This is a genomic window from Trueperaceae bacterium (assembly GCA_023954415.1).
Taxonomy (GTDB): Bacteria; Deinococcota; Deinococci; order Deinococcales; family Trueperaceae; genus JAAYYF01.
Window position 1 is genome coordinate 57,228 of sequence record JAMLIB010000003.1, and the last position, 57,274, is coordinate 114,501.

Sequence of the window (57,274 nt, forward strand, 5' to 3'; positions counted from 1 at the left end):
CGTAGAGCGGGGTGCTGCCCGGCTCTCCGTCGAGCGTGATGGCGATCATCATCAGGCGCAGGCCGGGGACCGGGGCGATGACGATGCCGGAGCGCTCGAGCATCGGAGCCTGGTCGACCGACACCTGGGTCACGATGTCGGCCTCGCCCGTCTGGAGGGCGGCCATGCGCGTGGCGGTCTCGGGGATCGACACGAACGTCACCTGGTCGAGGCTCGGGGCCCCGCGCCAGTAGTCCGCGTTGGCGGCGAGGACGACCCGGTCGTCCTTGACCCAGCGGACGAGCTTGAACGGGCCGGTGCCGACCGGGTTCTGGCCGAAGGCGTCGTCGCCGACCTCCTCGATGTAGGCGGGCGGGACCATCGCGATGCGTGTGAGGTAGAGGGGGAGCGCGGGGGCGGGGCCGTCCGTGGCGATGCGCACAGTATGCTCGTCGACGACCGCGACGTCCACGATGGGACGCACGTAGATCGTGGCCGGCGACTTGAGCTCGGGCTTGCTGACCCGGAGGAGGCTGTACCGCACCGCCTCGGCGTCGAACGGCTCGCCGTTCGTGAACGTAACGCCTTCCTGCAACTCGACTTCCCATGTCGTATCGTCTACGGCGACCAACGACTTGCCGAGCAGCGGAGTGATGTCGCTCGTGGCGTAATCGAGCTGGAACAGCGGTTCGTTGATGTGGTACGAGACGTTCAGCGTCTGCTGGACCGTGCTCCTCTGGGCGTCGAGCGTGTCGGGCGCCGTACCTTGCGCGACCGTCAACGACCGTTGCGCCAACGCGCCCGTTGCGGCGGCGGCGAGGAGCGTGACGACCACCGAGAGTGCGAGCTTAGATCTCATGTTCTGTTCCTCCTGGCCTTCCTGTGTGCCGTTGCCCTCATGTCTTCGAGGGTCCTTCGCTGGCTCCGTACGGTGCCGCCTACCATCGGCCTAGCCTTCCACAATATGGAACGCGCACAAGGATAGAACGACGAACCGAGCGTTGTCAACGCGCCGCGATCGGCTGCTGCGTTGATCAACGGCCTTCTACAGCGGTCTTCTGCTGATAGCGCGAATCAAGGAGTGTGCATGGCGCCGCGGCATGGCTTATAATGGCGTCGTTCAACATAATGGAACGCATCCCGGAATCATCGACCATCACGAAAGTAAGCGACCTTCTGGAGGCCCTCGCGCGCATCGGGCGACCGGCCAGCCTCAACGACCTGGCGGAAGTGTTGGCGTTCCCGAAGCCCACCCTGCGGCGCCTGCTGCTACAGCTCAAGGGCGTGGGCATGGTCATGCAAGACGAGGAGACCCGGCTCTACCGGCTCGGCAGCCGGCTGATCACCCTCGCCGCCGCCGTCCTGGAAGAGATGGAGGTCAGGCGCGCGGCGTCCGACATCCTCTACGACCTCATGAAGGCGACGGGCGAGAGCTCCTACCTGGCCGTTCTCGACCAGATCAACAGCGTCTACGTCGACTTGGTGGAGTGCGACCGCTCTGTGAAGGTGCTCACCAAGGTTGGCGCAAGGCGCCTCGCCTGGACCACGGCGACAGGGAAGGTGATGCTGGCCTTCCTGCCGAACGAGGAGCGGAAGCGGCGCCTCGCGGCGGCGCTGCGCGCCTCCAGCGCCATGACGCTGCCCGACCCGGCGCTGCTCGCCGCGCAGCTGCGCGGCATCCGCGAGGCGGGCTTCGCCGTCTCCAGGGACGAGGCCGAGATCGGCGTGACCGGCGTGGCCGCGCCCGTGCTCGACGCATCCGGTGAGTGCGTGGCCGCGCTTGCCCTCGCCGCACCAACCTACAGGTTCACCCCGACGCTCGAGCAGCGGTCGGTCGAAGCCACCGTCGCCGCCGCCGGCAGGTTGTCGGAACGCATGAAGGGGCTATCCAGCCACGAGCTGGTCCCCACTTGAGGAGGAACAGATGAAGTACGTAAGCAGCAAGGTCGCTATCACCGCGGACGGTCAGGTCATCGACGACGCGGTGATCGCCGTCGGCGACGACGGCAAGATCACCGCCATCCTGAACGCGGTTCCCGAGGGTGGGGAGCATGTCGATTGGTCTGCTTACGCGGTGATCCCGGGGTTGATCGACACCCACGATCACCTGAGCATCGACCTCGGCGACGAGGAAGCGCAGTCCAGGGAGAGCGTGGCCACGCACATGATCCGCAGCGTGCGCAACGCGAAGAAGATCCTGCATGCCGGGATCACGACCGTCCGGGACGTCGGCGCACGCGACTACATCGACGTGGAGCTAAGGGACGCCTTCGCGCGCGGCGAGCTCGAAGGTCCTCGCCTCGTCGTCAGCGGCCAGTTCATCACGCGCACCGGCGGGCACGCCTGGTACTTCGCCGACGAGGCTGATGGGCAGGACGCCATCGTCCGGGCAGTGAGGAAGCAGGCCAAGCACAACGTCGATCTCATCAAGCTGATGATCACCGGCGGCATCGGGACCGCCAACTCGGACCCGTGCCAGGCCGGCTACTCCAAGGCCGAGATCGCGGCGGCGGTCACGGAGGCCCACACCCTCGGCTACAAGGTGGCCGGGCACATCCACGGGGGCCCGGCGGCGAGATGGTCGATCGAGAGCGGGCTCGACACCCTCGAGCACGGTCTCTACCTCACGGACGACGACCTGCGCGCCATGGTCGACCACGGCACGTACCTCGTCGTCACCTACGGTCTGATCGACCTCGCGCTGGCCCTCCCCGACGTGCCGGCTTACTACAAGGCGAAGGCGCGGGCCGCCAAGGCCTCGTACGACGGCGTGTTGCGCAAGGCCGTCGAGTACGGCGTGAAGATCGCCGTCGGTGGGGATACCTACCACGCGGACATGCCCGAGGAGCTGAGCGCCCTCGTCAAGGCCGGGATGACGCCGCTGGAGGCCCTGGCCGCCGCCACCCGGAACGGGGCGGAGGCCAGCGGCATCCTCGATCGCACCGGGACCATCACAGTCGGCAAGGACGCCGACCTCGTGGCGTTGGCGCGCGATCCGCGTGACGACGTCGCGGCCGTCGGCGAGGTCAGGGGCGTCATGAAACAGGGCACGCTCGTCCGGCTCTGACTTCGCTGCCGGTCTAGCGGCCTCGCGGGCGCGGCGCCGCGGAGGCCAGGGTCCGCGGTGGCCGCTCGGGCCGAAGCCGGCGCTTTACGTTGGCTCCGGCCCGAACGGACTATCCTATAGCCCTGACACCAGAAGGGGAGGAACGAACGCCATGTCCAAGCCCACTGTCCAGATCCAGTACTGCGTGCCATGCGGCCACTTGCCGCGCGCGCTCGACGTGCAGAAGTCGATCCTCGAGCGCTTCGGGCAGCGCATCGAGGGCGTCATGCTCAAGACCGGCTCCGGCGGCGTCTTCACGATCGACGTCGACGGGGAGCGCATCTACACGAAGCCGGACGAGTTCGAGCTGGACGCGATCATGCAGTCCATCGAAGCGCGCGCGGCGCAGCCCGCTTAGGCAAGAGGGGCGCGCCACGAAGGTCCTGTTCCCTACCAACGCCGCCTTCGACTTCTCCAAGGGGGCCGAGGGGGTCGAGTACGTCCCTTACGACCCCCTGCAGCGCGTTCCGGCCGAGCACCGCGACGCGGCCGTCCTCGTCGCCTGGCTGAACCCGCCCGCGCAGCTCGCCCAGGCGGCGGCCGACCTCGGGGGCGTGAAGCTCGTTCAGGGCCTCATGGCCGGCGTGAACACGCTCGTGACGGCCGGCTTCGGCGCGGGCGTGACCATCTGCAACGGTCGCGGGCTGCACGACCAGCCCGTGGCCGAGCACACGGTCGCGCTCCTCCTGGCGGCCGCCCGCCGCTTGCACCTCATGCGCGACGCCCAGCACGAGCGCCGCTGGCCGGGCGAGTTCGGCGGTGCCCAACCGGACCGGGACCCGAACGTCTTCATGACCTTGGACGCCTCGAACGTGACCGTCTGGGGGTTCGGGAGCATCGCGGCCAGGCTCGCGCCCATGCTCTCGGCGCTCGGCGCCAACGTGACGGGCGTCGCCACGGCGCCGGGCACTCGGCACGGTCATCCCGTCGTCGGCCCCGACGGGCTCGACGGGCTCTTGCCGAGCACCGACGCCCTGGTGATGATCCTCCCGGCCTCGGAAGCCACGTCCGGCGCCTTGGACGCCAGGCGGCTGAGGCTCCTCCCGCGCCACGCCTGGGTCGTCAACGTCGGCCGCGGCAACAGCGTGAACGAGGCCGACCTCGTGCGAGCGTTGGCGGCCGGCGAGCTGGGCGGCGCGGCGCTCGACGTCTTCGCCGAGGAGCCGCTCCCAGCCGCCTCCCCGCTCTGGGACCTGCCGAACGTGATCATCTCGCCCCACGCCGCCGGCGGGCGACCGCTCGGCGCGGACGCGTTCGTGCGCGAGAACGTGCGGCGGCTCGTGCGCGGCGAGCAGCTCCTCAACGTCGTGGACCGCGTCAAGGGGTACTGACCCCAGGGCGGCGCGCTACGATGCCTTGCGGGGCACGGTCGGCCGGACCGCCTTACCGCTCCAACTCCAACTCCAACCCGACCTCTTCCCACAGGTGGACGCCGCCGTCCAGGTTGGCGACCTCGCCGAAGCCGCTGCGGTCCAGGTACGCCGCTGCCGAGGCCGAGCGCGAACCGCTGGCGCACACGAGCACGAGCGGGGCCCGAAGCTCGTCCAGCCGAGCCACGAACTCGCTCAAGGGGATGTTCGTGGAACCGGGCACGTGGCCGGCGGCGAACTCCCACGGCTCGCGCACGTCGACCACCTGGGCGCCGCGTTCGCGCCACGCGGCTACGTCTTGGGGGAGGATGTCTTCGTACATCACGTGATTCTAGTATCGCGGCGATCTATTTATTAGGAAGGGTCAGCACGCCCCCGTCGATGAGGCTGCGCGAAGACCTCGGCCAGCATATCCGCGGACCGTCCGTCGGACCGCTGGTGGCGACGCCGCAAGAGCGTGCCGCCGGGGGCGGATGGTCACTCAGGTAGGGCGATGGGTGATGATCAGCCGGCCGCGCCCCGGCGCCTGATCACGACATCGACGAAGATCGACGCGAGCAACACGACGGCGGTCGCGATCAGCTGGATCGCCGCGCTGAGGCCGAGGAGCGCCATGCCGTTGACGATGGCCGCGATGACCACCCCGCCGAGCACGGCGTGCAGCGGGTGGCCGCGCCCACCGAAGAGGCTCGTGCCCCCGATCACGGCCGTCGCGACGACGTACAGGACGATGGTGCCGCCGTCGAAGCTCGTGGACATGGAGCGTAGGCGCGAGGCGTAGACGATGCCGCCCAGCCCGGCGGTCATGCCGGCGCACGTGAACGCCAGCGTGCGCACCCAGCCGAGCGCGATGCCGGCGCGCCGCGCGGCCTCCGCGTTGCCGCCGATGGCGTAGACGTAGCGCCCGAAGCGCGTACGGGTGAGGACCACCGACCACACGAGCAGGACCGCGAAGACGAGCGGGAGCACGTACGGCATCCCGCGCAGCGAGTACGGGCCGACGCCCCGGTCGGCGTTCGTGAGCAGCGCGATGGCCAGCGCTGCCACCGCTACCGAGAGCACCTTGAGGGCGGTGGTGGCGGGACTCGGCGCCGCGATGCCGGCGGCACGGCGTTGCGCGTCGCTGCCTAGCGTGACGGCGGCGTAGACGATGACGACGGCCGCGGCGAGGACCCAGCCGCCCAGCGGGGCGAGGGTGCCATTCGCGATGGCGTTGACGGTCGCGTTGGGGATGGGGATGGTGCCGCCCGTGCCGAGGAGGATGATCATCACCCCCTGCCAGCCGAGCAGGCCGGCGAGCGTCACCACGAACGACGGGAGCCGCAGCCGCGTGATGAGGCTGCCCTGCAGGAACCCGATGGCGCCGGTGGCGACGAGCGCTATCAGGATGGCCGACCACCACGGCCAGCCCGTGCGCACCTGGACGAGCTCCGTGACGATGACCCCGCCGATGCCGGCCACGTAGCCGAGCGAGAGGTCGATCTCGCCGAGCAGCAGGACGAAGACCTCGCCCATGCCGATGAGCATGAAGACGGACGCCTGCACGAAGAGGTTGACTAGGTTGCCGGTCGAGAGGAAGCGGTCGTTGAGCGACTGGAAGATGACGGCGATGACCGCGACGCCGATGAGGACGGGCAGCACGTTGGTGCCGCCCGCGCCGGCCACCCGCCGCGGGGTCTCGACCCTGGTCGCGGCGGTGTCCGGCGTCATGCCGCCCTAGCGTTCCCGGTCGTCATGAGCTCCACGACCGTCTGCACGTCCGTCCCGGAAGCCGGCCCCTCGCTTACGACCTGGCCGAGGCGCATGACGGCGATCCGGTCGGCCACCGCGAAGACGTCCGTCAGGTTGTGCGAGATGATGACGACCCCGAGCCCCCGCTCGGCCAGGCGCCTGACGAGCTCCAGGACCTGGCGCGTCTGGGCGACGCCGAGGGCCGCGGTCGGTTCGTCGAGGATCACGAGCTTCGAGTTCCACATGACGGCCTTGGCCACGGCGACCGACTGGCGCTGTCCGCCAGAGAGGGAGGCGACGGGCAGGCGCACGGACTGGATGGTCGTCACCTGCAGCTCGGCGAGCGTCCGCATGGCCGAGCGCTCCATGGCGTCCTCGTCGAGGAAGCCGCGCCTCACCGCCTCGCGGCCGAGGAACATGTTCTGGACCACGTCGAGGTTGTCGCATAGGGCCAGGTCCTGGTAGACGACCTCGATGCCGAGGGCGGCCGCCTCGCGCGGCGTCCGGGGGTGGACGGGGCGGCCTTCCCAGAACATCTGCCCCTCGTCGGGCAGGTGCGTGCCGGCGACGACCTTGACGGTGACGGACTTGCCCGCGCCGTTGTCGCCTACCAGGGCCGTCACCGCGGCGCTCGGGACGGTGAGGTCGACGCCGCGCAACGCGTGCACGGCGCCGAAGCTCTTGTGAACGCCCGCGAGTCGCATGAGCGGCTCGGCAGCCACCCCCTGAGGCTGCCGAGCCTGTGGCCGAGTCGGCTCGTAGTGCCGAGCACGTGCGTCATTCACGCCGCGGTCCCGCTTCCCGCCACGTCGTGGTCGTGCTCCGGGCCACGCCGCGGTCCTACTGCCCGATCCCGGCGGCGCCGCACTCGTCGGCGAAGCCGGCGCAGAGGTCGGCCGCCTTCTGGAAGCCGTCCTTCACGACCGTGGCGGCCATGTTCGCGGGCGTCACCCAGATGGGCGTGAGGAGGACGGACTGCACGTCGGAGCCGGCCTCCGAGTCCCGCGTGACGCCGTTCACGAGCGTTTCGGGCGGAGTGACCCCGGCGCGCAGGAAGACGGCGAGGGCCGCGGCGGCTTGGGCCTCGAGGTTGATGGGCTTGTAGACCGTGCCGCACTGGTAGCCGGCGAGGACGTTCTGGAGACCCTGCACCGTGGCATCCTGACCGGTCGTCGGGAAGGTCTTGGCCGGCACGCCGAGCGTCTTGAGGTACGCGATCACGGCGTTGGCGTTGTCGTCGTTGGGGGTCACGACCGCGTTGATGTCGGAGTGCGCCGTGTACTGGCCCTCGAACGTGGTGCGGGCCTGCGCCGGGTCCCACGTGCCGGCCGGCTCGCCGACGAGCGTGTAAGTGCCTGCGCTGACGAGCGGGTCGATGACGGAGTGGTAGCCCTGCGCGAAGAGCGTGGCGTTGTTGTCCGTCGGCGCGCCGTTCATGATCAGGACGTGCGGGTCGGAGACGTTCCAGGCCTGCACGCACGAGACGAACCCGTCGCCGATGAGCTTGCCGACCTGGACGTTGTCGAAGCTCACGTAGTAGGCGCGCGACCCGCCGAGCGTGAGGCGGTCGTAGTCGATGACCTTCACCCCGTGGTCGAGCGCGTACTGCTCGATCGAGGCGCCGACGCCCGAGGAGATGGGGTCGACGAGGAGCACGGTGGCGCCCTGGGTGATGGCGGCCTGCGCCTGCGTGAGCTGAGTCGACTCGCTGCCTTGGGCGTTCGTGACGATCACGTCCGCGTCAGGCACGCCCGCCGCGTGGAACGCCTGCTTGAGGAACGGCTCGTCGAACGCCGTGTACCTCGCCGAGGTCGTCGTCTCGGGCAGGAGCACGCCGATCTTCCCCTGGCCCTGCGCCGCCAACCCGGTGAGGGCTTGCATGGCGGAGAAGTCGCTGGTGAACGAATCTACCGCTAGCGACGAAGCGTCTTGTGCCCAGGCGAGGCTACCAAGGACCAGGCCGAGCAGCGCCAGGCGGGCGAGCCGCCACGATGACAGCATGCTTACTTGCATGATCGCCGGCTTTCTCCCTGACGGACCACGTCATCGGGGCCCCGGCCGGTGTCGGCTTCAGTGCTTCGGTGGGTGCGGCGGGCTGCTGGCTAGGCCAGGGTCCGCTGCCTTGGAGCGACGGCACTGGCAGCGCGCCTGTCGGGCGTGGCCGCCCGCCATCAGGGCGACGAGGCGGCACGACCCGAAGCGCCTGTCAGCGTAGCGCCGCCGGTCGGCGAGAGGGTGCCTCAACCGTCACTGCGGGGCGCGAGGTCGTACGTCAACCAGGGCGTGCGCGTGGCTACCCGGTCGTACACGGCGCGCGCACGGTAGTTGTCGTCCGCGGTGATCCAGCGCACGACGGTCCAACCGCGGTGGCGCGCCTCGTCGCGCAGGGCCCCGAAGAGCGCCTGCGCTGCGCCGCTGCCGCGGGCCGCGGGCGCGACGAACAGGTCGTCGAGGTAACCGCCCTTCGACGCGTCGAGGGGGCGGGCGAACTCGCGGAAGTGCGCGAGGCCGACGGGCTTCCCGCCGGCGTCCAGGGCGAGGAGGCACTCGACCTCGCTCGCCGGGTCGAGGATCCAGCCCCAGACCCGGTCGCGCATCTCCTGCGTCTGGGCTTTGCGGTAGAAGTCCGCGTAACCCGCGTACAGCGCGTCCCAGGCCGCGCGGTGCTCGGCGGAGGGGCGCACGACGCTCGCGCTCGAGCCGCTCGCCCGCTCCCGGACCCGCGCGGCGGGTCCGCCACCAGCCGGGCCCGGGGCGCTCATCGCGTCTTCCCCCGCGCCGCGACCGGCAGCACGGCGCACACCACGCCGCCGCGGTGCGCGTACACCTCGTCGTGCAGGTTGGACACCGGGCACACGTGGTTCGGCACCACCCTCAGGCGCTCGCCCACGACCGGCTTGTCGGCGCAGGCCGAGAAGTCGACGGCCCCGTGCTCCTCGGAGAGCTGCCACACGACGGCCCCTGGGTACTCGAGGACGTGGCCGTAGCCGCCGGCCGGGTCGCCGCGGAAGAGGTCGCTCGTGAGGGTCTTGGAGCCGGCGTCTATCACGCCGCGCTCGGCCGTCGGCTTGCTCACCAGCGTCACGTGGACGTGCAGGGCGCAATCTTCCAGCGTGGCCGAGCCGGCGGCGACGCTGTTGCGATCGTTGTAGACGTAAGTGCCCGCGCGGTGCTCCGTCGCCACGCCCGGCACGTGCGACCGCCACACGCCCGGCGTGCCGCCTACGGATACGACCCGCAGTTCGAGGCCCGCCTCCCCGAGCAGCTCGCGGGTCCGAGTCACGAAGCCAGGCACCACGTCGGAGTTGGGGTACGTGAGGAGGCCGAGGAACTCGACGTTCGGCCGGCCGGCGGCGGAGCGCGCCAGCGCGACGGCCTCCTCCGGCGTCACGACGCCCTGGCGCCTCTTGCCGCACTCGAACTCGACGAGCACGCCGATCGTGCGCCCCGCGAGCGCGGCAGCAGCGGCGACGGCGTCCAAGGCGACCTCGTTGTCCACCGCCACCCGCACGGTCGCCATGCTCGCCACTTGTGCCAGGCGCCGCACCTTGTCGGCGCCCATCACGTCGTAGGTGACGAGGATGTCGTCCAGCCCGGCCGCGGCCATGACCTCCGCCTCGCCGACGCTCTGCACGGTTATGCCGCGCGCGCCCGCCTCGACCTGCCAGCGCGCGAGGAGCGGGAGCTTGTGCGTCTTGATGTGGGGGCGGTTGGCTATCCCGTGCGCGTCGAGGTACTCCTGCAGGCGCCGGATGTTGCGCTCCACCACGTCGAGGTCGACGACCAGGCACGGGGTGTCGAGCGTCTCGATGCGCACGGCGGTCGGCATGGTTGATGCAGAGGGGCTCATGTTCCTCCTTGGCCACCCAAGCGTACGCCGCGCAGGTCCGCGCCTGCTTAACCCCGAGCCAGCCGCTCGCCTGCCGTGACGGCGAAGGGGAGCCTGTTCCCCGGCGTCGGCATAGGGCACGTGGCGTACGGCGTATGCGCGCAGGGCGGGTGGTTGGCCCGGTTGAAGTCGAGGGTCACGCGGCCGTCGGTGGGCGCGCCCGTCGTCAGGAACCGCCCGCCCGAGTACGTTGCGCGGCGCTCACGTTCGTCATGGTGGCCGCGCGGGTCTTCGGCCGCAACGCCCTCGCCGGCTGCGCGTCCGTCCGCCGCTTCCTCGGCCGCGCCCAGGTCCTCGTTGCTCGCGTCGCGGAAGTTGATGAAGAGGCGCCCCTCTCCGGCTTCCGTCGCCAGCAGCGTCCAGCTCGTGCCTGCATGTACGAAGCGGACCCGCCCCGCCACGCGGTGCATGCTCACCTGGCCGATGACGTTGCTGACCGGCACCTCCTCCTCCGCCTCGGGCGGGAGGAACTCCGCCTCGATCACCCATTCCGGCGCCGGGTCAAACCAGGCGAGGTCGCGCTCGACGCTCCTCCGTTCGGCCGCGACGGGATCGTGCACCCGGACGCCCCAGAGGTCGCCGCGCCTCACGACACTGACGCGCGCGGGTCGCCGACCGGCGGTCGACGTGGCGGCGCTCGCCGCGTGTGGGCTCGGCGGCGGTAGGTCGTCGGCGACGAAGGCCACGTCGCCGTCCGCCGTGAACTGCCCGGTGAACGGCTCCCCGCCGAGGAGCAGGGAGGCCCCCGCCGCCGGTACGAGCGTCGCGCGCTCGCCGGCGACGTTCACGCGAGCCACCTCGGTCGGGAAGCGCTCGGCCAGCCTGACCGCGCTCCCCTCCGCGCTGCCGATGGTGTTCTCGCCCTCCTCCAACCACTCCAGGCACGTGATCGACCACCAGCCGTGAGGCCCGACGAGGCTCGCAGCACGCTGCTCGCGCCAGGCCATGAGACCGTCCAGCCAGGCTGTCGTCGCGGGGTCGCCGTCGGGGAGAGACCGTCCAGGTTCGCTCATCACCCGTCGATTCTAGGCTCGCGCCGGGGTGGCGCGCGTCTCGCGCCTACGACCATGTAGGTGAAGGCCGCCTCCTGCTTCGAGGCGGCAGACGAGCGCGTCTCGCGCCTAGGGCCGTGGGGCGAGGGCCGGACTAGCGGCGTGGCTACCGGTCCGGCGCCCGCTCATTCCCATCGCCGTCCGTTCGGGGTTACCCTATGCCGGAAGTCCGGCGGTGGGGCCGCGCGTGACACTCGAGCAGTACCGGCACGCGACTTCATTACCGCACGATGCGACCATCTCGTTCGTTCCTCTACCAATGTCTCGCCTCGAGCTTCGTGACGGCGGCCTCCAGCATGGTGGCCGTCATGACGCCCCTCTACGCCGTCAGCCTGGGCGTCGAGGCGCAGTGGCTCGGGCTCCTCATGGCGTTGCCGGGGATCATCCCGGTCCTGCTGGCGCTGCAGGTCGGACGGTGGGTCGACTCCATCGGCGTGGCCAGGTCGTTCTTCCTCGGCATCGCGGGCCTGCTCCTCTCGCCCCTGACGGTGATCGTGTTCCCCGGGATCGCCGCGCTCGCGGCTGCCAGGGTCCTGCTCGGCCTCTTCGTGCTCGTCTTCACGCTCGCGTCGCAGTCGCTCGTGGCATCGCTCACCAACGGCAAGTCGCACGAGAGCAACTTCGGCGTCCAGTCCACCTGGCTGGCCGGCGGGCGGATGGTCGGCCCCATCCTGGTCGGCACCATCATCGACGGCGCCGGTTACCGCATCAGCTTCGCGGCCGTCTTCGCCATGGTGCTGGTAGCGGCGGTCCTCGCCTATGAGGTGGCTAGGGCAGCGCCGCGAGCGTCCGGTGGGCGCCTCCGCCCGAGCCCGCTGCGCAAGGGCGCGGTCAGCTCGACGCTGCGCAACGTCGGGTTGCAGATGGCCGTGCTCACGAGCGCCGGCGTCTTCCTCGCCCTGACGATGCGGGAGGCGTTCCTCCCCGTGATGCTCGAGGGGATGGGCATGTCCGCCACGGTCATCGGCTCGCTCGTCAGCCTCGGCTCGCTCACCTCGGTGTTGATCAGGCCGGCCATGCCCGCGGTCATCCGGCTGCTCGGCGGCGCCGGCAACGCGCTCGTCACCTCCATGGTCGCCGTGGCCGTTGGCGTCGGCCTACTCTCGTTGGCGCAGAGCGTGGCCGGCTTCGCGGCCCTGGCCGTCACGGTCGGCCTCGGCACGGGCATCGCCTTCCCTCTGAGCATCGTGTCGGTGGCGTCGCACGTGCCGCTGCGCGACCGCGGCGTCGCCCTCAGCCTGCGCCTCTCGTTCAACAGCACGGTGGAGATCTTCGGTCCGATGCTGAGCGGGGTCGTCGTGGCCGCGACGTCCTTCCGCTTCGGCTTCGCCGCGGCCGGTGTGACGCTGGGGTGCATAACGCTCGTGTCTCTGGCGATCGTGAAGCGCTTCAACGCCGGCGCCATCCTAGGCGAGGGCGCCGGCACCGAGCGGGCCGGGCCGCAGCCCGAGCCCGAGCGGGGTGGGGCGGTGGGAGCGGCCGAGGATTGACCGGCCGCGAGATCTTCGGTTTCTGGCGGGGCGTTAGCCGCCTGCGAAGTACTCGGCTTCCGACGGGGCGTCAGCTTCCCGCGGAGCATTCGGTTTCTGGCGGGGCGTTAGCCTCCCGCGGAGCATTCAGCTTCTGGCGGGGCGTTAGCCGCCCGCGAAGCTGACGTCCTCCACGCACAAGCTCGGCGCGTTGACGATGGTGCTGCCGTCGGTCGACCACGTCGGGTCGTCGCCGACCGCGCTCACGCGCTCCAAGAGCTCGAAGAGGTTGAACGCGATAGCGAAGTCGTCGACCGGGTGAGGCTCGCCGCCCACCGTCTCTATGCCCATTGCCTGAACGCTCACCTCGCCGCTGATGGGGTTGGCGCCCGCGTGCACGCCCATGAGGTCGGTGACCAGCACGCCGTCGGCCTGGCCGATGCCGGCGCCCGGCAGGAGCAACAGGTTCGTCGGGCTGACGCTCAGGGTGCTCGAGTAGGTGCGGCTGGCATGACCCGTGTTGGGTTGGCCGGTGCGCCGAGCGGTGACGGAGTTGTGCATGAACGAGCGCAACACGCCTTCTTCGACGAGCGTGAGGCGAGCGCTCGCCGTGCCTTCCGAGTCGAAGGGGCGGCTGCCGAGGGCCCCGGGCAGCGTGGCGTCGTCGACGAGGGTGACGAGCGGCGAGGCGATGCGCTCGCCGAGCTTGCCCGCCAGACGGCTCTTGCCTTCGACCACGGACTTGCCGGAGAGCGAGTAGACGAGTAGCTCCAGGAGGGTAGTCACCACTTCCGGCTCGAACACGGCGCGGCGCCTGCCGGTCTTCAACGGCTTGGCGCCGAGCTGCCTCCCGACGCGCCTGAGCATGGTCTGGGCGGTGCGGCCGGGGTCGAGCTGGTGGTAATCGCCGGCCGGGTCGAGATGGTAGCCCTGCTTCACGCTCTCGCCTTCGCGCATGACGATGCCGCCGAGCAGGAGCGCGATGCCGGCGCGGTAGCCGCCGTCGACCCCGGCGGTGGAGCCGATCTCGACCTGTTGTTCCGCCTCCATGTAGCGCCCGAACTGCATGGCTTGCACCCGGGGGTCCGCGGTGACGGCTTGCTCGAAGCTAACGGACGTGGCGATCTTATCGGTGAGGGGGGCCGAGAGGCCCTCCCCGAGCAGGTCCGTGCGTCCGAGGGCCCGGCCTCTCGGCAGGGCGCCGCCGGCCGCCGGCGTGATGGCGGCGTTCGCCACCGCCTCGTCCAGCGCCCACGCGAGGGCGTCCGTCGTCAGCTCCTCCGTCGAGGCGTAACCGGTGCGGCCGTCGTCGACCACCCTGAGACCGATGCCGGCCCGCGTGGACGACTTGACCTCGGACGGCTTGCCGCCGCGCGCCTCGAGCATGAGCTGCCGCTCACTGGTGGAGAGGACCTCGAGCTCGACGCCGCGCTTTGCGGCCGCGGCTAGCAGCCAGGTCTTGGCTTCTTGGACTGTCATGCGCCACCCTTCTTACGTCGTCGGGGCTCGGGTCCCGCTCGGTCCCGAGAGAGGAGTGTGCTCGGCCGCCTCCCGACAGCGGATCGCCATGACGGTACCAGCTTGGCGGGGCGGGCGGCGGGGACCGAGACCCGAAGATGCCCTGGCCGGCGGCAAACGACCGGAGGGGGAAGGCATGATCCTCACGTGTGGGCTCCCGGCGAGCCGGAACCCCACCTTCCGACCCGCCCACGAGCCACAGGACCAGAACGCGTACGTGGCCTTGACGGATGCTGCGTCGGCCCGTAAGCTTCTAACAGAAGTGACTGAGTGGATACTTAACGAAAGAAGGGGTTAGGTGCCGGAGACGAGAAGGACCACGAGGACCACCCGCCGCGAGCAGGCTGAGGCGCGGCGCCTGCAGATCATCGACGCCGCGCTCAACCTCTTCGCGCAGCATGGCTACGCTGGTACGTCGACGAAGCAGATCGCGCAAGAGGTCGGGATCACGGAAGGCCTCATCTTCCACTACTTCCCCACCAAGGCGGAGTTGCTCATCGCCGTGGCGCGGCAGCGCATGACGTTCCTCGCCGAGGCGCTCGAGCTCCTTGCGGGTCTCGAGGACCTGCCGGCGCGCGAGGTGCTCGGCAGCATCGTGCTCGGCTGGGTCGAGGTCATCCAGAGCCAGGCGGACATCGTCACCATGCTCCTCACCGAGTCGCAGACGAACGCGGAGCTGGGAGGGGCGTTCCGCGGGGTCGTCGACCAGCTCGCGGGGGCGCTGTCGGCCTACCTCACGTCGCGCGTCCGGGCGGGCGAGCTGCGCGCCGACCTTCCGGTGCGGGCGAGCGCGTTGATGTTCTTCTCGTCTCTCATGATGTTCTTCCTGACGAACCGCGGCCTGCCACCAGAGGAGTGGCGAGCGCGCGCTTCGCGCTTCACGGGCGAGATGCTGGATACCTGGTTCCGCGGGGCCCTCGCGACCACCGCCGGTCGAACCGCCGAGCCTGCCTGAGCGAGGGGGGCACCGCAGCGGCGAACGACCGTCTCCTGTTAATTGAGCAAGTACTTGGTCATCAGAATGGAGAAGCGCTGAACATGACTCCGGGACCTCACCACCAGCTCCGCACCGGCGCCCGCCCCGAGCGCGCGCGCCGCGCCCGTTCCGCCGAACGTGGCCCCACATGACCCACGTCGCCCGCTTCGCGCTACAGCACAGCCGGGTCGTCATCGGCGTCTTCTTGGCGGTCACGGTGGTCCTGGCCATCAGCGCCACCCGGATCGAGACGGCCGCCGCGACGGAGTCCCTCTATCCGGACGACTCGCGCGTCGACGCCATCGCCGAGGAACTCCAGGCCACGTTCCGGCACCATGACCGTCTGCTGCTCGTCACGAGTGGCGACATCTACTCCGGCCCCACCATGGCGCGCGTCGCTGCCCTCAACGCGGCCCTGCAACGCCTGGCGGGCGTCGAGGACGTCACCTCCGTGGCAACGGCCAAGCGCATGGTCGACGACGACGGCTTCCTGATCGTCGACGACCTCATACCCAGGCAGGCCCCTGGCGTGGAGCCCGACGCGGAGGAGCTGGCAGCCGCCCGTGCCTACCTCGCCGGGTCGCCCATGTATCAGAACGTCACCCTCGTCAGCAGCGATGGGCGCCATGCCAGCTTCATCATCGAGATGGCCGATGGCCTGGACGCCAACGCGTTCGCGAAGAGCGTCGTCGAGACGGTCCGGACCGAATGGGTGGGCGAGTACGCGCTCGCCGGCCAGGCGTTCACGAGCATGGAGCTGCAGTCGATCATCGGTCGCGACCTGCCCGTGCTGGGCGGCCTGGCACTCGTCGTCATCGTGCTGATGCTCTTCCTGAACTTCCGCACGCTGCAGGGCACACTACTGCCGCTCGCGTTGATCCTCCTGGGCGTGGTGTGGGGCATGGGCCTCTTCGGGCTCTTGGGCGGCAAGCTCATGGCACTGACGGTCATCGGACCCATCGCCGTCATGGCCGTGGCGAGCTCGTTCATCATCAACATGCTGGGCCGCTACTACTTCGAGCTGGCGCACGGGGCAGGGAAGAGGGTCGCCATCGACAGGATGCTCGGCGAGACAGGCCTCGGGGTGATCGTGTCCGGCGTCGCGATCTCGGCCGCCATGAGCACCTTCATGCTCTCCAGCCTCCAGATGGTGCGCGGCCTCGGTCTGGTGGCGCTGCTGGGCGTCCTGGCGTCGCTCCTGGCCAGCATGGTCCTTCTGCCGGCCCTCCTCAACGTGCTTCCGGTCCCGAAGCACGTTGGCGACCCGGAGAACCCGGGTGGCCTCGCCAGGGTGCTCGCCAGCCTCGGGCGGCTGACCACCCGCCGGCCCCGCGTCGTCGTCCTCACCGCGGTCGCAGTAGTCCTGGCAGGCCTGGTCGGCGTCCCACGCATAGTCACCGATACCTCCATCCTGGCGTTCTTCCCCGAAGGGGGCGCCACGCGCAGCAGCGTGGCCACCGTCGAGGAAGTGCTGGGGGGCTCCTCTACCATCACGGTGTGGTTGCAGGGCGACCTCGGTGACCCGGCGCTCCTGGCAGCCATGGAGGCCTACCAGCACGACGTGGCGAACCTCCCGGAACTGGGGGCCGGGCAGTCGATCGTGAACGTGATCCGCGCCCTCAACCTCACGCTCACCGGCGAGGACGCGTTGCCCCGCACGCGCGAGGCGGTGGCGCAGGAACTACTGCTCTACCAGTCCTCTGGTGACGTGAGTGACCTGACGCGCTTCATGACCCTCGATCAGCAGCAGGGCGTCATCAACTTCGTGGCCAAGTCGATGTCGACCGAGCGCGTCGCGGCAGTGACGAACGAGATGACTCGTCTGGCCGAAGCGCGCTTCGGCGATCTCGCGACCGTTAGATTCACCGGCAACCCTCTGCTCGAGCGCGAGATCGAGCAGGCCATGCGCCACGATTTCGTGATCAGCCTCACCCTCGCCATCGCGCTGGTGCTGATCATCGATAGCTTCGTGCGGTCGTTCCGTGCGGCTGCGGTGACGATCATCGTGCTCCTCTCCACCGTGGCGTTGCAGTACGGCCTCCTCGGCTGGCTCGGGCTGCCCCTCAACCTCGCCACCATGCTCATGGGCGCCCTCGCCATCGGTGTTGGCGACTACGCCATCCACCTCACCGTGCGCTACATGGAGGAGCGCCGGCACGGCCGCGACCCGGAGCAGGCCGTCATGCACACCCTCTACAGCACGGGCAGGCAGATCCTCTTCACGGCCCTCACGCTCGGCGCCGGCTTCGGCGCTCTAGCCTTCGCCAGCTTCGTCCCTGTCGCTACCCTCGGCCGGCTCATGCTGCTCACCGTAGGCCTCGTCGGAGTGGCCACCCTCACCCTCCTGCCTGCCGCCAGCCTCAGGTTCCTGCGCGACCCTCACGCTCGCGTCCACCTCTCCAAGGAGTTGACCCATGAAGAAGTCTGAACTCCCCAGCCTCGCGCGGACCACCCTCGCGCTGGTCTTGGTACTCGCCACCGTCGGCCTCGGCTCCGCCCAGAAGTACGCGGACGCCGCTGCCCTCACGGCCGCCATCGATGCCCGTCCCGAGCCCGCCACCAGCCAGGCCACCCTCACCATGACCATCACGACCGCCGACGGCCAGACGCTCACGCGTGAGATGCAGACGTGGAGTGAGGGCACCGCTAAGCGCATCATCAAGTTCACGGCGCCCGCAGACATCAAGGGCTCGGGCTTCCTGACCATCACGGCCGCCGACGGCAGCGAGGAGAAGCTCGTCTACCTACCCGCGCTCGATCGCGTGCGGCGCATCGCCGGCGGGCAGCAGGGCGACTCGTTCTTCGGTTCCGACTTCACCTACGAGGACATCACTGGCCTCGACCAGGCCGACTACACCCACGAGCTGCTCGGGGTGAGGGACGGTCCGACGTACGTGGTCGAGGCCGTCCCGACACCCGCGAGCGGTTCGAGCTACGAGCGCCTCGTCATCGAGGTGCCCGAGGCCACGCTGGTGCCGCAACGCGTCGAGTACTACCGGGCGGGCGAGCTCGTGAAGGTCCTCACCGTCGCTGGCCTCGCCGAGGTGGCCGGGTACACCGTGGCCACCGAGCGGCGCATGGAGAGCGTGCGAGACGGCAAGGCGACCACCGTCACCGTCATCACCCAGTCGAACCTCGTGCTCGACGAGGCGCTCCCGGCCGACCTCTTCACCGAGCGCTTCCTGAGGCGCTGACGTGCGCGCTGCCACCATCGCACGCAGGGTGCTGACGGCTGCGTTCATCCTGGCGCCGACCTGGGCCGTCGGCACCGTGCGCGCCGAGGCGCCGCAGCTGAGCGGGCGCGCGTCGGCCCTGTTCGGCGTCGCGGTCGACGGCGGTCTGAGCGTAGCCGCCGCCGACTTGGAACTGCGGCTCCAAGGAGAGGTGGGTTCCGGCTTCTTCCCCGACGCCGCCTACACGGCCGCCATCCAGGCGGGCTACGACGCGGCGACGGGCACCACTCGCTTCGAGCTCGACGAGGCGCATGTCACCCTCTACTTCACCGATGTCGACATCACGGTCGGCAAGCAGCGCAGGGCGTGGGGCTCGACGGACGGCGTGAACCCAGTCGACGTGCTCAACCCCCGCGACCTCACGTTCCCACCCGATAGCGAGAAGATCGCCGTGCCGATGCTGTACGGCTCCGTTCACGCGGGTGACGCGCGCGTGCAGCTCGCGGTTGTGCCGCTCTTCACCCCCTCCAGTGAGCCGGGCACGGCGTGGCGCACCGCCCCGACACCGACCCTACCGCCTGGCGCGACGGTCGTCGGGGTGCTACCGCCCGAGGTACACGTGCCCACGGCCGAGCTCGGCAACGTGCAGTTCGGCGCGCGCGCCACGTTAGCGGCTGGCGCGTTCGACGTGAGCGCCACGTACTTCACCGGTTTCCGCACCGAGCCGACGGCGAGCGCGCGTCTGGTGCCGACCGGCACCCCCGGCCAGTTCCACCTCCAGCCGGTGATCCGTTACGACCGCATGCAGCTGGTGGGGGTCGACTTCTCCGGCGCCATCGGTCCGGTGGTGGTGCGCGGCGAGGCGGCCTACGAGTTCACCGCCGATGCGGACGGCACCGACCCGGCGGTGGGCAACCATTCGCTGCAAGCAGTGCTGGGCGGGGAGTACCTCATCCCCGGCGGCCCGCGGGTAGTGCTGCAGGGCGTGCTCGACTACACCGCTCCCGACGCTGGTGGAGAGGCCGACCCGACCTTCAAGACAATGACCGTGCTCGCGTACCAGTCGGATGCACGCACGAGCTTCGACCTCGTTTGGTTACAGAGCTTGGACGGCAGTGGCCTGATTGTGCCGGGCGTGGCGTACACGTTCGCGGACGGGGTGACGGGCGAGGCGAAGGCCTACGTTTTCTACGGCGGCGCGGGCACCGAGTTCGGTGGCTGGCGGAACAACAGTCAGCTGCGGGTGGCGGTGGCTTACTCCTTCTGACCATCGACCGGGGTCGCCGGCTGTCGGTAGCTACCCGGACGGCCGGCGTTAACCCCCGCCTAACCGTGCCGTCGCAACCTATGCCGCAAGGAGGGTTCGACATGACACGACGCACTTTGATCATCGCCAGTCTCGCCGCCGCGGTGGCCTTCGCAGGAGGTAACACGCTCATGGGCGCCATGCGGCCCGGCACGGCGTCCGGCCCGGCGAGTGACCAGTCCACCGACCCGACCAAGGTCGTCGCTACCCCGGGGTCCGCCCTCGTACCCGTGAACGGTGGTGAGGATGGGTGGATGCTGGTTGGTCCGGATGGAACGGTGCTCGCCGGGCCAGACGGTAGGCCACCGGCGACCCCCAATGTCCTCGACGCGGGGGCGGTGGCCGGGATCGCCGCCGCGTTCGACCCTGCCGTCCGAACTGGACGCGACACGCGGGACGGGCGGGGAAGCGACTGCGATGAGCCGGACCGCAGGCACGATGACGACGATCACGACGACGATTACGACGATCACGACGACGATCATGACCGGGAAGGCTTGCGCTACCGGGTCACCGGCAGCCGGCCCGCGACGACCCTGGTGCGGAGCGAGCGATGAACCCCAAGCCTCGCCGCCCGAAGTTCGACAAGACGGCCTCGACGACCTGGCTGCTGGCGGTGTTGATCGGGTTGGGCGCGGGTGCGACGCTGCGCTTCGCGATGGACGACCGCGACGGGGCGGTAGCCGCGCGCTTGACGAGCGGGGAACGTCCCCCGCTCGCGGCTGCCGGGACGAGCGTGCGCGTCGTGGTCGTGGACCCGAGCGGCCGTGTGATCGGCACCTACGACGGCTCGGACCTCGCCCCTCACGCAACCGTCGCGCCGGCCGCTACAGGGGCAACGTTGCGCCGCGGTGAGTCGCGTTCCGCCGTAGCCGGCACGCGAGCGTCATGACAGCGCACTTCCCCTCGCTCGGCCCACGCCCAAGTCACACCGGCGGCCGCCAGCGCCCCGCCCCCCCGCCGTCTACCGTGCGCGTCGAGTTCAGCGGCATGGGCACGACGATCGCGGTGCAAGCACCCGAAGCGCGGCGCCTGGCGACCGAGCTGCGCCGCCTCGAGGCGCTACTCACGCGTTTCGACCCCGCCGGGGGTGTCGCGGGCCTGAACCGCACCGGGCGGCTGCGCGACCCGGCGCCTGAACTCCTGGCGGCCGTCCGCTGGGCCGTGGAGGCGTGCCACTTGACGGACGGCCTGGTCACGCCGCTGGTGGGGCGCTCCCTCGAGTGGCACGGCTACTCCGGGAGTTGGAGCGAGGGCGTCGACTGGCAGGCTCGGGAGGGCAAGCCACCACCCGTGCCGCCTATCGAGCAGCTCGTGGTGTCTGCCGACGAGATCGTCCTGCCGCCGGGCGCGGCCCTCGACTTGGGCGGCACCGCCAAGTCGTGGGCCGTGCAGCGCGTGGCCACAGGACTCGACCGGGTCGTGATCGACGCCGGCGGCGACGTACTCATCCGCTCCGCCGCGCCGAGCCGAGTGAACGTCATGGGCGCCGCCGAGCCTTGGCACCTCGAGCTGCCCCCCGGCGCCTGGGCGGTAGCCACCTCGAGTGTGGCGCGCCGCGCTTGGCGTGGTGGTCATCACCTCATCGACCCGCGCACCGGCAGGCCCGTGCGTGGACGGTGGACGCAGGCCACGGTGGTCGGCCGCTCGCTCGCCCTGGCCGAGCTGGCCACGAAACTGCTGCTCCTGGGCGTGCCCGTCCCGGAGACGCTCCAGGTCGAGCAGGCCTGGGTCGTCGACCGGGACGGCACCCTCCGGTGACGAGCGTGACTGGACCGTTCTCGTGACCACTACCACCAGCGCCTCCCGCCTGAACCGTTACCTGGTGTGGCTGCCGCTCGCGGCCCTGAGCCTCTACTGGCTTCTGGCCTACGCCGGACTGGCGCCCGGCGAGTGGACCTGGGGGTTCCTCCGCCTCACGGGCGTGATCGGCTACGCGCTCCTGGCCCTGAGCGTGGCGAGCGGCGCTCTCCTGGCCGCGCGTTTCGCGCCACCCGCCTGGCTGGCCAAGCCGCTGCAGTACGGGTGGCACGGTCTGACGGCCGGGAGCGGTCTGGCACTGGTCGGCATCCACGTGGCGCTGTCGCTCGTGAGCGCGCACTACCCGCAGTCGCTGGACGGTGTGCTCGTGCCGGGGCTCGCCACGTTCTCGCCCTTCGCCATGGGTCTCGGCACGATCGGCACTTACTTGCTCCTCGCGCCGTACCTGAGCTTCGCCGGGCGCAGGGTCTTGAGCGGTCGCTGGGTGAAGGTGTTCCACCTGTTCGCCTACCCCGGGTTCGCTGCTGGCACGTTGCATGGGATGCTGATAGGCAGCGACCGACTCGCGTGGCTCTACCTTGCAGGGCTGGCGTTGGTTGCGTTCACCGTCTCGGTGCGGCTCGCGGAGGGGCGGTGCCCGAGGCTGGAGGCCGGAGCGCATGAGGCTGCTGGTCATCGAGGATGACCCGCGTATAGGCGCCCCCCTCGTCGAGGCCTTGGAGGAGGGTGGTCACCGAGTCGCATGGGTCCAAGACGGCCCTGGTGGGCTCGCGGAGGCCCGCGCGGGGGAGTTCGACGCGTTGATCCTGGACGTGATGCTGCCGGGCCTGGACGGTTTCGACGTGGCGCGGACCTTGCGCAGTGAAGGCGTCGCCTCCCCGATCCTGTTCTTGAGCGCGCGGGGCGAGCTGACCGACCGGGTTACGGGCCTCGACCTCGGCGGTGACGCTTACCTGGTCAAGCCGTTCGCCCTGGCCGAGCTGAAGGCGACGCTACGGGCATTGGTGCGGCGCGGCAACGAGCTGGCTCCTGAGCGCATCGGGTTCGGTAGCGGGCGCGGCGAACTCCTCGCCGGTGAGCGCCGCGTTCTGTGGGACGGTCACGAGGTGGCGCTCACCGGGCGTGAGTACGACGTGCTCGAGGCTCTGCTGCGCGCGCCCGAGCGGTGGTTCACGCGCCAGGAGCTGCTCGACCGCGTCTGGGGCCCCGACTTCTTCGGGGAGCCCCGGGTGGTGGACGTGTACGTCAGGTACTTGCGGCAGAAGCTGGCGGACTCGGTGATCGAGAGTATGCGGGGCAGGGGGTACCGAGCCTCATGAGGGTGCGCCTCCTCGCACGGCTTCGGCGTCCGAACCTCCACCGCCGCCTGGCGGTCGCCCTGCTGGCGCAGACGGTCGTGGTGCTCCTCGTCACGGCCTTGGCCCTGTTCCTCGTGCTGCGCCAGTTCCTCGAGGTGGGTGAGGCACAGCGCCTCGAGCGCCTCGTTGGTCAGGTGAGTGTCCACGTGGCCAGCGATAAACATGACGTACTCGAGTTCGACCACGACTTTCCGGATGACGTACATGTGCGCCTGCTGCACCAGGGCGTGGTGCTCGCGGCGACGCCTGGCTTCCCGGCGATCCCCGTCGATTCGAGCCTCGGGCGCTCGAGGTCGGCGCAACACCAGGTGCTGACGCGCGAGTTGCGCGAGGACGGCGTGCGCTACACGCTGCAGCTGGCGGGCGACCCCACAGGTACCCAGCTGGCGCTCCGCGCTTACGTGATGGCGCTGGCCGTCATCGTGCCGGTCGCCGCCGTCCTCGTGGCGCTGCTCAGCAACCTACTTGCCGCCAACATGCTGACTCCCGTTGCCCGCCTCGAGCGCGCCGCAGCGGCCATCTCCAGCTCCCGTGAGCTGCGCACGCCAATCCAGGGTGTAGACGCTACCGACGAGCTGGGGCGACTCGCCAACACGTTGCAGGCGGCATTCGGGCGCTTGGCGGACGGGATGGACCGGGAGGTCGCCTTCTTGCGGGCCGCGGCGCACGACCTCCGGTCCCCCCTCACCGCGCTCAAGACGAGGGTAGAAGGCGTGTTGGCGAACAGGCGCGACGCGAGCGCCTATCGCGCAGCCCTGGTCGAGATCGGGCTCGATGTCGACGGGATGGTGCGACTCGTCAACCACTTGCTCATGCTGGCCAACGACGGGGCGCCGAACGACCTCCGGAGGCTGGACCTCGTGAGCGTGGCGGGAGAGGCAGTCGACTCGGCTCGCGCGGCCCGTCCTGGCGTGTTCCTAACGACCTCGTTCGCCCCGGATACCCCGGAGGTTGCAGGCGACGCGACGCTACTGGCCCAACTACTCGGCAACCTACTTGACAACGCGGCTCACCACGGCGGCGGCGCGCCGACCCACGTGAGTACCTGGCGGTCCCCTGAGGGTGGAGCTGTGCTGTGCGTAAGCGACGAGGGTCCTGGCATCGACGAGGCCAGTCTGCCCAGGGCGGCCGAACCCTTCTTCCGGACCGACTCGGCGCGCACGCGCGCCGGGAGAGGCGGCCCTACGGGAAGCGGCTTGGGGCTCGCGATAGTGAAGCGCATCGTGGAGTGGCACGACGCGCGGTGGGAGCTGAACAGCGCCCCAGGTTCGGGACTCGTCGTGACGGTGAGATTCCCGGCGCCGCTCGGTTGAGGAGCGCCCCCCTTGAACTCACTTGACAATCGCCCGTCGCCCCCCTAACCTTGACCCAAGCATAGTAAGTAACCTGGCCTTACTAACCGACCGGTCTCGTGAGGCCCCGCCTAGGGAGGTGACGAGGAACAGCGACTTGCGACAGTGGCCTGCTCGGAAGGCCGAGCGGCTCAAGGCGACGAACGGGCCTGCCAAGTAACGAGCAGGACCCAGGTACGCTGAACGAAGACCGTGGAGGCAAGCATGAAGAAGAAGTTCCTGATGCTGATCGCGTTGGCCGGGCTGCTACTCGGCACCGTCAACGCGCAGCGCTCGCTCGAGATCTACATCACCGGCCTGACGGACGACACGCTCAACTGGTTCCGCGACACGGCCTTCCCCGAGTTCCAGAAGACCCACCCGGACGTAACGCTCGACATCCTGACGGGCGGCTGGGGCGACTTCGACGCGGCCGTGGCCGGCTGGATCACGACGGGCGACGGCCCCGACATCGTCTACCTCGGCTCCGAGTACGCGGCCACGTTCGGCTCGCTGCTCGCCGACCTCGACCCGTACCTCGCGGACTGGAGCGAGCTCGGCGAGTTCCTGCCCGCCGCCCTCGACGTCGCCAAGTTCGACGGCCACATGGTCGGCCTCCCGCTCCTCATGAGCCCGCGCCCCATGTTCTTCCGCCCGGACCTCGCGGCTGACGCCGGCGCCATCCCGCCTCTCACGTTCGCCGACTCCGTCGCGTTCGTGGCGGCCAACTCCGGCGTCGAGAACAACGCCATGACGAAGATGGGCTTCATGGACATCGGCGGCGGCCTCTTCGACGCCCAGGAGTTCATCGCCTACATCTGGAGCGCGGGCGGCGAGCTCTACAACGCCGACGGCAGCAGCGCCTTCGACAGCGCGGCGACGGCCGAGGCCCTCAAGTTCATGTACGACAGGCGCCGTGCCGTGCTCCCCACCGAGCTGACGGCCGGCCTGCCGCCCATCAGCGGCTACCCCATCGCCTCCGGCCTCGTGGTCAGCGGCATCTTCCCGATGTGGAACATGCCCCCGACGTCCGACCCGCTCTGGGAGAACATCGCCATCGGCCCGTACCCGGCCGGCGAGAACGGCCAGCCGCTCATCCAGGTCTTCACCGACTGGCTCTCCGTCCCCGCCTACGCGAAGGACAAGGAGCTCGCCGTCGACTTCCTGAAGTTCATCGGCAGCCGCGACAACGCCATCGCCCTCAGCAACGTCGCGGGCTTCACGCCCGTGCGCACGGACGCGTGGGAAGCGCTGCGCGCCAACCCCGTCTGGAACAGCATGCTCGACGCCGCCGTCGACTACGGCCGCGCCTTCTCCGACATCCGCGCCAGTGCGGAGCTCCGCCCGCTCATCGTCGAGCAGGTGAGCATGTACCTGTCCGACCAACAGAGCCTCGAGGACACGCAGAACGCCCTCAAGGAGGAGTACGACTCCATCCTCGAGGACAACGGCTACCTCTAGGTCCTAGGCCTCACGGGGCCGCCGTGCACGCAGCTAGCCGGCGGCCCCGCCCTATCTTCCTGACGAGGACGAACCGCGCGTGGACCCCGCAGTCGTAGCCAGACTCCACAACTTCTACTGGTCGCTCGGCACGGTGGCGTTCATCGTCGTCGGGAGCTACCTGGTCGGCCGCCTCGCCCAAGGGGTCGCCGGCGCGCGCGGCGCCGGGGTCCTGCAGCGGCGCCGCGTCTTCTGGGGCTACGCGCTCGTCTCGCCGTGGCTGATCGGCTTCGTCATCTTCGTGGTCGGGCCGGCGCTCCTATCTCTCTACTACTCGTTCACCGATTACAAGCTCGGGCGCTCGATCGAGTGGATCGGCCTCGAGAACTACAAGACCCTGCTCGGCGGGCTCGGCGCGCAAGGGCGCCGCTTCATGCAGGCCATGTACAACTCCTTCTATTACGCGCTCGTCGGCGTGCCCCTGCAGATCGGCACCGCGCTCGCCATGGCGGTCATGGTCGCGCAGCCCCTAAGGGGCATGCCGTTCTTCCGGCTCGTGTTCTACATGCCGGTCATCCTGGCGGGCGGCCCCGCCATCCTGCTCGCGTGGCGCTACATGCTCGCGAGCAACGGCGGCTTCATCAACGTGTCGCTGCAGCGCTTCGCCGAGCTCATCCCGCCGTTCGGCTGGCTCTACCGCTCGTTCATCTTCGCCGTCGAGAGCTTCAACGCCTTCTTCATCGGCGTCACGCGCTCCGATCCCGTCGGTCCCCTCATGTACGTCCTGCCGGCGTTGCTCGGCGTCCTGGTATGCGCGGCGCTCGCGTTCGGCGGCGCCGAGGCCACCAGGCGTCAGGTCGCCCGCACGGTCGTGGAGGTCCTCGGCGCCATCCTGGTCGTGGTCCTCGGCGTGCGGGCCATAACGGGCGGGAGCTTCGTGCCGCACGTGCTCGAGCGGCTCGGCACCTTCGCCGACCTCGTGACGCTGCGCACGAGCGTGCGCGAGGCCGGCAGCCTCGACTACCTGCGCACCGGCTTCGCCGAGCACGCGGCCTCGCCCCTCTGGCTGCTCGGGCTGCTCGTCGCGGCCTGCGCGCTCGTGGGGTACGCGCGCCTCGGCGACAGGGGCCGCAAGTGGCTCTTCGGCGGCTTGGGCCTGCTGTTCGGCCTCCTCGCGCTCGGCTCCACCGTCGACGGGGTGAGGTACTTCCAGGCGTTCGACGCCGCGTCGGCCGCTGCCGGCACCGCCAACCACCACTTCTCGCTCTTCCGGCAGGTCGTCGCCCAGTTCCCGGACGCGAACCGCGTGCCGCTCTGGCTCTCCAGCGAGCTCTGGTCGAAGCCGTCGCTCGTGCTCATCACCATGTGGAGCTCCGGCGCCGGCATGCTCATCTTCCTCGCCGCGCTCAAGGGCGTGCCGAGGAGCATGTACGAGGCGGCCGGCGTGGACGGAGCCACCGGTTGGCAGAAGTTCTTCCGCATCACGCTGCCCATGATCTCGCCGGCCATGTTCTACAACGTCGTCATCGGGCTCATCGCCGCGCTGCAGACGTTCGAGTCCGTCTACATCATCCAGAACACGCAGACGGAGCAGAGCCTCGCCTCGGCCGCCTACTTCCTGTTCGTGCGCACGTTCAGGCAGCTCGAGATCGGTCAGGGCGCGGCGGCGAGCTGGATCCTCGCGGTGCTGATCGTGCTGCTCACGGTCGCGCAGTTCCGCTACAGCAGGTGGGTGCACTATGAATAACGTCTTCTGGCGCCGCGGGTGGAAGGCGACGGCCGTCACGCTCTTCTACGCCGTGCTCATCGCGGCGGGCATCTTCTTCCTCTTCCCGGTCGCCTGGATGGGCGGCACGTCGCTCAAGACCATCGACGAGGTGAGCCAGGCGCAGCTCTCGCTCTTCCCCGAGACGCCGCAGTGGAGCAACTACACGAAGCAGTTGGGCGAGAGGAACTTCTACCGCGCGTACGGCAACAGCATCTACACCGTGCTGGTGGTGCTCCTTGGCACCGTGTCCAGCCTCACGGTGGTCGCCTTCGCCTTCAGCCGCCTGCAGTGGCCGGGCCGCAACGTCGTGTTCGCGCTCATGCTCGGCACGCTCATGCTCCCGGCGCAGGCGACGCTGGTTCCCCAGTACGTCCTCTTCTACGAGCTGGGCTGGTTGCGGACGTTCAACCCCATCACGCTGCCGGGCTTCTTCGCGGGGGGCGCGTCGCTCGTGTTCCTCCTGCGCCAGTTCATGCTGACGCTCCCGCGCGAGCTGGACGAGTCCGCCGCCATCGACGGCGCCAACCCGCTCCAGATGCTGTGGCTCATCATCCTGCCGCTCTCGCGCCCCGCCATCGCGACGGTGACGGTCTTCCTCTTCGTCGGCCAGTGGAACAACCTCGTCCAGCCGCTCCTCTACCTGCAGAAGGCCGAGCTCTTCACCATGCCCATCTACGTGGCGCAGAAGAACAACCTGCAGGAGTCGCCCATCCCGTGGCAAGACATCATGACGGCCAGCGTCCTGTTCGTGATCCCCGTCCTAGTCATCTTCATCCTCACGCAGCGTTACTTCACCGAGGGCATCGCCCTGACGGGCTCGAAAGGTTAGGCGCCATGGCTAGCAGGAGTGCCGCCCCGTGCATGGTCAGCTTCCGCGGCCACACGGCGCCGGAGTGGGTGCTGGATGCGCTGAGGCGCGGCTCCGTTGGTGCCGTCTGCCTCTTTCGGTACAACTTCGCCTCGCTCGAGCAGTTGCGGGCGCTGAACGTCTCGCTCATGGCCGCGGCTGCCGAGGGCGGGTTCCCGCCTCCCATCATCGGCATCGACCAGGAGGGCGGCCAGCTCATGGCCGTGACGGACGGCGCCACGGAGCTGCCAGGCAACATGGCGTTGGGTGCGGTGGCGGCGGGCTGCTCGATACCGACGGGGGAGGAAGCCGCTCGCGCCACCGGCGTGGTGCTCGGGATGGAGCTCCTCGCGCTGGGCTGCAACATGAACTTCGCGCCGGTGCTGGACCTCGCCACCCGCCCGGAGAGCGACGTCATGGGGGTGCGGGTGTTCGGCTCCGACCCCGACCTGGCGGGCCGGCTCGGGGCTCAGCTCATCGTGGGCATGCAGTCGACCGGCGTGCTGGCCACCGCCAAGCACTTCCCGGGCCACGGCGATACCCGCCAGGACAGCCACCACGGCGCCCCCGTCATCGACGTGCCGCTCGCCACCCTGGCGCGGCGCGAGCTGGTGCCGTTCCGCGCCGCCATCGCCGCCGGGGTGGCCGCCGTCATGACCTGCCACGCGTACTACCCGGCCATCGACCCCGACGCGGTCGGCACCCACTCGCGCGCGGTGCTCGGCGACCTTCTCCGCGGCGAGCTCGACTTCGACGGGCTCGTCATCACCGACGCCCTCGACATGCACGCGTTCGGCGCCATGTCCGGGGTGGAGCGTGCCCGTCGTGCCGTTGCCGCGGGTGCGGACCTGGCCCTGCTTGGGCACTTGGAGGATCAGGCGGAGATCGTCGCGAGCCTCCTCGGCAGTGCCGACGCCGCGAGCTCGGCTCGCGTCATGGCCGTCCGCGAGCGCCTGCCGCGCGAGCTGCCGCCGCTCGCGGTCATCGGCTCCGAGCTCCACCGCGAGGTGGCCCGTGCCACGTCGGAGGCGGCCGTCACGGCCGTGCGCGGCGAGCCGCGCCTCGCGTCCCTCGATGCCGTCCTGGTCGTGAGCGTCGATGCGGGCGATCTCACCCCCGCCGAGACCACCTCGGGGCAAGAGCTGGGGTTGGCGGACGCGCTGCGCGCGTACGTCGCAGAGATCACGGAAGTGCGCTTCCCGCGCGGGGCGAACACGGGCGAGGTCGACGCGGTCGTGGCCCGCGTGGCCCGTTGGCGTGGCGCTCGCGCCGCCGCCGGCGATGCGGGCGAGGTCGTCGTCGCCACGGTCAACGCCTCCGGCGACGAGGCGCAGCTCGCGCTCCTGCGGCGCCTGGCCGCGCTCGGGGCCGACCCTGTGCTCGTCGCCATGCGCAGCCCCCTTGACGTCGTGGTCGCCGATCACGTGGGTCGCGCCATCTGCGCCTACGGCCGGCGCACCCCGCAGGCCGAGGCCGCGGCGCGCGTGCTGTGCGGCCAGATCCAGGCCACGGGTGCCCTGCCGGTCTCGTTGCCGGAGGGCGTGGGAGCGCGGGCGTGAGCCTCACCGCCCTGGCCCGCACGCGTATGAAGGCGGCGGGTCTGGTGCTCGCCCTGCTCAGCGGGCCGTTGACGACGGCGGGAGCGCAAGCCGCCAGCTGGTGCGTCGCCGTCTGGTACCCGTCATCGGATCATCCGGGCGGCTTCGAGACGATCGTCGCCAACGCGGACGTCGTGGACGTCGTCTTCCCGTTCTGGTACACGCCCGACGCCGACGGCAGGGTCCTGTCGCGCGCGGGCGCCGACTGGCGCGAGCAGGTGGCGGCGTGGAAGGGCGCCGGGCTGGTCGTGATGCCGAGCGTGTTCGCCACACACTCGGGCTTCCTGGCCGAGCCGCGCAGGAGCGCCCACGTCGCCGCGCTCCTGGCTCTCGTCGACGAGAACGGTTACGACGGCCTCGACCTCGACTACGAGGAGTTCCCACTGAGCACGCGCGAGCCTTTCAGCGAGTTCGTCGAGGCCCTCGGCGCCGGCCTCCGTGCGCGCGGCAAGCTCCTCTCCGTCACGGTGCACGCCAAGACCGAGGCCGAGCCAGGCAGCTACCCCAGCGCCGCGGCGCAGGACTGGCCGCGCCTGGCCGCGGTCGCGGACGTCTTCAACGTGATGACGTACGACTACACGAACCGCAACGAGCCGCCCGGGCCGGTCGCGCCCCGCTCGTGGGTGGCGGACGTCGTTACCTACGGCTTGGGTGCGGTGGGTGCCGGGAAGCTCCAGCTCGGCCTCCCGTTCTACGGCTACGTCTGGAAGCGCGGACGGCCCCCGGCGGCCGCGACCACGTGGGAGGCGACGCGGCGCCTGATCGACCAGTTCAAGCTCGACGCCGCGCGCGAGCCGGACAGCGGCGAGTTGACGGCCGACCTGAACGTGACCGGCCTGCCACGCCAGACCGTGTACGTGTCGGACGCCCTCACGTTGGCCGGGCGCCTCGGCGACCTGGACGGGCGCGGTCTGGCGACGGCCGGGGTGGCGATCTGGGGGATCGGGGGAGAGGACCCCGCCACCTGGCAGGTCTTGCGCGACGCGCGCCCCGCGCAGTGCCGGCTGCGGGCGAGCGCGGCGACCAGGTAGGCTGCGGTCTCGACATGATCTACGAACGGGCCAGCAGGGGCAGACGATCCTAGATGACGCCGAGCAAGGCCACGCGCGAGCAGCTCAGGGAGCACAACCGCCGCTTGGTGCTGCGCATGCTCTACCAGGGCGAGGTGAACACGCGCGCCGCGCTCGCGACCGTCACGGGGCTCACGAAGCCGACCGTCTCGAACCTCGTCGGTGAGCTCATCGACGAAGGGCTCGTCGTCGAGGAGGGTCTCGGCCGGGCGAGCGGCAGCGGCGGCAAGCGCCCGACGCTCCTCGCGTTCAACCCGCGGGCGCGTCAGGTCATCGGCGTGGCCCTCGGTAGCGAGTGCGTGAGCGCCGCCCTCGCCGACCTGGCCGGGGAGACGAGCGCCGTGCACGTCCTGGAGCCGGCTGCCGCGGCGCCGATAGCGCCCGGGCGGGGCGCGATGGACGCGACCGGCACGGCCACGACCGGAGCTTCCGCCGTCCTGCAGGCGGTGGAGGACGCGGTGGTCGCGCTCGTGCCGCAGCTGGACGCGCCCCTCCTCGCGGTAGGCGTCGCCGTGCCGGGGCGGGTGCGTCCGGGGACCGGCGTCGTGAGGCGCTCCGCCGTGCTCGGCATCGTCGACGAGGTCCCGCTTGGCAGGCTGCTGACGGACCGGCTCGGCGTGCCCGTCCACGTGGGCAACTTCGCCGAGCTCTGCGCGCTCGGGCAGTTCAGCTACGGCCTCGGGGAGCGCACCCCTACGGGCACGCTCGTGAGCATGACCCTAGACGACGACCTCGAGCTCGGCGTCGTGCTGCACCCGAGCGGCGCGCACTTCGGGAGCGAGCTCGCGGGTCCGATGATCGATGAGCTGAACCTCGGCTGGAGCGCCTTCAAGGCCCGCGCCGCCGAGCTCGTGCGCGAGCGGCCCGGCGCGCTCCCCTGGGGCGAGCGGTACCTGAACGTGCGCCGGGCGGCGGGCGACGGCGACCCGGGCGCCGCGCAGCTCCTGTCGGAGCTGGCGGCCGCGCTCGCCAGGCCCCTCGCGTGGGTCGTCTCCGTGCTGCAACCGGCCAACGTGTCGCTCGTCGGCGGGGTGACGGACCTGGGCGAGGGGTTCCTCGCGCGGCTCGGCGCCGAGGCCACGGCGCTGCTCGGTGCTGGCGCCTTGGAGGACGTCTCGCTCAGCATGGCCTACTCGAACCGCCTCGGCGCGATGGGCGCGGTCGCCCTGGCCAACCGGGCCGAGCTGGAGCTGATCGCGTGACCCGCTCTCGCCTGAGCGACTCGCGCCGTCGTGGCGACCCGGCGCGCTCCGGTGCCGCCGAGGCGCGCGCTCGGGCCGGAACCGCGTGGCAGGTCGGCGCGGGCCAGCCGGGCGTGCTCGTCGCCCTCCTCAACAACCTGGACGGGGTGTTCCAGCGCAGCGTCCTCCAGGGGGCGGGGGAGGTGGCGGCGGCGCACGGGTTGTCGCTCGAACCGGTGGCGCTCGGCGGGCTGTCCGCTGCCGAAGTGGGAACGTTGCTGGAGCGCGCCTTGGGAACCGCCCGGGGAGCGCGGAGCGCCCAGGGTGCCCGAGGGGCGCTCGTGCTCTCCAGCGCCCTCGGGGACGCGGACCTGGCCAGGCTGGCCGCGGCCGGGCTGCCGGTGACGCTCGTCAGCCACCACTCCGCTGCCCCCGGCCAGCCGACGGTGATGTTCGACAACCACCAGGGCGTCAAGCAGCTCATGCAGCACGTCGTCTCCGACTGCGGGAGACGCCGACCCGTGTACATAGGCGGCGACGCCTCGCAGCTCGACAGCAGGGAGCGCGAGCTGGCCTTCCGTGACGAGCTCCTGCGGCACGACCTGCGCGTGCCAGAGGGGCACATGCTCGTCGGCGGCTTCACGCCGGACCTGGCGCGGCGGGCGCTCCGGGAGTTCGTGGCGGCCGGGAACGACTTCGATGCCGTGGTCGCCGCGGACTACCTCATGGCCATCGCCGCGGCCGAGACCCTCGGGCAGGCCGGCGTGCGGGTACCGGACGACGTCGTGGTCGTCGGCTACGGCGACGGTCCGGAGGCCGAGGCCGCCGGGGTGACGACCGTGGCGGCCGACGTCGTCGAGCTCGGCCGGCGCGCCGCCAGGCAGTTGGTCGCGCAGCTCTCGTCCGAGCGCGCCATCGGCGGGCGCACGCTCCTCAGCACGCACCTCGTCAGGCGCGCGAGCAGCTGCCGAGCGCGAGCGCCTTCTGACCTCGTCTAGGACGCGGGCGGCGGGTCGCCGACGCCTTGGCCCTCAGGCGGCCTCCCCGCCCACGATGATCTCGCTTACGAGCAGGTGCGGTTGGCCCACCTCGACGGGCAACGACCCCGACATGGAGCCGCACATGCCTGGCGCGGTCGAGAGGTCGTCGGAGACGGCCACGATGCGCTTGATGGACTCGGGGCCCTTGCCGACGAGCATGGCGCCGCGCACGGGCTCCGCCAGCTCGCCGTTCCTGATCATGTAGCCCTCGTTGACGGCGAAGTTGTACTCGCCCGAACCGGGCCGGACCTGGCCGCCGCCCATCGACTTGGCATAGAGGCCCAGCTCGACGCCCTTGAACAGGTCCGCCTTGGGCGTGCTGCCCGGGAGGACGAACGTGTTGCGCATGCGTGACGTCGGCGCGAACGTGTAGTCCTGGCGCCGGCCAGAGCCGGTGGCGCGGTAGCCGGTCATGCGCGAGCCCCAGCGGTCGACCATGTAGCTCTCGAGGACGCCGTCGCGGATGAGCACGGTGCGCTCGGTCGGCAAGCCCTCGTCGTCGAAGCGCGAGGAGCCCCAGCCGTTGGCCGTCGTGCCGTCGTCGACGTAGGTGACGACCTCCGAAGCGACCTGCTCGCCGAGCTTGCCCGTGAGCGCGGAAGCGTTGCGCGCCACCGAGGTCGTCTCGAGCAGGTGGCCGAGGGCCTCGTGGAAGATGACCCCGCCGAAGGCGTTGCCGATGACGACGGGCATGGAGCCGGCCGGCGCCTTGCGCGCGCGCAGGTTCAGGAGGGCGACCTCGGCCGCGCGCATCCCGATCTCCGCCGGCGGGTAGGCGTCGAGGAGCTCGAGTCCCAGCGACAGCCCCGGGCCGTCGTGGGCCGTCTGGGTGTCCTTGCCGTCCGACGCGATGGCCTGGGCGATCAGGCGCGTGCGGACGCGCCTGTCGTCCACCACGGCGCCGTCCGAGGTGGCGACGCTCACGTCCTGCTCCCACTCGAGGAGCCGCGCCTCCACCTGCTTGATCTCGGGTGCCAGGCGCGCGCCTGCGTCGAGCTCGCGGAGGCGTTCGAGGCGCCAGGCCTTGTCGCGCGCGTCGAACGGCACGCTGGGCGCGTGGATGTCCGGGCCGGCGTCCAGCCTACGCAGGTCGAGCCCGCCGCGGCCCTTCGCGTCGGGCGTTCCGGGCGCCCCAGGGGTGCCTGCACCGCCGCGCACGGCCACCAGGCTGCCGAGAAGCTCGCCCAGCGCCGCGTCGGTCAGGTCGTTCGTGTAGCCGTAGACGACGTCCGTGCCGAAGAACAGCCGGATGCCGGCGCCGTGCTCGAGGGCGCTCGTGGCGTCCTCGACCTGGCCGTCGATGGTCCGCAGGTGACGGCGGCGCCAACGCTCGACGTAGACCTCGACGTAGTCCGCGCCTGCGAGCCGCCCCTGCTGGATGAGGGAAGCGTACGTATCGTGGTTCAGCATCTTCCGATGGTACCGCGCCGACCGCGTGACCTACCCCCGCCGGAGGCGCCGGCCGGAGGTTCCAGGGTGGCACCCGTCGCCAGCGCCCGCCATGGGCGTCCGCCGCAGGCGACTCACTCTTGCCGCCGCGTGCAGTACATGTACGGCTCACCCTCGTACGCGTTCGTCCAGCACAACGACTCCCGCCAGACCCCGGAAGAGTCGCGCACCTCGAAGCGCGTCGCGAAGTGACCGGTAGGCTGCCCGCCGGTCGGGAAGAACGCCAACGTATCGCCCACCGCCGCCCAATCGCCCGTGCCCGCCCAGCTCGCGTAGCGGTCACGCCACTCGCCGGGCGTCACCTCCACCACGCCGCCCACCGCGGAGGCGTCGATGTAGTGTCCGTTGGCTCCGAACACGTAAAGGTTGCCGGCGCTGCCGTCGCTCGAGAACCACTCCCCGATCAGACTGGACTCCAGCGCGTGGTCGTAAGCCGGGGAGCCGAGATCGAGCGAGTAGAGGACGTTGGCGACGTCCACCCCGAACTCGCCGTCGTAGCTGACACAGCGCAAGGTGCTCATCGGCTCGACCGCTATGACAGGCACGGCCTGCGACCCGAACCGGACCACCAGGGACAAGACGTCGTAGACGGAGCCGTCCGCCTGGATGAGCCGCATGGTCAGGGCCCGGTAGTCCCAGCCGTTACCGCTGGCCCCGCGCGAGGCGCGCGACAACGGGTCCGGCCCCTCGAAGTCGTCCGTGAGCCGGTCACCCGGTTCCACGAGGAGGGCGCTGGCCGCTTCCAGGGCCTGCGCGTAGCGCGCTTCTTCGCCGGTGGCGACAGGCCGCGGGGCCTCGACCGCGATGATGCACGTCGCGCCGAACTTGTCGGGCGGCGACTCCATGACGGCGCCGCCCCCGTTCGCCCCTTCCTGCCACCCTGCCGGCACCTTGAACGTCAGGCTCCCGACCTGCTCGGTCGCGCCGCTCGGTTCCCACACGGGCGCGGCCGCCGCGAGGAGGGCGGCCGGTGTCTCGAAGGTGCGGGGCCCGCCGCCACCGCCGCCGGCGGGGCCGGAACCGCCGCACCCTATCGTCCACATCAGGAGACCCAACGCCAACAGGAACGATCTGCGGAACATCAGCACGACACCTCCCGTGTCCGGCCTCCCCCTCGGGCCAGCACCTGCACCACAAGCGTGGGAAGTTGAACGGCGCAGTGTAGCTCCGGCTCCCGACGCGCGCTGTGCAGGTGCACCGGCACGACGCGACGGCGCTCGCCTACGCTCGTCTGCACGCGCCGAGCGGCTGGCCGGCATGCATGGCGTCCGAAGCGTGCCGGCTGCGTGCTCGTGTAGCGGCTTCGCTCGTGTAGCGGCTTCGCATGGCGATCCGGACCGATGATTGGACGCGTGCCAGCAGCGTGCTCATGGAGCGGCTCCGGCCTCCAGCGCCTGGGTAGCATCTCCCATGACCGAGGAACAGCCAAGCGCGCGGCCGCCTGCCGTCACGCCGTCCGACGTCCACGCGCTCGCCGCCTTCCTTGCCCTCCACCGTAGCCTCGTCTTGACGGGCGCCGGGATCAGCACGGACTCCGGTATCCCCGACTACCGCGGCGTTAACCGCCGGGCGCCCGCGCCCAAGCCGATGACCTACCAGGAGTTCGTCCGCGGCGAGGAGGCGCGCCGGCGGTACTGGTCGCGCAGCGCGGTCGGCTGGGCGCACATGGCACAGCGCGCCCCGAACGCGGGCCACGCCGCGGTCGCTAGACTCGAGGACCTCGGCAGGCTCACAGGCGTCGTGACGCAGAACGTCGACGGCCTACACCGCAAGGCCGGCACCCGGGAACTCGTCGAGCTGCACGGTGACCTCGCGCTCGTCGTCTGCTTGAACTGCGGCGCGCGCGAGGAACGTGAGGGTTACCAGCAGCGCATGTTGACGGCCAACCCCGGGTTCGTGCCGGACGCGGTGCCGCTGCTGCCGGACGGCGACGCGGCGGTCGACCCCGAGGTCGCGCGCACGTTCGCGGTACCCGTCTGCGCGGTCTGCGGCGGCGTGATGAAGCCCGACGTCATCTTCTTCGGCGAGAACGTGCCGAGGCCGCGGCTGGAGCGGGCGTGGGATCGGCTCGCGGCGGCCGACGGATTGGTGGTCCTCGGCTCGTCGCTGGAGGTCTTCTCGGGCTACCGCTTCGTGCGCGCGGCGCATACGCAGGGCAAGGCGGTCGCCGTCGTCAACCACGGCCCGACCCGCGCCGACGGCGAGGTGGAGCTGCGCCTGGAGGCGCGCATCGCGGATGTGCTGCCCGCCGCGGTCGCCGAGCTGGAAAGTGCGTTGCCGACGTGAACGTTGCCGCCACATTAAGCTCAGATGTGTCCGGAGCGGCGAGACCTCATGTTGACTCGGGCAATATCGAGGCATGAGGCCCACCCAGCGAGTGGCCATGTTCGTCCTCATAGCGGTCGCCATCGTGGCCGTCTTGTACACGCGGCTGAGCGGCGGTGGCGAGCCGGCGTCGGGGGAGGGCGTGGCCACCGGTGCCGCGTCTCGACAAGGGCCGGCCGACACGCCGTCCGATCGGGTGGCGGAGGATGCCCAGGCCCAAGAGGTACCGTCCTCGGTCCGCGTCGGCTCGGCTCGCGACCAGCAGGTGGCCACGGTGCCGGACGACGGCTTCGCAGGTCTCCTCGAGGGTTCGAGGCCCGCTGACGCCCAGCCGGCCGGGACGGCGACGGGCGCTCGGGACGCGGCTCCGGCGGGAGATGCCCAGCAGCCAGGGTCGCCCGTGAACGGACAAGGCGCAGACCACGAGGAGGAGGGCGGCCAGGGGACCGAGGCGGCTACGGACGCCGCCGCGCCGCCGAACGCTCTGACCGTGGCGGGAGGAGTAGTTACCCTCACGTACCCGGCCGAGTTGGCGCTCGCCACGACCGGGCAGCCCCTGCCGATCGCCTCGACCATCCCCCCGTGTGACGACGGCTTCGACTACTGCTTCTACATGCCCGAAGGCGCCTTCGCCGGGACGAACTTCCGCGCCGCGGGCATGAGCGTGACGCTCCGCAAAGGTCTCACGAGCCGGTTGAGCTGCCTGCTCGCTCAGCCGGACGGTTACCAGGACCTGCAGCCCGGACTGGTCGTGCCTATGCGCGAAAGCGTCGGCCAAGACGTTGGCGGCTCCGCGGAGAGGGACTCGACCGCGGAGACCGGCGGCGGAGCGCCTGCCGGTCCCGCCACCTCCCGCTTCGGCGGTCTTGGCGAAGGCGCTGCCGGCACGTACTACAACGGTGAGGAGCGCCGCCTCTTCGTCGCTGGTGCTTGCTACGAGTTCACGACCCGCGTCGTGGAGTCGCAGTTCGGCAACTACCCGGAGGGCGCGGTGAAGGAGTACACGGCCGAGCAGCGCGGGGCGACGCTCGCCCGGTTCGACGAAGTGCTCGCGAACGCCACGGTTACGGTCGGTGACGAGGTCGAGCCCGTCGAGTGGCCGCGCGCGGGCACGTCCGACCTCGCCCCCTTCATCCGGCTCGACGAGCCGGCCGCGGGCGACCTCATGACGAGCCCGGTACGGCTCAGCGGCGAGGCCGTCGGGCCCTGGTACTTCGAGGGGTCGTTCCCCGTGAGCGTCGTGGCGCAAGACGGCACCGTGTTGGGCCAGGGCTTCGTTAGCGCCCAGGCGGAGTGGATGGTGGACGGCTTGGTCCCGTTCACGGGCGAGGTGGAGTTCGAGGCGCCGGCGGGCGGTTCGCGAGACCAAGCGAGCGCCGATGAGCAGGGCCGAGCCGCCTCCGCCTTGCCGGTGACCCTCGTGCTGGCGCGTGACAACCCCTCGGATCTGCCGGAGCACGACGCCGCGCTGCACGTGATGGTCGGCGTGGCGGTCGGGGCGGGTGAATGAGCGCTTAAGTACATACGCTCGTGGCGCGGTGTCTACGTGAGGAAGGTCGCTGCCAGGCTAGCCGACGACCTCGAGACCCGGGATATCGCTGAAGTCTGCCGTGTTGACCGTCCAGAGCTTGGCGTCCCTGGCGAGAGCGCAAGCAGCGATCGCCAGATCCGCTTCACGACCCCTTGGCCTCTTCACCGACGTGTATTGCGTAGCGGCTTATCTGAGCTTCCGGACAAGCCCTTACCTGACAGTCTGCCGCCGCCACGTCTACTCTCTCGCACCAGTTCGATCTCTCGGTCGATCTCGACCTGTGGTCGCGCGGCTATCGCCGGAACCAACTCGTCGAACACCTGCAGAAGGCGTCTTCTCTACGCTTCGCTCAGCTTGCCGACACGCTCTGCGTAATCCTGGATGGCTTCGCGGACGATCTCGCTCTTGGGCTTCCTCAAGGCTTCGGAGGTCCGCTGAAGCCGGTCAGCTGTGGCCTCATCCAGGCTGAAGGTCATCTTCACTGCCATATTATGGCCATAAGACAATAGGCACTGGCATCGCTTCGATCGGAGCCCAGCCGGCTCCATGTTGTCTGTCAGCCATGACAAGGCGGGTATCTTGAGTCCATGTCATAGGCAGGCGACGATAGCCAGCGACCGTAGCACCGCGTCCTTGGACCCCTCTCCGTTCACAGCGACAGATACGCCGCCCTCACCCCGGGATCCCCGAGCAGCTCCCGCCCGCTGCCCTCCTTGACGACCTCGCCGTTCTCCAGCACGTAGGCGCGGTCCGCGATGCTCAAGGACTGCTGCACGTTCTGCTCGACGAGCACGACGGTGACGCCCTCCGCGTTGATCTGCCTCAGGGCGCGGAAGACTGTCAGCGACAGCGCCGGCGAGAGGCCGAGCGACGGTTCGTCGACGAGCAGTAGGCGCGGGTCGCTCATCAACGCTCTGCCGATGGCGAGCATCTGTCGTTCGCCGCCGGAGAGCGTGCCGGCGAGCTGCGCGCCGCGCTCGGCCAGGCGCGGGAAGAGGTCGAAGACGAGCTTGCGGTTGCGCGCCGCGTTCGGCTTGGCGCGGCTCAGGTACTCCGCGCCGCTCTCGAGGTTCTCGCGCACGGTCATGAGGGGGAAGAGCTGACGCCCTTCCGGCACGTGCCCGATGCCGGAGCGGACGATGCGCGCCGCGCTCGAGCCGAGGAGCGACGTGGCGCCGAAGGCGCTCATGCTGCCCGCTCGAGCCTGCACGAGGCCGCTGATAGTGCGCAGCAGCGTCGTCTTGCCCGCGCCGTTGGCGCCGATGATGGTGACGAGCTCGCCCTCGTCCACGTGCAGGTCGACGTCCCAGAGGACCGTGATCTTGCCGTAACCGGCCCGCAGGCCGCTGATCTCGAGCGCCCGTCCCATCTAGGCGTCCTTTCCAGGCGTGTCGCCCGTGTCGCCGCCGGGCGCGTCGTGGACCGACGGCACCTCGGCCGACGGCACCTCGGTCGATGACACGTCCGCCGACGTCACGCCGGCTCGCTCCGCACCGTCCCGGGAGCCGTCGTCCTCGACGCCGAGGTACGCCTCCACGACGCGTGGGTCGCTCGTCACCTCGGCGTACGTGCCGCGCGCCAGCTCGGAGCCGTGGTCCATGACCAGCACCCTGTCGGCGAGGTCGCGCACGACGGGCATGACGTGCTCGATGAAGACCACCGTTATCCCCTCGTCCCGCACGCCGCGGACGAGCTCCACGGCTTGGCGCGCCTCCCCCGGACGCAAGCCGGCCATCACTTCGTCCAGCAGGAGGACCTTCGGCTGGGTGGCGAGCGCCCGCGCTATCTCGAGGCGCTTCTCCTGGAGGAGGTTGAGGTCCTCGACCGGCTGGTCGCGCAGGCGGTCCAGGCCGGTGCGCTCGAGCGCCCGGTCCGCGCGGCGGCGCGCCTCTACGCTGCTGACGCCCTCGGAGCCGAACTGTGCGCCGACCAGGACGTTCTCGGCCACCGTCATCTCGGGGAACGGCTGGACGACCTGGAAGGCGCGCCCCAACCCCAGGCGGCAGCGTCGGTAGGTCGGCATGGCCGTGATGTCCGTGCCGAGGAGCTCGAGTCTCCCGGACGTCGGCGTGAGGAGGCCGGAGACCAGGTTGAGGAGCGTCGTCTTGCCCGCGCCGTTGGGACCGATGATCGCGAAGATCTCGCCGGGTGCCGCCTCGAACGACACGTCCTTCACCGCGACCAGTCCCCCGAACGACTTGCTCAAGCCGGTGGCGCGCAACACGGTGCTCATGCGCGCTCCCCGGTCGTGCCCGATGCGCTCGCTCCGCCGCGCTTGAACAGCTTGGACCCAAGGCCGACGAGCCCGCGCGGCATGAAGAGGATGGACGCTACCAGGACGATGCCGTAGCCGATGAGGTACCCCTCGGAGAAGGTGCGCTTGAGGGTCTCCTCGATGCCGGCGAGGACGGTGGCCCCGAGGATGGGGCCGAGGGTCGTGTACAGGCCGCCGAAGATGGGCGTCACGAGGGCGAGGACGGTCGTGTGGACCGAGAAGGCGCCGTCCGGGCTCACGCTGCCCAAACGGTGCGCCTCGACGGCGCCGAGCAGCCCGGCGACGAAGCTCGAGAGCACGAAGGCGAGGAGCTTCATGCGCGCCGGGTTCACGCCCATCACGCCGGCCACCTGCTCGTTCGTACGTACGGCCGTGAAGGCCGCCCGCAGGCGCGAGCGTTGGATCACGACGGAGATGACGACGGCCACGACCAGCAGGCCGGCGTAGACCCAGAAGTACCCCTGGTTGCGTAAGAACGCGACCTCCCAGCGCTCCATGCTGCCCGCGACGAACGTGGGCCGGAAGAGGGCGGGCACGTTGATGCCGGCCGCCCCGCCCGCCACGGCCGTCGGCATGCGCTGCACGGCGGCCTTGAGGACCTCCGTGAACGCGAGGGTCGCGATGGCGAAGTAGATACCGAAGAGCCGGAGCGTCACCGAGCCGAGGCCGAGCGCAAGCACGGCGGCGGCGAGGCCGCCCAAGGGGATGCCGAGCCAGAGCGGCGCACCGGTGAGCTTGAAGAGGACCGCCACCGTGTACGCCCCGGCGCCCGTGAAGGCGGCGTGGGCGAGCGAGAGTTGGCCCGTGCGCGCGAGCATGTCCCACGACAGTGCCAGGACGGCGAGGACGAGCGCGTTCGTGGCGAGCGACAGGTAGCTGACGGAGGCCCGGCCGAAGACCTCGCGAAGCACGGCGGGCAGGAACACGAGGAGGACGGCGAGGGCCGCCGTGACGACCAGGTCGCGAGTAAGGCCCCTCACGCGACCCTCCGCGAGCGCCACACGAGCACGACGAAGATGATCGCGAAGAAGACCATGTTGCGCAGCGCGTCGCCGTTGGGCACGAGCGTCGCGACGAGCGACTCGGCCAGGGCGACGGTGAGCGCCGCCCCCAAGATGCCCCGGATGTTGCCCAGCCCGGCGAGGACGACGATGGCGAACGCCTTGAGCGTGAACCCGAGCCCGACCGTGGGGGTGGGCGACTGTATGACGCCGATCATCACCCCGCCGAGTCCGGCCAGGAGCGCGGAGAGGGCGAAGGCGACGAGGTACACGCGGTCGACCTCGAGCCCCACGAGGCCAGCCCCGATGCGGTTCTGCGCGACGGCCCGCATGGCGCGTCCCAACGGCGTCGAGGCGAGCATCCAGTAGAGGCCGGCCACGAGCACGAGCGAGATTACGAAGCTCCCGAGCGGCACGGCGCCGATGCTCACGCCGCCGACCTGGAAGCCCAACGAGCGGTAGGGCACGTTCGCGATGGTGCGGGGGTCGCCGCCCCAGATCAGGAGGGCCAGGTTCTGCAAGATGATGCCTATGCCGAAGGTCAGGAGCATCTGGTTGAGCTCGGGCGCCCGCAGCACGAAGCGGATGGAAGATAGGTAGATGAGCGCGCCGATCACGGCGAGGGCCGGCGCCACGAAGAGAAGCGACAGCAGCGGGTCGAACCCGAAGCCGACGAACAGCTGATAGGCGAGGAACGCGCCCACCATGAAGAACTCGCCGTGCGCGAAGTTGACGATCCCGATGACGCCGATGGCCAGCGCCAGCCCTACGGACACGAGCGCGTAGAGCCCGGAGGCGAGCACGCCGGACACGATGGCTTGGGGCAGGAGAGACAGGTCCATGGTGGTCTCGGGGCCTTCGGTCGGGGAGGGCGTGAGGAGAGCGCCCCCCCCGACCGAAGCGGTCAGCCTTACCGGCAGCTAGCCAGCGGCGCCGTGGCGCGCGCGAGCGGCCAGACGATCTCGCGGACGCCGTCCTGGAACTGGAAGACGTTCCACATCTCGGAGCCGAAGCCCTGGTGCAGGGCGATGACGGACGGCTTGAAGCTCCACTCGCCCATCGGCGACCGGAAGGTGCCGTTCTGCAGGGCCGCGATCACCGCGTCCTGGTCGGTGGTGCCGGCGGCGTTGATGGCGTCGGCGTAGCTCCAGAGCTGGGCGTACGCGAGCGCGGCCATGTAGTTGTCGGGCGCCTTGCCGTGCATGGCGACGTAGGCGTCGAGGAAGGTCTTCGCCTCGGCGTTCGGGAGGTTGGGCAGGTAGCCGATCAGGCCGGTCACGCACTGCGCCTCGGGGGCCGCGTCGAACTCGCTCGGCCATCCCGGAGGGGCGCCGAAGATGTACTGCGGGTCGTACTTGAGCTCGCGGATCTGGCTCGTGAGGGGCACGACGTCGGAGTCGTAGCCGATCCAGAAGAGGGCGTCGGCGCCGGACGCGGCCGCCTTGGCGATGGTCGCGCGGAAGTCGCCGGTGCCGCCCGTGAGGGTCGACTTGAAGGCCTCTACGAGCGGGACGCTCATGCCGGCGTCCTGGAGCAGGCCGGCCGCGGCGATGGCGCCCGGGCCGCCGAACGCGGAGTCCTCATGCAGCAGGGCGACGCTCTTCACGCCCGTGCTGGCCATGAAGGCCGTGCTTGCCTCGGTGTTCTGGTAGTCCCACGGGTGCACGTGGAAGAACCAGGGCTCCGCGCCCAGGAGCTCCTCGATGCCGTCGAAGCCGTCGATGCCGACGCCCGAGACGGCGCCACCGATCCACGACACGACGGGCTGGAAGGTGCGGAACGACTCGACGAGGGCGAGGGTCACGCCGGACGAGTAGCCGCCCGCGATGAACTCGACGCCGTCCTCGGTCATGAGCTTCTCGAAGGCGGCGACGCCGGTGGCGGCGTCGGCCTTCGTGTCCTCGATGACGATCTCGAGGGGCTGGCCGAGCACGCCGCCGGCCGCGTTGATCTCGGCGAGGGCGAGCTCGAAGCCGGCCTTCTGCGCCTGGCCGGTGCCGGCCGCGCCGCCCGTGAGGGGCGAGAGCACGCCGATGGTCACGCCTTGCGCCGTGGCGACGGCGAAGAGCGCGACTACGAGGGTTGCGATGATGCGCTTCATTCTTCCTCCTTCGTTGCTCCGGGTCTTTCCCGGTGTCGAACGGGTCTGGGTTGCGGCTGGGTACGCCGGTGGTGGTCGGCTCGGGTCTTCCGAGCGGTCTCGGGTTCGGTCTCGGGTCGGGCGCCCTCGGGGCTCATGTCATGCGTTCCCCCTTCGAGAAGGTCTTGGCGAGCAGTTCGCGGAAGGCGGCCGCGGCCTCGAGCGGCGGCGAGTGGCCGACCCCCTGCCAGGTGACGAGGGAAGCGTTCGGGTAGGCGGCGGCCGTGGCCGCGGCGGCCGCGGCGCCTATCAGCAGGTCGAGGCTGCCGTGCAGGACGGTGACGGGCACTTGCACGGCCGCCGTACGGCCCGACAGGTCGTAGGCGGCGAGGGCGCGGGCGTTGCCTTCGTAATGCCGCTCACCCATGGCGAGCGCGTCGTCCACCAGGTCGCTCATGTTCTCCGGCACCCGCGTGGGCATGATGGCCGCGAGGGCGGCGGCAAGGAAGGCCCGGTCGAGCCGGTAGGCCCTGAGGGCCGGGTAGTGCTCGTCCGGGGTGACGTAGCCGGCGGGCGGCGCAGAGTCGACGAGGAGCAGCCGCGCGACGAGCCCCGGGTGGCGCGCGGCGAGCGTCTGCGCGACCGCGCCGCCGAGGCTGTGCCCCACTACACCGGCGCGCACCACGCCCAGCCCGCGCAAGAACGCGGCCAGCGAGTCCGCCCAGGCGTCCACCCACTCCGCGGCGGGCCACTCCTCGGGGAAGTCGTCGGAGTGCGCGAAGCCGGGGAGGTCGGGCGCGATGAGGTCGAGGCCCGGCGGGGGGTCGGCGAGGAGCTCCCGCCACCACCTGTGGCTGGCGAAGTTCCCGTGGATCAGGAGGACGGGGGTGCCGGCGCCGGCCCGGTCGTAGCCGATCGCCGACTCGGCGACCTCGTCGCGGCGCGTCGGCCGCGCCACCGCTACCGTGAGCGAACGGGGTGCCTGTTGCCTGGCGGCCGCGCCGCTCTCCCCGCGCGCCGCGCGCTCGAAGCGTTGCCCCAGCTCCCGCTTGAGGATCTTGCCTGCGCCGCTCTTGGGCAGGCTGCTGGCGATCTCGATGTGCTTCGGCACCTTGTAGCGCGCCACGCGCGTACGCAGGTGCTCGCGCAGCTCGTCGCCCGTGGCGGCGGCGCCGGGCTTGAGGACGACGACGGCCAGGCCGACCTCGCCCCAGCGCTCGTCGGGCACACCGAGGACGGCGCACTCAGCGACGGCCGCGTGATCGTAGAGGGCTCTCTCCACCTCGACGGGGAACACGTTCTCGCCGCCCGAGATGAACATCTCCTTGCGCCTGCCCGCTATGGAGAAGAAGCCGTCTTCGTCGGTGGTGGCGAGGTCGCCCGTCCATAGCCAGCCGTCCTTCAGGACCTCGGCGGTGGCCGCCGGCCGCTCGAAGTAGCCGGAGAACACGTGCGGGCCGCGCAGCGTCAGCTCGCCGACCTCGCCCGGCGCGCACGGGCTCCCGTCGGCGCGACGGACGACGGCCTCCGCATGCAGGAGCGGCTTGCCGACGGACTCCGGCCGCTTGGCCGCCTCGGACGGCTCGATGGCGAAGCAGTTCACGCCCGCCTCCGTCAGCCCGTACCCCTGCCTGAAGCTGATGCCCCGCGCCGCGAACGCGTGGCGCACGGGCTCCGGGCACGCGGCCCCGCCCGAGATAGCCCAGCGGACCCGGCTCAGGTCGCGCGCGCCGAAGCTCGGGTCGGCGGCGAGCATGCCGTACATGGTCGGGACGAGGAAGAGGATGGTGGCGCCGAGCTCCTCGACGAGCCGCAGGTACTCGGCCGGTTCGAACCGGCTCTGCATGATGGTGCGGCCGCCCAGGTGGAAGAGGGGCGTGAGGAAGACGTTGACGGCGGCGTGGTAGCAGGGCGTGGCCTGCACGACGCAGTCCCCGTCGGTCAGGCCCCACGAGAACACGGTGTTGACGGCGTTGTAGCAGACCTGGCGGTACGGCAGCATGGCCCCCTTGGGCAGGCCCGTCGTGCCGCCGGTGAGGAGGATCATCTGCGGGTCCTCGGGGCCGAGGTCTGGCGCCGGCGCGGCGTGGAGATCGGCGGCGTCGAGCGCGTCGGCCCCCTGGGCCCCTGCTCCGCCTGCCGATGCGTTCCCGGCCGACACCGCGCGCTCGAAGGCGGCGAGGTCGAGGAGGGCCGCCGCTGCCACGTCGCGCGTGGTCGTGGACGCCGCCTCCACCGCGTGGTTCGCGCGCGCCGTCCCGGCGGCCGCGGCTCTTCCCGTATCGGACGCCGCCGCGGCCCCTTCGGCCGTCGCGCCGGCCAAGCCCGCATGCTCCGCGTCGTGCAGCACGACGCTCGGGCGCAGGTACTCTCCGAGGCCGCGCAGCTCCGCCTCGGAGAGGCGCACGTTGAGGGGGGTGTACACGAAGCCGAGCTTGGCGGTCGCCAGGATCAGGTCGACGTGCGCGATGTGGTTATGCGCCGCGATCGTCACCCGGTCGCCCTTGCCGACGCCCATGCTCGCCAGGAGGGCCGCCGCGCGCTGCGCGCGCTCGTTCAGCTCGGCGTAGGTGTGCCAACGGCCCTCCCACCAGAGGGCGTCGCGCTCCGGCGTGAGGTCGGCGCGGCGGGCGGCGACGTCGAGGATCACGGCTCCCCCCAGCGGAGCGCGATGGCGTTCCACACGTAGCCGACGCCGGCGGCGACCGCGACGGCGAGGTCGCCCGGGCGCAGCCGGCCCTGGTCGCGCGCGAGCTCGAGGGAGAGGAGCTGGTCCACCTGCCCGAGATGGCCGTAGTCGCTCAGGTAGACGCTCTGCTCGTCGCTCAACCCCAAGCGCTGGAGGAGGTAGTCATGTGCGCTGCGCTTGACGTGCAGCATGGCGAGGTACGCGATGTCCGAGGCGGTCGCGCCGCTGCGCGCCACGGCCTCCTCGACTACGCGCACGAAGTTCTCCAGGCTGACGGGCTCGAGGCGCGTCTTCATGCCGGCCGGGTCGGTGACGCGCAGGCGGTAGTCGACGACGTTATCGCGCGTCAGGGGCGCCTTCGTGCCGCCGACCGGCACGAGGACGTCGAGCGAGAAGCTGCCGTCCGTCACGATGCTCGAGCCGAGCAGCTCGTGGCCGGCGTCCCGTTGCACCACCGCGGCCCCGGCCCCGGCGCCCAGGTTGTACATGAAGCGCACGTCGGGGTCCTCGAGGTCGATGAGGTCGGAGTTCCGGTAGCCCCCGGCCACCAGCACGACGTTCACGCTCTCGTCGGCCTTGAGGAGGTCGCGCGCCTGCTTGAGGCCGAGGACGGCCGTGCCGCACTTCTGCCCGATGTCGTAGGCGTAGGCGTTGCGCGCCCCGACGTCGTAGGCGAGCTTGATGCCGGCCGTCCAGACCGGGTACTCCTTGTGCTCCTCCGTGATCGAGACGACGACGTCCACGTCCTCCGGCTGCACGTTCGCGTCGGCCAGCGCACGCTCGGCCGCCCATACCCCCATCGCCGTCGGGTGGTCGTCGGGGCCGGGCAGGACGCGCTGAGCGATGCCGAGCTTGTCCCTCACCACCCATTCGGGGAGCCCGCTGGCGGCGGCGAGCTCGGCCGCCGAGAGCCTGCCGACTGGAACGTACGTTCCGAGGCCGGTGACCCCTGGGCGGCTCATGCCGCGCCCCTGCCTGTGAACGGCGGGCGGCTCACGTCGGCCCCGCTGGCGGCCGGCTCATGCTCCGCGCTCCCCGCCGGGCGCGATCCCATGCGCGAGCAGGTCGAAGGTGGCGTCCAGCACGTTCCGAGGCGGCCTGCTGCGCTCCCAGATGGCGTAGCGCAAGCCCAGGAAGTGCGCCACGCCCATCAGCGCCCAGGCCTGGGCGCTGGCGTCGACGGTACGCAGCTCGCCGCGCGCCTGCGCGCGCTGCAGGTTGACCGTGTAGGAGTCGGCGAGCGTCTGGTAGTACTCGCGGTAGATGGAGTCGTCGACGAACTGCGACTCCATGACGACCTTGTACAGGTTCTGGTGCTCGAGGGCGAAGTCGATGAACGCCTCGAGGCCGAGCCTCTCGACCTCGAGGCGGTCTCTCGCCCCGGCGGTCCCCTCCGTGAGGGCGTGCCTGAGCTGGCGCCCCATGTCCTGCACGAGCTGGCGCAGGGCATCGGCCTTGGTGGGGAAGTAGAGGTAGAAGGTGCCCTGGGCCACCCCGGCCCGCCGCGTGATGTCGGAGACGGCCGTGGAGGCGAAGCCGTTCTCGCCGAACTCGGCCTCGGCCGCGGCGAGCAGCTTGCCGCGGGTCGCTTCGCCGCGTGCGGTGGTCGGGCGTGGGAGCGCGCTCAACTCTTCCCTTCCGTGGTCGGTGGCGCTAAGCCCGAGCCTGCGGCCGGGGTAAGCGTCCCAATATGACTACTGACTCAGTAGTCATATTGCGGTGGTAACCGACCGGCTGTCAAGCGGGGGGCTGCCGATAGCCCGCGGCGTCACGCGCCGAAACGAACGGCGCAGACGCACCGGATCGTCGGTGGTCGCTCGCGACCTCAGCTCGTAGCGGGCAGCTTGAGGTGCACCGCGCGCCTGCCGGCCAACCCGAGGAGCAGCCGGGCCGTCTCCGGGTGACATGTCAGGTAGAGGAGCTGATGCCGCTCGGCCAGTTTGGCGAGGACGCCCGCCAAGCGCTCCGCGCGCTCGGGGTCGGCGTTGACCAGGACCTCGTCGAGGACCAGAGGCAGCGCTACGTTGCCGGCCGAGAACGACTCGACGAGACCGAACCGGATGGCGAGGTAGAGCTGCTCCTGCGTGCCGCGGCTCAGCAGGCCGACGTCGAACGGTTCGTCGGCGCTGGTGAACGCGCGCAGCGCGCTGTCCTCGGCGAGGTGGACGCGCACGTAGCGTCCACCCGTCACGTCGGCGAGGTGGTGACCCGTCCTGCGCAGCACCTCGGGCACCTTCTCGCGTTCGTAGGCGGCCTTCGTGGAGGCGATGAGGTCCTTGGCGAGTCGAGCGACGAGCCACCGGCGGGCCTCGGAGCGCGCCTCGTTGGCCAGAGCGTCCATGGTGGCCAGGTAGCCGGCCAGGTCCGCCGAGCGCCCGAGGTCGCTCAAGGTCTGCTTCAGCGCGCCGGTCCTGCGCGTGAGGTCGTCGACCTGCCCGCCCAGGTGGCCGGAGCTAGCCCGGCTCTGGGCCAGGGCATGCTCCCAAGCCCGCGGGTCGCGTTCATCGAGCACCGCCGCCGCCTCGGCCGCCCGGACGCCGAAGAGGGCCTCGAGCTTCTGCTGCCCGGTTCGGATCACGTCCACCAGGCGCTCGCGCCGCTCGGCCAAGCCCCGCTCCAGCGCCTCGGCCCTCTCCACGGACTGCAGCCACTCGCTCACCGCCACGGTGGGGCCGAGGCCGTCGAAGGGGCGCTCCAGCTCGCGCGCCAGCGCGTTCGTGCGGTCCTCGAACGTCCTGGCGGACGCGCGGGCCTCCTTGAGCCTCACGGTCACGGCCGTGAGCCTCGCCACCCTGACCTGCAGGTCGGCGATTCTCGCGAGCAGCTCCGGCATGGTCTCGGGCGTAGCCCCGCTGGGCGCGCCGACGGACCGGCACCAGGCGTCCCACTCGGCCGCGCCGGCGCTCCTGGCCGCGGCCAGGGCCGCGAGCCGCGCCTCCCCCTGGGTAACGGCCCTGCGCCGGTGGGCGAGCTCGGCGCCGGCGCCGGCCTGCGCTTCCAGGACGGCCGCGCCCTCCTCCAGGAAGGTGAGCCGGTCCTCCACTTCCCTGGCGGCGGCGCGGGCTTCCGGCGCGCCGGCGCCCTCGGCGAGCCCGAGGCGGGCGCGTGCCTCGCCGAGGGCGGCCTCGGAGCGCCCGAGGTCGAGGCTCGCCTCTGCGGCGTTCGCGCGCAGCTCCGCCAGAGCGGAGTCGGCCGCCGTCCTGCCGCGCAGGGGCCAGAGCAGGAACCCGAGCGCGACGCCTATGGCCGCCGCGGCGCCGGCGACGGTCCTGCGCGTCTGCCATTCGACGAACGCCATGCCCGCGGCGCCGAGGACGGCCAGCGTCCACGCCGACCAGCGGACGGCGAGCGCGCCCCGATCGCGTTCGCCCGCCGCCTGCAGCTTCGCGAGCAGGTCCGCGTGGCGCGAGCGCGCGGCGCTCAGCTCGTCGAAGCGGTCGAGCAGCGTCGCCACGCCGAGCCGGCGCTCGCGCGCCCTTGCTAGGAGGGTCTCCAACGCTCTGCGGGGGTCGACGCTCGGACCTTGGGTGGGCCGGCCCGCCTTGGTCGCCCACGTCTCCACGCGCGCGGACGCGAACGCTAGGTCGCGCTCGGCGGCGCTCAGCTCGTGCCTCGCCGTATCCAGCGCGCCTTCGGACTGGTTGAGCGCGGTCGTGGCCGCGGCGGCGGCGGCCCTGGCAGCCTCGGCGTGCGCCTTCCAGGCTCCGGCCTCCGTGAAGGCCGCCAGGCGCGGTGGTCCCCATTGGGGCCCCAAACTGCGCAGTCCGTTCAGGCTCGTCTCGACGAGGCCGCGCTGTTCGGCTTCCAGCTCCATGACGTCCACTTTGGCGCGGCGGTAGGCGCCCAGGTCCGCGTGCAAGGACCGGATCGCGCCCGCGCTGCGCAGCCAGACGCTGGGGGGCGTGCCCCCCGCCCCGGGCGCGTTCAGGGCGCCCTCCTCGAGCTCCAACTGCCCAAGGTCGTCGAGCGCGCCGGCGCGCCCGCTCCAGTCCGGCCAGAGCTGCAGCAGCTTCTCGTGCCAGGCCGCGCTGTCGGCGGCCTCCCGCTGGTCCGAGCGTAGGGCTTCTGCCTCCGCGGCGATCGCGGCCAGCTCGGCGGTAAGTTGCTCGTAGCGCCTCGCTTCCGAGGCCGCCTGCGCCGCGCCCCTGCGCGCCTCGGCGAGGTCGCGCGCGAGGTCGCCGAGGACCGACTGGGCGCGCGGTTTGAGAAGCTTGTCTGTCACCGCCTCCAGCTTGGTCGTCGCCGCGCTCGCGCTGCGGCCCGCGCCCGCCACCGCGGCGGAGTAGAGCCGCTCCCTGACGGCGTCGTCTGTCAGCGCGTCGAACGCCTGCAACTCCGTCAACCCGAACGCGAAGACGTTGCGGTAGACGTTGCCGTCGAGGTTGCCCACGATGGCCGCCAGCCGCGCGCCGTCCAGCTGCGCGCCCGTCCGGGCGTCCACGAGCTTCGTGGTCGAGCGGCCGCCGTTGCGCTCCAGCCGGTACCTGTTCTCGCCATCGTGAAGCGTGATGCTCCCCTTGAGGTGCTCGCCCTGGCCGCGCGACTCCGGGAAGACGAGCGCCCTGACGAACGCCAGGAGCGTGCTCTTGCCCGCCTCGTTCGGACCCTCCAGGACGACGAGCCCAGGGGTGGCGGTCGGGGCGAGGTCGAACTCGACCCCACTCAGACCGCGGAACTCGTGCACCTCCACCCTGCCGAGGTGCATGCCCTAGACCCCGCTTTCCGGTGGGGCGTCGAGCAGGTCGAAAGCGAGGGTCTCCGCTTCCGCCCAGATGTCGGCCGCCTCGGTCGATAGCCGCTCCAGGTCGAGCTCCTGCCTGACGGCCTGGAGGCTCCTGTTCCCGAGGAGCTCCTCCACCAGCCGGGCGACCGCCTCCGGCGCGTCGTGAGCGCGCTCGGCGCTCGAGCGCAAGACGTCCGCCACGAAGTCGCCTGCCCGCATGCGCGCTTCCCGATCTAGCGGCGGGCGCGTCGTTATCCTGACCTCGTCCCACCACACGCCCGCCGGGGCCACGTCCTGCAGGTACGCCAGGAGGCCGGCCTCGCCGGCGTTGCGCAGGCCGGCGTGGGCAGGGCCGACGCCATGCACCCGCACCCTGAGGACGACTTGCTGCGCGCCTTGGCTCGCCGCGGCGCTCCCATGGTCGGTGCCGCCGGCCGACCCGCCGCCGCGTGCCCGGAGCGCTGCCTGGACGAGGTGCGAGCGGACGGCCTCGAGATCAGCGAGACCCGTGCCTATGTCGACCGTCAGCGTCTCGAAGCTAACGATGCCGACGGAGACGAAACGCGCCGTCGGTTCGCGGTCCTCGACCTCGACGAGGTAGAGGCCTTTCGCCCCCGCCTCGCCTGGGTCGCGCGCCTGCAAGTTGCCCGGGTAGATGGCCAGCGGCCGCTCCGGGCTCACGACCGTGCGAGCGTGCACGTGACCGAGGGCCCAGTAGTCGAGGCCGGAGTCGCGCAAGTCGGCGAGCGTGGCGGGGGCGTAGTTGCCGTGCCCGCCCAGGCCGCCGACGTTGGCATGCAACAGGCCGATCTGGAAGCCCGGGAAGTCGGGGTCGCGCGCGTAGCGGGCAGCCAGGTTCTCCGTGACGCTCGAGCCAGCATGGGAGATGCCGTGCACGAGGGCGACCGGCTCGCCGCCGCGCAGCGCGCGCACCCTGGCGACGTCGTCGTGCCCGAACACGGTCACGCGTTCCGGCCAGTCGGCGACCGCGGTCCACCGGCCTCCGCGTGGGTCGTGGTTCCCGTGCACGACGAAGCTGGCCACGCCCGCCTCCGAGAGGCGCAGCAGTCCGTCGCGGAAACGCAGCTGCGCCCTCACTCCCACCGAGTCGCCGTCGTAGACGTCGCCCGCCAGCAGGACGAAGTCGACGCCGGCGTCCAGGCAGAGCTCGACTGCGCGGTCCCAGGCGTCGAGCGACGCGTCGCGCAAGGCCCTCGCCAGCTCCGGCGCACGCGAACGCACTCCCGAGAAGGGGGTGTCAAGGTGCAGGTCGGCCAGGTGGGCGAAGCTGAAGGTCGTCACGCTACACCGGCATGGTCATGTGAGGCTTCGTACGGCACGGTCGCCAATGAGGATAGCGCGCCGAACTAGCGGGGCGCGCCCGCGAGCCGGCGCACCCGGGTGGCGCTCGCGCGAACAGCGAGCGCCACGGAACCTACCCCTGTGCCGCGCCGCGTCCTGGGCCCGGCACGTGCTCTCTTCGACCCCTGGGTCGCGCCCTAAGGAGGCGCGGCCCATACACGACATCTCACCGTTGGGCGGCGAGTTGAGGCGTCGGCGTTGGAGGAAGGCGCCGACGCCTCAGCGGATCGGCCTGGTGCGCAAGTCTAGGCCAGCGGCAGAGCCGTTCCTGACCGACGAGGCAGCACAGGCGCCGGCGGAGGCCCCCGCGCCCGCCGGATCGACGCCAAGGTCCGCAACCAAGGCATCGCCGACCGTCCGCAGCTCGGCCGCGGGTCTGGCTATCCCGAAGCCCTGCACATGGCTGACGCCAAGTGCCTGCAAGTCCACACTTACGGACGGCTCTTCAACACCCTCGGCGACGACTATCGGATAGCGATCGCAGAGGGACCGTACGAACCGACGGGCGCTCTCGCGCGCCTCGCCCGTCTGGTGAAGCGCGGCGTCGATGACGCTGCGGTCGATCTTGACCCCGTCGACCTTGGCGTCGAAACGCAGCCGCTCACGAAGATCGCCGGGCGCGACGTCGTCCAGGACGACCACCCCGCAGCGCTCACGCAGCAAGACCATCTGGCGCGCGAGGGCTCCCTGGTCGGCATGGCACTCCTCGGTCAACTCGACGTGCAACCGCGCCGTGATGCTCCTGAGCATGCCCTCGAGCACGAGGATGGTGCTCGGCAGCATGACCTGTTTGGGGCTCAGGTTGACCGACAGACGCGCTTCGGCGTTGGCGGCCAACACCTGCGCACCGCGTAGGAGGGTGAACTGCGTGAACTCCTCGATGCGCGCCTGAGACAACCAGTAAGGCAAGACCTCGAGCGGACCGCGCACGGTTCCGTCCGGGTGTTGCCACCGGACCAGCGCTTCGCACCACGGGCTTGCGCCCAGCGTTACGGGGGCGACCGGTTGGTAGAGGAAACGTAGATCTTCTAGACGTTGTCGCATGCTCAGGCTGACACTCGTTGCTCGACCCCGGGGCTTCAGGAACGTGGCTCTTCTGGACTGCTGTGTGCGTGTGACTACCGCTTGGGATGCGCCGCCAGGTGCGCTGGACTAGCCGACGTCGTACTCGCCGGGCTGGTTGCTCGTCTGGGCGATGACGCTGTTGGTCGGGTGGTAGGCGGCGAAGCTGCCGATGGCGATGCCGGCCAGCGTGACGGTGAGGACGAGGGCAGTGGCGATGCTCTTGAGGTTGCGCATGATAGGTAGCCTCCTATGGCCTTGAGGGGAAAGTTACTTCCAGGAGCGCTTCAAAGGCGCTTCACCCGGCGGAGCCCCCGCGGCCGCCCGCGCGAAGCGGGTGTGAAGCGGCGGACCCTTAGCCTGGGTCCAGTCGTCGAAGGACGAGAGGGAGATGGATCCATGGAAAGACAAGAAGCCCTGCGTCTTCTGAATGCCAGCACAGCGTTCGAGTTCCTCGAAGACAAGGTCGTCCTTCGCGACGAGCGCTTGTTGGCGGCCGTCGCCGAGCTGAGGAGCCGTGAGGGGTACGCCCGGAACGCCGATCCCGCTTTCCTCCCGTACTCACCGGAACGGCGCGCATCACCCCGGCTCCTCTGACCGGATCCGGCCGCCACGAACCGGCCACCATGGGCTGACGGCGGCGCGGTGGCAAGGCGGACGCGCCATACGCGCCGGACGCGTACAGTCCGGCCTTGCCTCGGCTCGTGCCCAAGAGTTTTAGGCGAGGGTCCGCCTAGCTGACCCACGTCCGTTCGCGCGTGGCTATCCTTAGAGGTGTGGCTACCTAGGCTGCTGACCGCCCTTGAGGCGGCGGACCGGCCCGTGCTCGCCACGGGCGGCGAGGAGTACGGTGTACCGTTCCTCGTCGCTGCCCTGCGAGAACGCTCCTCCGTGGCGTGGCTAGAGCTGGACCGCGGCACCCGTGGCGACGCGGTCGCGCAAGGCAACGCGCTCGCCAAGGCCGTCAACGCCACGCTCGGCACGTCGCTCCTGGCCGCCGCGCTCCCTTACTCCGCGCACCTCGCGGCCCTCAAGCATCACCGGGACGAGTTACTGCCGCTCTGGCTCGTGCTGACCACGGAGTCGGCCGCGGAGCCCGTCGTCGGCGCGCTGCTCGGGCTCGTCGAGGACGGCTACCGCGTACTGCTCGACCTGCGTGGTGAGGCCGCCGTGCCTCCGGAGCTCGCCGACCGCTGCGCCGTGCTCGGCCCCGACGAACTGCGGGTTCCGTTGGCCGAGGCGGAGCTGCTCGTTCCGCGCGCAGTTGCCCCCGCCGAGCTCGCCGGGTTGTGGCGCTCGGCCGACGGTCGCTTCACGCCGCTCATCCAGCGGGCGCACCGGCTGGCCGGCCTGCCGGCGATCTCCGTGCCCGCCCCGACGGGCAGTCTCGTGCCGAAGGAGCAGGCGCAGCTCGTCGATGCCCCCCTCGCCGTCCAGGCGCTCAGGCGCGAGGGGGAGCTCATCGCGGCCCTCGAGCTCGCCACCCTCAAGGCGCCTGAGCTGGTCGACGACCTCCTGCGGCAGTCGGGCCCGCGCTTCCAGGAGGAGGGGCTGCTGCCAAGGCTGCACCTCCTCCTCTCGGCGCTACCCGAGGCGTACTCACGCAGCGAGCGTGTGCTCGAGTGGCGGCTGGTCGCCGCCCTGGCCGCCTCCGACCTCGCCGGGGTACTGCCGGACGTAGACGCACACTTGGCGGTGCACATCGCGCCCGATCTCAGGGCCAGGCGCGCCGGGGCCATGCCGCGAGAGGACGGCTTCGCGCTGGCCAAGCAGGCCGTGGAGGCGCGCCGCACGCCGCTGACCTTGTGGCAGTACGGCAGGTTGCATCCGGACGACGACGTCGCCCTGCAGGTCCTGCGCGAGTCCGTGCAACTGGCCGACGACGCCGGCACGCCTTTCGACCTGGTGCGCAACGGCGGCATGCTCGTGGCGCGCCTCGCGCAGCAGGGCGACTACGGCCAGGCGGCGCGTTGGGCCAGGTGGGTGCTCGACGTGTTCGACAGGGGAGACGTCCGCGACGGCGCCAGGCGGCTGCAGGTCGTCAACGACTTGGCGATGGCCAGCATCATGACGGGCGACCTGGTCGGCGTGCGCAAGCTCCTCGAGAACGCGACGGTGTTGGCGGAGGGCGGTCTGCCGCAGCTCGCCGCGCTGCTCAAGGGGACGCTCGCCGCCCTCGAGCTCGTAGAGGGTCGCCGGCTCGCTGCGCTCGCGCACGCGGAGGAGAACTACCGGACCAGCTCGCGCCGGACGCGCGCCCTGCACGGTTACGTGCTCGTGCGCGTGCTGCTCGAGCTCGAGGACTTCGAGGCCGCGCGGCGGGTCGCCGTCGACATAGGAGAGCTGGTCGACCCGACGCGGGCGCACGAGTGGGCCGTCTCCCGGCTCGTGCAGGGCATGGTGACCGCGGTGATGGTGGCCGCCGGCGCCGCGGAGGACGCCGCCGACAGTGGTGGCGGTAGGCAGGCTGCGGCCGCCGACGACCTGCTGAGCGCGATCCTCGAGCCGTCCCTCACCGCGGAGCAGCGCCTGAGCGCCGTCCTCCACTACCTGTTGCTCGTGCCGGGGGCGGTCGCGAACCTGCCGGCCGCCACCGCCGAGCTGGCGGTGGCGTCCTCGGCCGCCGCCCTGCGGGTCGCCAGCGGCCCGGAGAAGCACTTCGCGTCCGTCTGGAACACCATCTCCAGGCCGCGCCCCGCGCTACACGTCACCCTGCTCGGCGAGCCGGAGGCCCGCTACCGGGGGAGCGCGCACGCGTTGCCGTTGCGCCTCGCGGAGGTCGTCTCGGCCCTGGTCCTCAACCGTGATGGCATCGACCTGGAGGCGCTCAACGCCTATCTGGTGCCGGAAGGCAAGGAGCCGTTCACCAAGAGCGGGGTCCGCGGCATGATGACGAGGCTGAGGAAGTTCCTCCCCATATCGGACGCCCCCTACGGCTTCGCGGAACCGTTCTCAGCGGACGTGCTCGCGCTGCGGGGCCACCTCGCGAAGAACGAGGTGCGCCAGGCCGTCGCCCTCTACCGTTCCGGGCTCCTCCCGCGGAGCTCGGCGCCGGGCGTCGAGGAGGAGCGCCTGGCCTTGGAGGAGGAGCTGAGACAGGCCGTGCTCGAATCGGCCGATGCCGACGCCCTCTGTGAGCTGGCGGAGCGGCTGGGCGACGACCTGGAGTGCTGGGAGGCGGCCGAGAGGACGCTGCTGCGCGGCGACCCGCGCCTGACCGTGGCCCGGGCGCGCGTCAGGCGGTTGCGGCAGGCTTACCTCTGAACATGGGCGCTTGAACATGGCCGCTTCCACGGCGGCGCCGGCCGGTGGACCGGCTCACACGCTCTGCGCCCTATGCAGCACGCTGTACAGCCCGCCTTGGGCGAGGAGCTCGCCATGCGTGCCCTGCTCGGCCACGCCGGTCTCGTCGACCACCACGATGCGATCGGCGTCCTTGATCGTGGCGAGGCGGTGGGCGATGACGAGGGTGGTGCGCCCGACGGCCAGCTCCATGAGCGACTGCTGGATGGCGCGCTCCGTCTGCGTGTCGAGCGCGGACGTCGCCTCGTCGAGGATGAGGATGGGCGGGTTCTTAAGGAAGATGCGGGCGATGGCGAGGCGCTGCTTCTGGCCGCCCGAGAGCTTCACACCGCGTTCGCCGATGACGGTGTCGAGCCCGTTGGGCAGCTCGGCGATCAGCTCGTCGAGGCGCGCTCGCCGCGCCGCCGCCATGATCTCGGCCTCAGAGGCGCCGAGCTTGCCGTAGGCGATGTTCTCGCGGATGGTGCCCGCGAAGAGGAACACGTCCTGCTGCACTATCCCGATCTGGCGC

At 70.8% G+C, this 57,274-nt stretch carries 51 protein-coding genes (2 of these 51 only partly in view); 26 read left to right on the forward strand and 25 right to left on the reverse strand.

Annotated features, from left to right (window positions below):
• Positions 1–838, reverse strand: partial view of an ABC transporter substrate-binding protein gene (locus M9914_04420; protein ID MCO5173415.1) — the 5' portion only. It extends 677 nt beyond the left edge of the window; only the first 838 of its 1,515 coding nucleotides appear in the window; it begins with the start codon at positions 836–838; the stop codon falls past the left edge of the window.
• Positions 839–1,107: 269 nt separating this feature from the next.
• Here M9914_04420 and M9914_04425 point away from each other — a divergent pair, with 269 nt between their 5' ends.
• From M9914_04425 to M9914_04440, 4 genes are all read left to right on the forward strand, one after another.
• Positions 1,108–1,893: an IclR family transcriptional regulator gene (locus M9914_04425; GenBank protein ID MCO5173416.1), complete on the forward strand. Its 786-nt coding sequence runs from the start codon at positions 1,108–1,110 to the stop codon at positions 1,891–1,893.
• 10 nt (positions 1,894–1,903) lie between these two features.
• On the forward strand, positions 1,904–3,046 hold the full coding sequence (locus M9914_04430; GenBank protein MCO5173417.1) for an amidohydrolase family protein: 1,143 nt from the start codon (positions 1,904–1,906) through the stop codon (positions 3,044–3,046).
• A gap of 151 nt (positions 3,047–3,197) precedes the next feature.
• Entirely contained in the window at positions 3,198–3,443 is a 246-nt protein-coding gene (locus M9914_04435) for an Rdx family protein (protein ID MCO5173418.1), read from the forward strand.
• A gap of 196 nt (positions 3,444–3,639) precedes the next feature.
• Positions 3,640–4,416, forward strand: coding sequence for a phosphoglycerate dehydrogenase (locus tag M9914_04440; protein ID MCO5173419.1), 777 nt, complete (start codon positions 3,640–3,642; stop codon positions 4,414–4,416).
• Positions 4,417–4,468: 52 nt separating this feature from the next.
• Here the strand turns inward: M9914_04440 and M9914_04445 are convergent, their stop codons facing one another.
• From M9914_04445 to M9914_04475, 7 genes are all read right to left on the reverse strand, one after another.
• Complete coding sequence (locus tag M9914_04445; protein ID MCO5173420.1) at positions 4,469–4,777, reverse strand: rhodanese-like domain-containing protein; 309 nt, start codon at positions 4,775–4,777, stop codon at positions 4,469–4,471.
• Between the two features lie 182 nt (positions 4,778–4,959).
• On the reverse strand, positions 4,960–6,165 hold the full coding sequence (locus tag M9914_04450; GenBank protein ID MCO5173421.1) for a hypothetical protein: 1,206 nt from the start codon (positions 6,163–6,165) through the stop codon (positions 4,960–4,962).
• Complete coding sequence (locus tag M9914_04455) at positions 6,162–6,908, reverse strand: ATP-binding cassette domain-containing protein (protein MCO5173422.1); 747 nt, start codon at positions 6,906–6,908, stop codon at positions 6,162–6,164. Before M9914_04455 ends, M9914_04450 begins: the two co-directional genes overlap by 4 nt.
• A 118-nt stretch (positions 6,909–7,026) precedes the next feature.
• Positions 7,027–8,199, reverse strand: coding sequence for a substrate-binding domain-containing protein (locus M9914_04460; protein ID MCO5173423.1), 1,173 nt, complete (start codon positions 8,197–8,199; stop codon positions 7,027–7,029).
• Between the two features lie 227 nt (positions 8,200–8,426).
• On the reverse strand, positions 8,427–8,948 hold the full coding sequence (locus M9914_04465; GenBank protein ID MCO5173424.1) for a GNAT family N-acetyltransferase: 522 nt from the start codon (positions 8,946–8,948) through the stop codon (positions 8,427–8,429).
• Entirely contained in the window at positions 8,945–10,036 is a 1,092-nt protein-coding gene (locus tag M9914_04470) for a D-TA family PLP-dependent enzyme (GenBank protein ID MCO5173425.1), read from the reverse strand. Before M9914_04470 ends, M9914_04465 begins: the two co-directional genes overlap by 4 nt.
• 47 nt (positions 10,037–10,083) lie before the next feature.
• The gene (locus M9914_04475; protein ID MCO5173426.1) at positions 10,084–11,088 is read right to left on the reverse strand and encodes a DUF1684 domain-containing protein; all 1,005 of its coding nucleotides are present in this window, start codon (positions 11,086–11,088) and stop codon (positions 10,084–10,086) included.
• A gap of 269 nt (positions 11,089–11,357) precedes the next feature.
• Between M9914_04475 and M9914_04480 the strand changes: the two genes are divergently transcribed.
• The gene (locus M9914_04480) at positions 11,358–12,617 is read left to right on the forward strand and encodes an MFS transporter (protein ID MCO5173427.1); all 1,260 of its coding nucleotides are present in this window, start codon (positions 11,358–11,360) and stop codon (positions 12,615–12,617) included.
• A 144-nt stretch (positions 12,618–12,761) separates the two neighbouring features.
• Here M9914_04480 and M9914_04485 read toward each other — a convergent pair whose 3' ends face one another.
• Positions 12,762–14,075, reverse strand: coding sequence for a TldD/PmbA family protein (locus M9914_04485; GenBank protein ID MCO5173428.1), 1,314 nt, complete (start codon positions 14,073–14,075; stop codon positions 12,762–12,764).
• A 337-nt stretch (positions 14,076–14,412) separates the two neighbouring features.
• Here M9914_04485 and M9914_04490 point away from each other — a divergent pair, with 337 nt between their 5' ends.
• From M9914_04490 to M9914_04570, 17 genes are all read left to right on the forward strand, one after another.
• Entirely contained in the window at positions 14,413–15,069 is a 657-nt protein-coding gene (locus tag M9914_04490; GenBank protein MCO5173429.1) for a TetR/AcrR family transcriptional regulator, read from the forward strand.
• Positions 15,070–15,238: 169 nt separating this feature from the next.
• Positions 15,239–17,518 (forward strand): MMPL family transporter, encoded by a 2,280-nt coding sequence (locus M9914_04495; GenBank protein MCO5173430.1) that lies wholly within the window; start codon positions 15,239–15,241, stop codon positions 17,516–17,518.
• Positions 17,505–18,284, forward strand: a complete 780-nt coding sequence (locus M9914_04500; protein MCO5173431.1) for an outer membrane lipoprotein-sorting protein — start codon at positions 17,505–17,507, stop codon at positions 18,282–18,284. Before M9914_04495 ends, M9914_04500 begins: the two co-directional genes overlap by 14 nt.
• A 1-nt stretch (position 18,285) precedes the next feature.
• On the forward strand, positions 18,286–19,530 hold the full coding sequence (locus M9914_04505; protein MCO5173432.1) for a hypothetical protein: 1,245 nt from the start codon (positions 18,286–18,288) through the stop codon (positions 19,528–19,530).
• A gap of 101 nt (positions 19,531–19,631) precedes the next feature.
• On the forward strand, positions 19,632–20,126 hold the full coding sequence (locus tag M9914_04510) for a hypothetical protein (GenBank protein MCO5173433.1): 495 nt from the start codon (positions 19,632–19,634) through the stop codon (positions 20,124–20,126).
• Positions 20,123–20,461 carry a hypothetical protein gene (locus M9914_04515; GenBank protein MCO5173434.1) on the forward strand — a complete coding sequence of 113 codons (339 nt, stop codon included), beginning with the start codon at positions 20,123–20,125 and terminating at the stop codon, positions 20,459–20,461. Before M9914_04510 ends, M9914_04515 begins: the two co-directional genes overlap by 4 nt.
• A gap of 98 nt (positions 20,462–20,559) precedes the next feature.
• Complete coding sequence (locus M9914_04520; protein MCO5173435.1) at positions 20,560–21,330, forward strand: FAD:protein FMN transferase; 771 nt, start codon at positions 20,560–20,562, stop codon at positions 21,328–21,330.
• Positions 21,331–21,352: 22 nt separating this feature from the next.
• Positions 21,353–22,015: a hypothetical protein gene (locus M9914_04525; protein MCO5173436.1), complete on the forward strand. Its 663-nt coding sequence runs from the start codon at positions 21,353–21,355 to the stop codon at positions 22,013–22,015.
• Positions 21,990–22,649, forward strand: a complete 660-nt coding sequence (locus tag M9914_04530) for a response regulator transcription factor (protein ID MCO5173437.1) — start codon at positions 21,990–21,992, stop codon at positions 22,647–22,649. The genes M9914_04525 and M9914_04530 overlap by 26 nt, the downstream gene beginning before the upstream one ends.
• Positions 22,650–22,651: 2 nt before the next feature.
• On the forward strand, positions 22,652–24,001 hold the full coding sequence (locus M9914_04535) for a HAMP domain-containing histidine kinase (protein ID MCO5173438.1): 1,350 nt from the start codon (positions 22,652–22,654) through the stop codon (positions 23,999–24,001).
• A gap of 243 nt (positions 24,002–24,244) precedes the next feature.
• A complete protein-coding gene (locus M9914_04540; protein ID MCO5173439.1) occupies positions 24,245–25,480 on the forward strand; it encodes an extracellular solute-binding protein in 1,236 nt (411 codons plus the stop codon).
• Positions 25,481–25,559: 79 nt separating this feature from the next.
• Positions 25,560–27,206 (forward strand): sugar ABC transporter permease, encoded by a 1,647-nt coding sequence (locus M9914_04545; GenBank protein MCO5173440.1) that lies wholly within the window; start codon positions 25,560–25,562, stop codon positions 27,204–27,206.
• The gene (locus M9914_04550) at positions 27,199–28,056 is read left to right on the forward strand and encodes a carbohydrate ABC transporter permease (protein ID MCO5173441.1); all 858 of its coding nucleotides are present in this window, start codon (positions 27,199–27,201) and stop codon (positions 28,054–28,056) included. Before M9914_04545 ends, M9914_04550 begins: the two co-directional genes overlap by 8 nt.
• Before the next feature lie 5 nt (positions 28,057–28,061).
• Entirely contained in the window at positions 28,062–29,633 is a 1,572-nt protein-coding gene (gene nagZ / locus M9914_04555) for a beta-N-acetylhexosaminidase (protein ID MCO5173442.1), read from the forward strand.
• Positions 29,630–30,703, forward strand: a complete 1,074-nt coding sequence (locus M9914_04560) for a glycosyl hydrolase family 18 protein (protein MCO5173443.1) — start codon at positions 29,630–29,632, stop codon at positions 30,701–30,703. The genes nagZ and M9914_04560 overlap by 4 nt, the downstream gene beginning before the upstream one ends.
• Before the next feature lie 53 nt (positions 30,704–30,756).
• Positions 30,757–31,944 (forward strand): ROK family transcriptional regulator, encoded by a 1,188-nt coding sequence (locus M9914_04565; GenBank protein MCO5173444.1) that lies wholly within the window; start codon positions 30,757–30,759, stop codon positions 31,942–31,944.
• Entirely contained in the window at positions 31,941–32,921 is a 981-nt protein-coding gene (locus M9914_04570; protein ID MCO5173445.1) for a substrate-binding domain-containing protein, read from the forward strand. The genes M9914_04565 and M9914_04570 overlap by 4 nt, the downstream gene beginning before the upstream one ends.
• A gap of 33 nt (positions 32,922–32,954) precedes the next feature.
• Here the strand turns inward: M9914_04570 and M9914_04575 are convergent, their stop codons facing one another.
• Positions 32,955–34,373 carry a TldD/PmbA family protein gene (locus tag M9914_04575; GenBank protein MCO5173446.1) on the reverse strand — a complete coding sequence of 473 codons (1,419 nt, stop codon included), beginning with the start codon at positions 34,371–34,373 and terminating at the stop codon, positions 32,955–32,957.
• Positions 34,374–34,486: 113 nt separating this feature from the next.
• Complete coding sequence (locus tag M9914_04580) at positions 34,487–35,494, reverse strand: hypothetical protein (protein ID MCO5173447.1); 1,008 nt, start codon at positions 35,492–35,494, stop codon at positions 34,487–34,489.
• 328 nt (positions 35,495–35,822) lie between these two features.
• Here M9914_04580 and M9914_04585 point away from each other — a divergent pair, with 328 nt between their 5' ends.
• Together M9914_04585 and M9914_04590 are read left to right on the forward strand one after the other, a co-directional pair.
• Positions 35,823–36,698, forward strand: coding sequence for an NAD-dependent protein deacetylase (locus tag M9914_04585; protein MCO5173448.1), 876 nt, complete (start codon positions 35,823–35,825; stop codon positions 36,696–36,698).
• A gap of 73 nt (positions 36,699–36,771) precedes the next feature.
• On the forward strand, positions 36,772–38,247 hold the full coding sequence (locus M9914_04590; GenBank protein MCO5173449.1) for a hypothetical protein: 1,476 nt from the start codon (positions 36,772–36,774) through the stop codon (positions 38,245–38,247).
• A 359-nt stretch (positions 38,248–38,606) separates the two neighbouring features.
• Here the strand turns inward: M9914_04590 and M9914_04595 are convergent, their stop codons facing one another.
• The 13 genes from M9914_04595 to M9914_04655 all read right to left on the reverse strand — a co-directional run bounded on the left by M9914_04595 (position 38,607) and on the right by M9914_04655 (position 53,697).
• Positions 38,607–38,744, reverse strand: a complete 138-nt coding sequence (locus M9914_04595; protein ID MCO5173450.1) for a ribbon-helix-helix domain-containing protein — start codon at positions 38,742–38,744, stop codon at positions 38,607–38,609.
• A gap of 173 nt (positions 38,745–38,917) precedes the next feature.
• Positions 38,918–39,637 carry an ABC transporter ATP-binding protein gene (locus M9914_04600; GenBank protein ID MCO5173451.1) on the reverse strand — a complete coding sequence of 240 codons (720 nt, stop codon included), beginning with the start codon at positions 39,635–39,637 and terminating at the stop codon, positions 38,918–38,920.
• Entirely contained in the window at positions 39,638–40,501 is an 864-nt protein-coding gene (locus M9914_04605; GenBank protein MCO5173452.1) for an ABC transporter ATP-binding protein, read from the reverse strand. It abuts the gene before it with no gap.
• Positions 40,498–41,523, reverse strand: a complete 1,026-nt coding sequence (locus M9914_04610) for a branched-chain amino acid ABC transporter permease (protein MCO5173453.1) — start codon at positions 41,521–41,523, stop codon at positions 40,498–40,500. The genes M9914_04605 and M9914_04610 overlap by 4 nt, the downstream gene beginning before the upstream one ends.
• Positions 41,520–42,386: a branched-chain amino acid ABC transporter permease gene (locus tag M9914_04615; GenBank protein MCO5173454.1), complete on the reverse strand. Its 867-nt coding sequence runs from the start codon at positions 42,384–42,386 to the stop codon at positions 41,520–41,522. The genes M9914_04610 and M9914_04615 overlap by 4 nt, the downstream gene beginning before the upstream one ends.
• Positions 42,387–42,454: 68 nt before the next feature.
• Positions 42,455–43,645, reverse strand: a complete 1,191-nt coding sequence (locus M9914_04620) for an ABC transporter substrate-binding protein (GenBank protein MCO5173455.1) — start codon at positions 43,643–43,645, stop codon at positions 42,455–42,457.
• A gap of 133 nt (positions 43,646–43,778) precedes the next feature.
• Positions 43,779–46,274, reverse strand: a complete 2,496-nt coding sequence (locus M9914_04625) for an alpha/beta fold hydrolase (protein ID MCO5173456.1) — start codon at positions 46,272–46,274, stop codon at positions 43,779–43,781.
• Positions 46,271–47,275: a 3-oxoacyl-ACP synthase gene (locus M9914_04630; protein MCO5173457.1), complete on the reverse strand. Its 1,005-nt coding sequence runs from the start codon at positions 47,273–47,275 to the stop codon at positions 46,271–46,273. The genes M9914_04625 and M9914_04630 overlap by 4 nt, the downstream gene beginning before the upstream one ends.
• A gap of 57 nt (positions 47,276–47,332) precedes the next feature.
• Positions 47,333–47,941, reverse strand: a complete 609-nt coding sequence (locus M9914_04635; protein MCO5173458.1) for a TetR/AcrR family transcriptional regulator — start codon at positions 47,939–47,941, stop codon at positions 47,333–47,335.
• Between the two features lie 197 nt (positions 47,942–48,138).
• Positions 48,139–51,018 carry an AAA family ATPase gene (locus M9914_04640; GenBank protein MCO5173459.1) on the reverse strand — a complete coding sequence of 960 codons (2,880 nt, stop codon included), beginning with the start codon at positions 51,016–51,018 and terminating at the stop codon, positions 48,139–48,141.
• Positions 51,019–51,021: 3 nt separating this feature from the next.
• Entirely contained in the window at positions 51,022–52,338 is a 1,317-nt protein-coding gene (locus M9914_04645) for a DNA repair exonuclease (protein ID MCO5173460.1), read from the reverse strand.
• A gap of 279 nt (positions 52,339–52,617) precedes the next feature.
• Positions 52,618–53,442 carry an EAL domain-containing protein gene (locus tag M9914_04650; GenBank protein ID MCO5173461.1) on the reverse strand — a complete coding sequence of 275 codons (825 nt, stop codon included), beginning with the start codon at positions 53,440–53,442 and terminating at the stop codon, positions 52,618–52,620.
• Positions 53,443–53,550: 108 nt separating this feature from the next.
• On the reverse strand, positions 53,551–53,697 hold the full coding sequence (locus M9914_04655; protein ID MCO5173462.1) for a hypothetical protein: 147 nt from the start codon (positions 53,695–53,697) through the stop codon (positions 53,551–53,553).
• Positions 53,698–53,859: 162 nt separating this feature from the next.
• Here M9914_04655 and M9914_04660 point away from each other — a divergent pair, with 162 nt between their 5' ends.
• The gene (locus tag M9914_04660; protein MCO5173463.1) at positions 53,860–54,057 is read left to right on the forward strand and encodes a hypothetical protein; all 198 of its coding nucleotides are present in this window, start codon (positions 53,860–53,862) and stop codon (positions 54,055–54,057) included.
• Between the two features lie 177 nt (positions 54,058–54,234).
• Positions 54,235–56,724 carry a hypothetical protein gene (locus tag M9914_04665; GenBank protein MCO5173464.1) on the forward strand — a complete coding sequence of 830 codons (2,490 nt, stop codon included), beginning with the start codon at positions 54,235–54,237 and terminating at the stop codon, positions 56,722–56,724.
• A 54-nt stretch (positions 56,725–56,778) separates the two neighbouring features.
• Here M9914_04665 and M9914_04670 read toward each other — a convergent pair whose 3' ends face one another.
• On the reverse strand, positions 56,779–57,274 hold the final stretch of the coding sequence (locus M9914_04670; GenBank protein ID MCO5173465.1) for an ABC transporter ATP-binding protein/permease. 1,217 nt of this gene lie beyond the right edge of the window; the window shows 496 of its 1,713 coding nt (coding positions 1,218–1,713); the start codon falls outside the window, past its right edge — the gene reads right to left on this strand; its stop codon occupies positions 56,779–56,781.

Excerpts from the sequence above, each read along its gene's own strand:
- M9914_04425 (MCO5173416.1), top strand. The coding sequence starts at position 1,108 with ATGGAACGCATCCCGGAATCATCGACCATCACGAAAGTAAGCGACCTT.
- M9914_04430 (MCO5173417.1), top strand. The coding sequence starts at position 1,904 with ATGAAGTACGTAAGCAGCAAGGTCGCTATCACCGCGGACGGTCAGGTC.
- M9914_04435 (MCO5173418.1), top strand. The coding sequence starts at position 3,198 with ATGTCCAAGCCCACTGTCCAGATCCAGTACTGCGTGCCATGCGGCCAC.
- M9914_04445 (MCO5173420.1), bottom strand. The coding sequence starts at position 4,777 with ATGTACGAAGACATCCTCCCCCAAGACGTAGCCGCGTGGCGCGAACGC.
- M9914_04450 (MCO5173421.1), bottom strand. The coding sequence starts at position 6,165 with ATGACGCCGGACACCGCCGCGACCAGGGTCGAGACCCCGCGGCGGGTG.
- M9914_04460 (MCO5173423.1), bottom strand. The coding sequence starts at position 8,199 with ATGCAAGTAAGCATGCTGTCATCGTGGCGGCTCGCCCGCCTGGCGCTG.
- M9914_04465 (MCO5173424.1), bottom strand. The coding sequence starts at position 8,948 with ATGAGCGCCCCGGGCCCGGCTGGTGGCGGACCCGCCGCGCGGGTCCGG.
- M9914_04470 (MCO5173425.1), bottom strand. The coding sequence starts at position 10,036 with ATGAGCCCCTCTGCATCAACCATGCCGACCGCCGTGCGCATCGAGACG.
- M9914_04475 (MCO5173426.1), bottom strand. The coding sequence starts at position 11,088 with ATGAGCGAACCTGGACGGTCTCTCCCCGACGGCGACCCCGCGACGACA.
- M9914_04480 (MCO5173427.1), top strand. The coding sequence starts at position 11,358 with ATGCGACCATCTCGTTCGTTCCTCTACCAATGTCTCGCCTCGAGCTTC.
- M9914_04485 (MCO5173428.1), bottom strand. The coding sequence starts at position 14,075 with ATGACAGTCCAAGAAGCCAAGACCTGGCTGCTAGCCGCGGCCGCAAAG.
- M9914_04495 (MCO5173430.1), top strand. The coding sequence starts at position 15,239 with ATGACCCACGTCGCCCGCTTCGCGCTACAGCACAGCCGGGTCGTCATC.
- M9914_04500 (MCO5173431.1), top strand. The coding sequence starts at position 17,505 with ATGAAGAAGTCTGAACTCCCCAGCCTCGCGCGGACCACCCTCGCGCTG.
- M9914_04510 (MCO5173433.1), top strand. The coding sequence starts at position 19,632 with ATGACACGACGCACTTTGATCATCGCCAGTCTCGCCGCCGCGGTGGCC.
- M9914_04515 (MCO5173434.1), top strand. The coding sequence starts at position 20,123 with ATGAACCCCAAGCCTCGCCGCCCGAAGTTCGACAAGACGGCCTCGACG.
- M9914_04520 (MCO5173435.1), top strand. The coding sequence starts at position 20,560 with ATGGGCACGACGATCGCGGTGCAAGCACCCGAAGCGCGGCGCCTGGCG.
- M9914_04530 (MCO5173437.1), top strand. The coding sequence starts at position 21,990 with ATGAGGCTGCTGGTCATCGAGGATGACCCGCGTATAGGCGCCCCCCTC.
- M9914_04540 (MCO5173439.1), top strand. The coding sequence starts at position 24,245 with ATGAAGAAGAAGTTCCTGATGCTGATCGCGTTGGCCGGGCTGCTACTC.
- M9914_04550 (MCO5173441.1), top strand. The coding sequence starts at position 27,199 with ATGAATAACGTCTTCTGGCGCCGCGGGTGGAAGGCGACGGCCGTCACG.
- nagZ (MCO5173442.1), top strand. The coding sequence starts at position 28,062 with ATGGCTAGCAGGAGTGCCGCCCCGTGCATGGTCAGCTTCCGCGGCCAC.
- M9914_04565 (MCO5173444.1), top strand. The coding sequence starts at position 30,757 with ATGACGCCGAGCAAGGCCACGCGCGAGCAGCTCAGGGAGCACAACCGC.
- M9914_04575 (MCO5173446.1), bottom strand. The coding sequence starts at position 34,373 with ATGCTGAACCACGATACGTACGCTTCCCTCATCCAGCAGGGGCGGCTC.
- M9914_04580 (MCO5173447.1), bottom strand. The coding sequence starts at position 35,494 with ATGTTCCGCAGATCGTTCCTGTTGGCGTTGGGTCTCCTGATGTGGACG.
- M9914_04585 (MCO5173448.1), top strand. The coding sequence starts at position 35,823 with ATGACCGAGGAACAGCCAAGCGCGCGGCCGCCTGCCGTCACGCCGTCC.
- M9914_04590 (MCO5173449.1), top strand. The coding sequence starts at position 36,772 with ATGAGGCCCACCCAGCGAGTGGCCATGTTCGTCCTCATAGCGGTCGCC.
- M9914_04595 (MCO5173450.1), bottom strand. The coding sequence starts at position 38,744 with ATGACCTTCAGCCTGGATGAGGCCACAGCTGACCGGCTTCAGCGGACC.
- M9914_04600 (MCO5173451.1), bottom strand. The coding sequence starts at position 39,637 with ATGGGACGGGCGCTCGAGATCAGCGGCCTGCGGGCCGGTTACGGCAAG.
- M9914_04605 (MCO5173452.1), bottom strand. The coding sequence starts at position 40,501 with ATGAGCACCGTGTTGCGCGCCACCGGCTTGAGCAAGTCGTTCGGGGGA.
- M9914_04615 (MCO5173454.1), bottom strand. The coding sequence starts at position 42,386 with ATGGACCTGTCTCTCCTGCCCCAAGCCATCGTGTCCGGCGTGCTCGCC.
- M9914_04620 (MCO5173455.1), bottom strand. The coding sequence starts at position 43,645 with ATGAAGCGCATCATCGCAACCCTCGTAGTCGCGCTCTTCGCCGTCGCC.
- M9914_04630 (MCO5173457.1), bottom strand. The coding sequence starts at position 47,275 with ATGAGCCGCCCAGGGGTCACCGGCCTCGGAACGTACGTTCCAGTCGGC.
- M9914_04640 (MCO5173459.1), bottom strand. The coding sequence starts at position 51,018 with ATGCACCTCGGCAGGGTGGAGGTGCACGAGTTCCGCGGTCTGAGTGGG.
- M9914_04650 (MCO5173461.1), bottom strand. The coding sequence starts at position 53,442 with ATGCGACAACGTCTAGAAGATCTACGTTTCCTCTACCAACCGGTCGCC.
- M9914_04655 (MCO5173462.1), bottom strand. The coding sequence starts at position 53,697 with ATGCGCAACCTCAAGAGCATCGCCACTGCCCTCGTCCTCACCGTCACG.
- M9914_04660 (MCO5173463.1), top strand. The coding sequence starts at position 53,860 with ATGGAAAGACAAGAAGCCCTGCGTCTTCTGAATGCCAGCACAGCGTTC.